The 57,671-nt window shown below is 40.5% G+C and carries 55 protein-coding genes, 2 tRNA genes and 1 pseudogene (2 of these 58 only partly in view); 21 read left to right on the forward strand and 37 right to left on the reverse strand.

Annotated features, from left to right (window positions below; genetic code table 11):
• Positions 1-139 carry the start of an acireductone synthase gene (gene mtnC, locus CSC79_RS07420; protein ID WP_099295202.1) on the reverse strand. The gene continues 548 nt to the left of window position 1, outside the view, so only the first 139 of its 687 coding nucleotides appear in the window; its start codon is at positions 137-139; its stop codon lies off the left edge, out of view.
• Positions 136-765, reverse strand: coding sequence for a methylthioribulose 1-phosphate dehydratase (locus CSC79_RS07425; protein WP_099295203.1), 630 nt, complete (start codon positions 763-765; stop codon positions 136-138). The genes mtnC and CSC79_RS07425 overlap by 4 nt, the downstream gene beginning before the upstream one ends.
• Before the next feature lie 98 nt (positions 766-863).
• Here CSC79_RS07425 and CSC79_RS07430 point away from each other — a divergent pair, with 98 nt between their 5' ends.
• Positions 864-2,006 (forward strand): methionine aminotransferase, encoded by a 1,143-nt coding sequence (locus tag CSC79_RS07430; RefSeq protein ID WP_099295204.1) that lies wholly within the window; start codon positions 864-866, stop codon positions 2,004-2,006.
• The gene (locus CSC79_RS07435; protein ID WP_099295205.1) at positions 1,994-2,770 is read left to right on the forward strand and encodes an amidohydrolase; all 777 of its coding nucleotides are present in this window, start codon (positions 1,994-1,996) and stop codon (positions 2,768-2,770) included. Before CSC79_RS07430 ends, CSC79_RS07435 begins: the two co-directional genes overlap by 13 nt.
• Positions 2,771-3,181: 411 nt before the next feature.
• On the opposite strand, the gene CSC79_RS07440 is transcribed toward CSC79_RS07435, so the two are convergent.
• The 3 genes from CSC79_RS07440 to CSC79_RS20075 form a co-directional block, all read right to left on the reverse strand.
• Positions 3,182-3,274: transfer RNA gene (locus CSC79_RS07440), tRNA-Ser, on the reverse strand.
• A 51-nt stretch (positions 3,275-3,325) separates the two neighbouring features.
• A tRNA-Ser gene (locus CSC79_RS07445) sits at positions 3,326-3,416 on the reverse strand.
• A 210-nt stretch (positions 3,417-3,626) separates the two neighbouring features.
• Entirely contained in the window at positions 3,627-3,767 is a 141-nt protein-coding gene (locus CSC79_RS20075; RefSeq protein WP_167850806.1) for a hypothetical protein, read from the reverse strand.
• A 324-nt stretch (positions 3,768-4,091) separates the two neighbouring features.
• Here CSC79_RS20075 and CSC79_RS07450 point away from each other — a divergent pair, with 324 nt between their 5' ends.
• Positions 4,092-4,961, forward strand: coding sequence for a YegS/Rv2252/BmrU family lipid kinase (locus CSC79_RS07450; RefSeq protein WP_099295206.1), 870 nt, complete (start codon positions 4,092-4,094; stop codon positions 4,959-4,961).
• Between the two features lie 39 nt (positions 4,962-5,000).
• On the opposite strand, the gene CSC79_RS07455 is transcribed toward CSC79_RS07450, so the two are convergent.
• Entirely contained in the window at positions 5,001-5,930 is a 930-nt protein-coding gene (locus CSC79_RS07455) for a DMT family transporter (protein WP_099295207.1), read from the reverse strand.
• Between the two features lie 138 nt (positions 5,931-6,068).
• On the opposite strand from CSC79_RS07455, the gene CSC79_RS07460 reads away from it, so the two are divergent.
• Complete coding sequence (locus tag CSC79_RS07460) at positions 6,069-7,511, forward strand: PLP-dependent aminotransferase family protein (RefSeq protein ID WP_099295208.1); 1,443 nt, start codon at positions 6,069-6,071, stop codon at positions 7,509-7,511.
• Between the two features lie 62 nt (positions 7,512-7,573).
• On the opposite strand, the gene CSC79_RS07465 is transcribed toward CSC79_RS07460, so the two are convergent.
• Positions 7,574-8,371, reverse strand: a complete 798-nt coding sequence (locus tag CSC79_RS07465) for a YggN family protein (RefSeq protein ID WP_099295209.1) — start codon at positions 8,369-8,371, stop codon at positions 7,574-7,576.
• Between the two features lie 394 nt (positions 8,372-8,765).
• Between CSC79_RS07465 and CSC79_RS07470 the strand changes: the two genes are divergently transcribed.
• Positions 8,766-8,954 carry a hypothetical protein gene (locus CSC79_RS07470; protein WP_099295210.1) on the forward strand — a complete coding sequence of 63 codons (189 nt, stop codon included), beginning with the start codon at positions 8,766-8,768 and terminating at the stop codon, positions 8,952-8,954.
• Positions 8,955-8,990: 36 nt separating this feature from the next.
• On the opposite strand, the gene CSC79_RS07475 is transcribed toward CSC79_RS07470, so the two are convergent.
• Together CSC79_RS07475 and CSC79_RS07480 are read right to left on the reverse strand one after the other, a co-directional pair.
• The gene (locus CSC79_RS07475; RefSeq protein WP_099295211.1) at positions 8,991-9,473 is read right to left on the reverse strand and encodes a glutathione peroxidase; all 483 of its coding nucleotides are present in this window, start codon (positions 9,471-9,473) and stop codon (positions 8,991-8,993) included.
• 67 nt (positions 9,474-9,540) lie between these two features.
• Positions 9,541-10,410, reverse strand: a complete 870-nt coding sequence (locus tag CSC79_RS07480; RefSeq protein WP_099295212.1) for a LysR family transcriptional regulator — start codon at positions 10,408-10,410, stop codon at positions 9,541-9,543.
• A gap of 169 nt (positions 10,411-10,579) precedes the next feature.
• On the opposite strand from CSC79_RS07480, the gene CSC79_RS07485 reads away from it, so the two are divergent.
• The gene (locus tag CSC79_RS07485; RefSeq protein WP_099295213.1) at positions 10,580-11,734 is read left to right on the forward strand and encodes an iron-containing alcohol dehydrogenase; all 1,155 of its coding nucleotides are present in this window, start codon (positions 10,580-10,582) and stop codon (positions 11,732-11,734) included.
• A gap of 7 nt (positions 11,735-11,741) precedes the next feature.
• Here the strand turns inward: CSC79_RS07485 and CSC79_RS07490 are convergent, their stop codons facing one another.
• Entirely contained in the window at positions 11,742-12,041 is a 300-nt protein-coding gene (locus tag CSC79_RS07490) for an AzlD domain-containing protein (protein ID WP_099295214.1), read from the reverse strand.
• Complete coding sequence (locus CSC79_RS07495) at positions 12,038-12,745, reverse strand: AzlC family ABC transporter permease (RefSeq protein ID WP_099295215.1); 708 nt, start codon at positions 12,743-12,745, stop codon at positions 12,038-12,040. The genes CSC79_RS07490 and CSC79_RS07495 overlap by 4 nt, the downstream gene beginning before the upstream one ends.
• Positions 12,746-12,861: 116 nt before the next feature.
• On the opposite strand from CSC79_RS07495, the gene CSC79_RS07500 reads away from it, so the two are divergent.
• Positions 12,862-13,518 (forward strand): cytochrome b/b6 domain-containing protein, encoded by a 657-nt coding sequence (locus CSC79_RS07500; RefSeq protein ID WP_099295216.1) that lies wholly within the window; start codon positions 12,862-12,864, stop codon positions 13,516-13,518.
• A 60-nt stretch (positions 13,519-13,578) separates the two neighbouring features.
• On the opposite strand, the gene CSC79_RS07505 is transcribed toward CSC79_RS07500, so the two are convergent.
• A complete protein-coding gene (locus CSC79_RS07505; RefSeq protein WP_099295217.1) occupies positions 13,579-14,031 on the reverse strand; it encodes a cytochrome c in 453 nt (150 codons plus the stop codon).
• A 157-nt stretch (positions 14,032-14,188) separates the two neighbouring features.
• On the reverse strand, positions 14,189-14,659 hold the full coding sequence (locus tag CSC79_RS07510) for a DUF2721 domain-containing protein (RefSeq protein WP_058561121.1): 471 nt from the start codon (positions 14,657-14,659) through the stop codon (positions 14,189-14,191).
• 250 nt (positions 14,660-14,909) lie between these two features.
• Between CSC79_RS07510 and CSC79_RS07515 the strand changes: the two genes are divergently transcribed.
• The 3 genes from CSC79_RS07515 (at position 14,910) to CSC79_RS07525 (ending at position 25,863) form a co-directional block, all read left to right on the forward strand.
• The gene (locus CSC79_RS07515; protein ID WP_099295218.1) at positions 14,910-18,965 is read left to right on the forward strand and encodes a S8 family serine peptidase; all 4,056 of its coding nucleotides are present in this window, start codon (positions 14,910-14,912) and stop codon (positions 18,963-18,965) included.
• 182 nt (positions 18,966-19,147) lie between these two features.
• The gene (locus CSC79_RS07520) at positions 19,148-23,539 is read left to right on the forward strand and encodes a S8 family serine peptidase (RefSeq protein ID WP_099295219.1); all 4,392 of its coding nucleotides are present in this window, start codon (positions 19,148-19,150) and stop codon (positions 23,537-23,539) included.
• Between the two features lie 140 nt (positions 23,540-23,679).
• Positions 23,680-25,863, forward strand: coding sequence for a S9 family peptidase (locus CSC79_RS07525; RefSeq protein WP_099295220.1), 2,184 nt, complete (start codon positions 23,680-23,682; stop codon positions 25,861-25,863).
• 33 nt (positions 25,864-25,896) lie between these two features.
• Here CSC79_RS07525 and CSC79_RS07530 read toward each other — a convergent pair whose 3' ends face one another.
• The 5 genes from CSC79_RS07530 to CSC79_RS07550 all read right to left on the reverse strand — a co-directional run bounded on the left by CSC79_RS07530 (position 25,897) and on the right by CSC79_RS07550 (position 30,193).
• Complete coding sequence (locus CSC79_RS07530) at positions 25,897-27,390, reverse strand: HAMP domain-containing sensor histidine kinase (protein WP_099295221.1); 1,494 nt, start codon at positions 27,388-27,390, stop codon at positions 25,897-25,899.
• Positions 27,387-28,121 carry a response regulator transcription factor gene (locus tag CSC79_RS07535; protein ID WP_099295222.1) on the reverse strand — a complete coding sequence of 245 codons (735 nt, stop codon included), beginning with the start codon at positions 28,119-28,121 and terminating at the stop codon, positions 27,387-27,389. Before CSC79_RS07535 ends, CSC79_RS07530 begins: the two co-directional genes overlap by 4 nt.
• Before the next feature lie 45 nt (positions 28,122-28,166).
• Positions 28,167-28,871, reverse strand: coding sequence for a spondin domain-containing protein (locus CSC79_RS07540; protein ID WP_099295223.1), 705 nt, complete (start codon positions 28,869-28,871; stop codon positions 28,167-28,169).
• 10 nt (positions 28,872-28,881) lie between these two features.
• Positions 28,882-29,583 carry a spondin domain-containing protein gene (locus CSC79_RS07545; RefSeq protein ID WP_099295224.1) on the reverse strand — a complete coding sequence of 234 codons (702 nt, stop codon included), beginning with the start codon at positions 29,581-29,583 and terminating at the stop codon, positions 28,882-28,884.
• Between the two features lie 88 nt (positions 29,584-29,671).
• Entirely contained in the window at positions 29,672-30,193 is a 522-nt protein-coding gene (locus CSC79_RS07550; RefSeq protein WP_099295225.1) for a TlpA disulfide reductase family protein, read from the reverse strand.
• A gap of 80 nt (positions 30,194-30,273) precedes the next feature.
• Between CSC79_RS07550 and CSC79_RS07555 the strand changes: the two genes are divergently transcribed.
• Both CSC79_RS07555 and CSC79_RS07560 read left to right on the forward strand, forming a co-directional pair.
• The gene (locus tag CSC79_RS07555) at positions 30,274-30,645 is read left to right on the forward strand and encodes a DUF4870 domain-containing protein (RefSeq protein ID WP_099295226.1); all 372 of its coding nucleotides are present in this window, start codon (positions 30,274-30,276) and stop codon (positions 30,643-30,645) included.
• Positions 30,646-30,713: 68 nt separating this feature from the next.
• The gene (locus CSC79_RS07560) at positions 30,714-31,148 is read left to right on the forward strand and encodes a YqaA family protein (protein WP_099295227.1); all 435 of its coding nucleotides are present in this window, start codon (positions 30,714-30,716) and stop codon (positions 31,146-31,148) included.
• Here CSC79_RS07560 and folX read toward each other — a convergent pair.
• From folX to CSC79_RS07590, 6 genes are all read right to left on the reverse strand, one after another.
• Entirely contained in the window at positions 31,145-31,504 is a 360-nt protein-coding gene (gene folX / locus CSC79_RS07565) for a dihydroneopterin triphosphate 2'-epimerase (RefSeq protein ID WP_099295228.1), read from the reverse strand. The genes CSC79_RS07560 and folX overlap by 4 nt on opposite strands.
• Positions 31,505-31,507: 3 nt before the next feature.
• Positions 31,508-32,062, reverse strand: coding sequence for a GTP cyclohydrolase I FolE (gene folE / locus CSC79_RS07570; RefSeq protein ID WP_099295229.1), 555 nt, complete (start codon positions 32,060-32,062; stop codon positions 31,508-31,510).
• A 21-nt stretch (positions 32,063-32,083) separates the two neighbouring features.
• Positions 32,084-32,803, reverse strand: a complete 720-nt coding sequence (gene folM, locus CSC79_RS07575) for a dihydromonapterin reductase (protein ID WP_099295230.1) — start codon at positions 32,801-32,803, stop codon at positions 32,084-32,086.
• 285 nt (positions 32,804-33,088) lie between these two features.
• Positions 33,089-33,925, reverse strand: coding sequence for an ammonia-dependent NAD(+) synthetase (nadE, locus tag CSC79_RS07580; RefSeq protein ID WP_099295231.1), 837 nt, complete (start codon positions 33,923-33,925; stop codon positions 33,089-33,091).
• Between the two features lie 59 nt (positions 33,926-33,984).
• Entirely contained in the window at positions 33,985-34,614 is a 630-nt protein-coding gene (locus CSC79_RS07585) for a YceH family protein (RefSeq protein WP_099295232.1), read from the reverse strand.
• A gap of 18 nt (positions 34,615-34,632) precedes the next feature.
• On the reverse strand, positions 34,633-37,989 hold the full coding sequence (locus CSC79_RS07590) for an ATP-binding protein (protein WP_099295233.1): 3,357 nt from the start codon (positions 37,987-37,989) through the stop codon (positions 34,633-34,635).
• Positions 37,990-38,236: 247 nt separating this feature from the next.
• Here CSC79_RS07590 and CSC79_RS07595 point away from each other — a divergent pair, with 247 nt between their 5' ends.
• The gene (locus CSC79_RS07595; protein ID WP_099295234.1) at positions 38,237-40,525 is read left to right on the forward strand and encodes a penicillin acylase family protein; all 2,289 of its coding nucleotides are present in this window, start codon (positions 38,237-38,239) and stop codon (positions 40,523-40,525) included.
• A gap of 10 nt (positions 40,526-40,535) precedes the next feature.
• Here CSC79_RS07595 and CSC79_RS07600 read toward each other — a convergent pair whose 3' ends face one another.
• A complete protein-coding gene (locus tag CSC79_RS07600) occupies positions 40,536-41,621 on the reverse strand; it encodes a GGDEF domain-containing protein (RefSeq protein WP_237113986.1) in 1,086 nt (361 codons plus the stop codon).
• A gap of 377 nt (positions 41,622-41,998) precedes the next feature.
• Between CSC79_RS07600 and CSC79_RS07605 the strand changes: the two genes are divergently transcribed.
• Together CSC79_RS07605 and CSC79_RS07610 are read left to right on the forward strand one after the other, a co-directional pair.
• Entirely contained in the window at positions 41,999-43,531 is a 1,533-nt protein-coding gene (locus CSC79_RS07605; RefSeq protein ID WP_099295235.1) for a carbon-nitrogen hydrolase family protein, read from the forward strand.
• The gene (locus CSC79_RS07610; RefSeq protein ID WP_099295236.1) at positions 43,532-43,849 is read left to right on the forward strand and encodes a multidrug efflux SMR transporter; all 318 of its coding nucleotides are present in this window, start codon (positions 43,532-43,534) and stop codon (positions 43,847-43,849) included.
• A 34-nt stretch (positions 43,850-43,883) separates the two neighbouring features.
• Here CSC79_RS07610 and CSC79_RS07615 read toward each other — a convergent pair whose 3' ends face one another.
• Positions 43,884-44,729 carry a DMT family transporter gene (locus CSC79_RS07615; protein WP_099295237.1) on the reverse strand — a complete coding sequence of 282 codons (846 nt, stop codon included), beginning with the start codon at positions 44,727-44,729 and terminating at the stop codon, positions 43,884-43,886.
• A 303-nt stretch (positions 44,730-45,032) separates the two neighbouring features.
• On the opposite strand from CSC79_RS07615, the gene CSC79_RS07620 reads away from it, so the two are divergent.
• Entirely contained in the window at positions 45,033-45,416 is a 384-nt protein-coding gene (locus CSC79_RS07620) for an MAPEG family protein (protein WP_099295238.1), read from the forward strand.
• Between the two features lie 98 nt (positions 45,417-45,514).
• On the opposite strand, the gene CSC79_RS07625 is transcribed toward CSC79_RS07620, so the two are convergent.
• The 3 genes from CSC79_RS07625 to CSC79_RS07635 all read right to left on the reverse strand — a co-directional run bounded on the left by CSC79_RS07625 (position 45,515) and on the right by CSC79_RS07635 (position 47,864).
• Positions 45,515-46,726, reverse strand: coding sequence for a TonB family protein (locus tag CSC79_RS07625; protein WP_099295239.1), 1,212 nt, complete (start codon positions 46,724-46,726; stop codon positions 45,515-45,517).
• Positions 46,727-46,735: 9 nt separating this feature from the next.
• Positions 46,736-47,110: a BlaI/MecI/CopY family transcriptional regulator gene (locus CSC79_RS07630; RefSeq protein ID WP_099295240.1), complete on the reverse strand. Its 375-nt coding sequence runs from the start codon at positions 47,108-47,110 to the stop codon at positions 46,736-46,738.
• A 61-nt stretch (positions 47,111-47,171) separates the two neighbouring features.
• On the reverse strand, positions 47,172-47,864 hold the full coding sequence (locus CSC79_RS07635; RefSeq protein ID WP_099295241.1) for a pseudouridine synthase: 693 nt from the start codon (positions 47,862-47,864) through the stop codon (positions 47,172-47,174).
• Between the two features lie 84 nt (positions 47,865-47,948).
• Between CSC79_RS07635 and CSC79_RS07640 the strand changes: the two genes are divergently transcribed.
• The gene (locus CSC79_RS07640) at positions 47,949-48,254 is read left to right on the forward strand and encodes a DUF6482 family protein (protein WP_099295242.1); all 306 of its coding nucleotides are present in this window, start codon (positions 47,949-47,951) and stop codon (positions 48,252-48,254) included.
• A gap of 40 nt (positions 48,255-48,294) precedes the next feature.
• Positions 48,295-48,700 (forward strand): annotated as a pseudogene (locus tag CSC79_RS07645) (GNAT family N-acetyltransferase).
• Between the two features lie 53 nt (positions 48,701-48,753).
• Here the strand turns inward: CSC79_RS07645 and CSC79_RS07650 are convergent.
• The gene (locus CSC79_RS07650; RefSeq protein ID WP_099295243.1) at positions 48,754-50,055 is read right to left on the reverse strand and encodes a hypothetical protein; all 1,302 of its coding nucleotides are present in this window, start codon (positions 50,053-50,055) and stop codon (positions 48,754-48,756) included.
• A 173-nt stretch (positions 50,056-50,228) separates the two neighbouring features.
• The gene (locus CSC79_RS07655; RefSeq protein WP_099295244.1) at positions 50,229-50,591 is read right to left on the reverse strand and encodes a HopJ type III effector protein; all 363 of its coding nucleotides are present in this window, start codon (positions 50,589-50,591) and stop codon (positions 50,229-50,231) included.
• A gap of 734 nt (positions 50,592-51,325) precedes the next feature.
• On the opposite strand from CSC79_RS07655, the gene CSC79_RS07660 reads away from it, so the two are divergent.
• Positions 51,326-52,363 carry a hypothetical protein gene (locus CSC79_RS07660; protein ID WP_099295245.1) on the forward strand — a complete coding sequence of 346 codons (1,038 nt, stop codon included), beginning with the start codon at positions 51,326-51,328 and terminating at the stop codon, positions 52,361-52,363.
• A 5-nt stretch (positions 52,364-52,368) separates the two neighbouring features.
• On the opposite strand, the gene CSC79_RS07665 is transcribed toward CSC79_RS07660, so the two are convergent.
• The 6 genes from CSC79_RS07665 to CSC79_RS07690 form a co-directional block, all read right to left on the reverse strand.
• Complete coding sequence (locus CSC79_RS07665) at positions 52,369-53,073, reverse strand: HAD-IA family hydrolase (RefSeq protein ID WP_099295246.1); 705 nt, start codon at positions 53,071-53,073, stop codon at positions 52,369-52,371.
• Positions 53,074-53,084: 11 nt separating this feature from the next.
• The gene (locus tag CSC79_RS07670; RefSeq protein WP_099295247.1) at positions 53,085-54,038 is read right to left on the reverse strand and encodes a tyrosine recombinase XerC; all 954 of its coding nucleotides are present in this window, start codon (positions 54,036-54,038) and stop codon (positions 53,085-53,087) included.
• Positions 54,035-54,658 carry a DUF484 family protein gene (locus tag CSC79_RS07675; protein WP_099295248.1) on the reverse strand — a complete coding sequence of 208 codons (624 nt, stop codon included), beginning with the start codon at positions 54,656-54,658 and terminating at the stop codon, positions 54,035-54,037. Before CSC79_RS07675 ends, CSC79_RS07670 begins: the two co-directional genes overlap by 4 nt.
• A complete protein-coding gene (dapF, locus tag CSC79_RS07680) occupies positions 54,655-55,485 on the reverse strand; it encodes a diaminopimelate epimerase (RefSeq protein ID WP_087531220.1) in 831 nt (276 codons plus the stop codon). Before dapF ends, CSC79_RS07675 begins: the two co-directional genes overlap by 4 nt.
• Positions 55,486-55,548: 63 nt before the next feature.
• On the reverse strand, positions 55,549-56,802 hold the full coding sequence (lysA, locus tag CSC79_RS07685; protein ID WP_099295249.1) for a diaminopimelate decarboxylase: 1,254 nt from the start codon (positions 56,800-56,802) through the stop codon (positions 55,549-55,551).
• A complete protein-coding gene (locus tag CSC79_RS07690; protein WP_099295250.1) occupies positions 56,803-56,997 on the reverse strand; it encodes a lipoprotein in 195 nt (64 codons plus the stop codon).
• A gap of 134 nt (positions 56,998-57,131) precedes the next feature.
• Here CSC79_RS07690 and cyaY point away from each other — a divergent pair, with 134 nt between their 5' ends.
• Positions 57,132-57,455: an iron donor protein CyaY gene (cyaY, locus tag CSC79_RS07695; RefSeq protein WP_099295251.1), complete on the forward strand. Its 324-nt coding sequence runs from the start codon at positions 57,132-57,134 to the stop codon at positions 57,453-57,455.
• Positions 57,452-57,671, forward strand: the 5' portion of a protein-coding gene (locus tag CSC79_RS07700) for a carboxylesterase (RefSeq protein ID WP_099295252.1). 437 nt of this gene lie beyond the right edge of the window; 220 of the gene's 657 nt are visible here — the first part of the coding sequence; it begins with the start codon at positions 57,452-57,454; its stop codon lies off the right edge, out of view. Before cyaY ends, CSC79_RS07700 begins: the two co-directional genes overlap by 4 nt.

A 57,671-nucleotide genomic window follows, 5' to 3' on the forward strand; every position in this document is an offset into this window, starting at 1 on the left:
GTTCAGCGACTATTGCATGTTGCTGGTTGGCTGTTACAAATGTTGGCAATTGCGCTGCGGCATAAGGGAACAGCACCTCTTTGACAAATGAAATACGGGTGATGGTGCCTTCAATATCAGTTAATATTGCTTTAATCATAATACGACCTCTGTGTGAAGACCTTCTAATTTTAAGCGTTCTAATTCGCAGCTAAATAAGAACTCTAAGCCTTCTAATTGGCGGCGTACCTCGCGAACATCACGGCCAACTACATACAGGCCGTGGCCTCGAATAAGTACACCGTGCTCAATAGGGGTATGCAGATTATGATCACTGACTAATATACTTAAACGGTCAATATTTTGATCGTTATCAAAAATAGGAATACTCAAAACCTCTAAATGTGAGCTAACTCCACTTAGCGATTTTTGCATCTCGTAACCTTGTAAATTTAAGCTGTGGCCTTTAATAATACGAGATAAAACCGTCGCCGCGACAGAGTGAGTATGCAATACAAAATTCGCGCTAGGAATTAACTTATACATGCTTAAATGTAACTCGGTTTCAGCTGAAGGTTTAGAGCCTCCTGCTTGCCTATTACCTTGATGATCAAGCTCAATAAAGGTGTGAGTCCCTAGCTTACCTTTATCGAAGCCGCTGGCAGTGACAACAAAACCTGTACTGGTACGCGCTGAAAAGTTCCCACCGGTTGCGGGTACCCAGCCTTGCTGGCTGATCCACTTTCCTGCTTCTATAAGTTCTGAAATAGCGGTATTGTTATGCATATATTCCTCGAGCTACCAAAGTTGTTTAGACGGCTATACTTCTGTCATTTGCAATGATAGCATCGCTTTGGGTGCAAAACCATCATTAAGGGTAACCAGTGTTTGAAAGTAAATTGCCAAATTTAGGCACCAGTATTTTTAGTCAAATGAGCGCGCTTGCAAATCAGTTTTCGGCGATAAATTTATCTCAAGGGTTCCCTGAGTTTGATGCGCCAGAGCTCCTAAAAAAACAGCTAAATCATTATGTACTTGAAGGAGTTAATCAATACTCGCCATCAAGCGGAGTACCACGTCTTCAGCAGCAAATTGCTAAATTAATAAAGCGCAAATACAACGCTAATATTAATGCCAACGAGCAAGTTACTGTGACGTCTGGTGCTACCGAAGCGCTGTTTGTGGCAATTCAAGCAATTGTGCGTAAAGGCGATGAAGTAATTGTATTTGACCCTGCTTATGATTCGTATCAACCAGCTATAGAGCTGGCTGGAGGGCGCTCTGTACATGTTGCATTGCATGCGCCTGATTACGCAATTGACTGGTCAGTGGTAACAAAGGCAATAACAGCTAACACCCGCGCAATTATTATAAATACACCCCATAACCCAAGTGGTAAAACGCTTAAGCAAGCTGATATAGATAAACTAAGAAGTTTAGTCGCGCAACATGATTTGTACGTAATAAGTGATGAAGTGTACGAGCACATTACATTTGATCAACAACCACATTTAAGTGTGCTGCGTGATGATGCGTTATTTACCAAAAGCTTTGTGATTTCAAGCTTTGGCAAGACCTTTCATAGCACAGGGTGGAAAATGGGGTATTGCATAGCTCCAGCTGAGCTTGCGGTGGAGTTTCGAAAAATTCATCAATACGTTACTTTTTCAAGTTTTACTCCAGCGCAACATGCGTTGGCTGATATGTTAGAGCAGCAAGGTGAGCATGTTGATGAGCTCAGTGAGTTTTACCAACAAAAGCGCGATGTGCTTAGCAACGCACTAAAAGAAAGCCGCTTTACTGTGTTACCTAGTGAAGGTACCTACTTTTTATTACTCGATTACAGTGATGTATCAGAGCTCAATGATGTCGAGTTTTGTCATTGGTTGGCAGAGCAGGCGGGGGTTGCCGCCATCCCGCTTAGTGTATTTTATGAAAAGCACAGCAATGATAAGGTCATACGTTTATGCTTTGCTAAAAATGAAGCCACACTGATCCAAGCAGCGGAGATTTTATGTCAACTCTAACCATCGCTTCTATTCAAACATCATTAATCTGGCTGGATAAAGCGGCTAATTTGGCTGCATTTGATGAGAAGATTGTTGATATTGATAATGCTGTCGATCTAATTTTATTACCTGAAACCTTTGCTACTGGCTTTGCAATTAATTTAGATTGTGCGGAGTCAGGCAATGGTAAAGTACTTGATTGGATGGTTGCGACGGCCAAATCAACCAATGCCGTGATAGCAGGCTCAGTGCTCGTGCAACAAGGCGATAAAAAAGCTAATCGATTTTATTGGGCTTGGCCTAATGGAGAGGTGAAATATTACGACAAGCGCCACTTATTTTGTTTAGGTAAAGAAGGTGAGTTTGTTAAAGCGGGCGCGCGGCGCGAAGTGTTTACGCTCAATGGCTTCAGAATTTTACCGCAGGTGTGTTACGACCTACGTTTTCCGGTATTTCAGCGTAGCCGCAATGATTATGACATGATGATAAATGTGGCTAATTGGCCAGCAGCAAGACGCAAAGTGTGGGATACCTTATTAATGGCGCGAGCGATGGAAAATCAATGCTATGTAATTGGTGTTAACCGTATCGGTGATGATGGTAATGGTGTGGCACATAATGGGGGTACCGCAGTGTATGACTTTAAAGGGGATGCATTGGCTCAAGTGAAGGATAATGAAAGTTCTGTTTTGATTACGACACTAGATAAAGAGCCACTTAAGCAATTTAAACAAAGCTTTCCTGCGCACTTGGATGCGGACGGATTTAGTTTGGACTGCTGAAATAAAATGTTGCGATACACTCCGTAGCTTGGGTTGAGTATTACGAAACCCGAAGAAAAAAGAACACCGCGAATAGCACGATTTTTGCGTAGATTCTTACCCTCCTTCATTGGTGTAAAGGTTACGGACATAAAACGATAGGCTTTTCATACTGATATTTGTGTCAAATGTAGGGATGGGCTTGTTTACGTCCATGTAATCAATCGCTTCGCGACGCTTGCAGCGGCCTAAAATGTTCCTGACATTTGAAAAAATACATCCCTATATTTTGCCCTTCGGGCCGCACTGCGTGCGTTTAACTTTGTTCCAGACAAAGTTTGTTCTCACCTGGTCGAGGGTTTTCACCCTCCTTCATCGGTGTAAAGGTTACGGACATAAAAAAACCGCAATTAAGCGGTTTAATTTAATAAATGGCGGAGAAGGAGGGATTCGAACCCTCGATAGAGCTACAAACCCTATACTCCCTTAGCAGGGGAGCGCCTTCGGCCACTCGGCCACCTCTCCGGCGCATGAACTGTCATTTTGATGATCGAGTGAACCACCAAAACCTAATAATGGTGGAGAGATAGGGATTTGAACCCTAGAGGGGCTATAAACCCCTGCCGGTTTTCAAGACCGGTGCATTCGACCACTCTGCCATCTCTCCGTTGGGAAAGAATAATACGCAGGTGATTGGGGTGTGTAAATAGGAAAAAGATCGTTTGCTGGTTTTTTGTTCTAAAAGGTGCGTTTTTTTATAAAAAGGAGGTTTTTAATTGTTTTAAGAAGTGGTTGCAGCAAACGAGGGAGCTAAAGAAGTATCTTCGTTTAGTGGTTGGGTGTTTGCTGCACCGCTAAAATAATCATGGTTGGGTGATTATTTGTATTGTATTACGCCGCCTAGCGCGAGTGCTTTACCGTACTGGTTGAGTCGTTTAAGTATTTTTGCTTTGCGATTGGTTGGTTTTACGGCAACATGGGCTGCTGTATTTTGATTTAATGTATTTACTGTGTTCATTACTTTTGCTCCGGGTTATGTCTGTCTTGAAAACGTGGCTATTCTGACGTTTAATTGCACAAAAATAAAACGATAAAAAGTAAGGTGGCCGGATAAGAATAACTAATGCATTTAGGGTTTATTAATTTGGCGTTAAGTTTTTTATTTTGTAGTACATTGCATGGTTATGAATTTTACTAATGCTGTAAATTGCTTTTTTACAATGGTTTAAAGGATTTTTTGTTTTTAATATGCATTTACTTTTGAATAAAGTGATTAATTATTCAGATTAATTTATTTTTTGTTTGATGCTGTTTTATTAGCAGCTTAATGGATGTTTAATCAATGCTAATAATAATAAAGCCAAGTACGAAAAAAAAGCACAAAAAAATGTTTACTTGGTTGTATGAAGAGTGCGAAAAACGGCAAATTTATGTTGATACATTTGCAACTACTGGTGATTTTAACGTTGATTGTGCAAAAATAGCGCAATTAGCTAAGTCGCATGTGCGTGCTGTTGTATTAGGGGGAGATGGTACGCTTCACCTTGCTGTAAATGCACTACTTAAAACGGGTTGCTCTTTGGCGTTATTACCTTTAGGTACGGGAAATGATTTCGCAAGAGGTTTTGCATGTTCAAAAGAAGCGTGGCAGCAAGCTGTGTTTGCTGAACAAGAGCAGGCAATTGATATTGGGCAAATTAATAACCGCTATTTTATTAACGTGGCCGGTGTTGGGTTTGATGCGCATGTTGTTAAAGCGTTACAAGAGAAGTCTAATTTATCGTCTTTGGGTTATAGTCTCGCAGGCTTTCAACATTTATTAAAATATAAACCTGCTAGATTGAATGGACGCTTTGGTAATGAAATTATTGATCACAAAAATTTGATTACAGTGTTTGCGAATCACCGTTATTTTGGTGGTGGATTAGCCATCGCCCCAAAAGCTCAATTATCGGATGGAAAATTAGAATGCTATGCCATGCCTGCACATGGATTGTTTTCAAACTTGTATAGTTTTATCCGCTTGTTGTTAGGCTGTCATCATACAATGCGAGGGTTGAGTTATCAGCGCTTGGATAAAGCGTGTATAACAAGTGAGGGGTTACCTATAGAAGCTGATGGAGAGCTAATAGGCGAAACACCTGCAACGATTACGGTACACCCGCAGGCATTACGGTTTTGTGTGCCTTCAGAAAATAAAAAAAGCGCCTAACAAGTAGACGCTTTGGCGTTAGTTGCACTATTGTGCATTCTAACTGGGGATGGAGCTTTTTTGCTGCATAGCTCTTGCTGCAAAAAAAGCGTTAATTTTTTTAGTCGGCGTCAGTACAATAGCGTTGCCAAGCAATACTAAACTAAACCCTAAAAAGGTATTGGCCTGCCACATAAAGCCTTCAAATAATGTGCTCAAGGTTACTGCTACCAATGGAAACAAAACAATAACGTAGCTTGCTCGCTCTGGACCGATATTTTTAAGTAGTGCGAAGTAGCAAGCAAATGCGATAACAGTGCCAAATACGGCTAAATAGATTAATGAATACCAGTAACTCGCTGGTGCTGAAAAGCTCATACTTGCATCACTTACAAGCAAGTAAACGAATAAGCCAACAGCGCTGTACAACATGCCCCAAGCATTGCCCTGCATTACACCAATGTGTTGTTTGGAGTTTCTCACGCTCACCATATTACCCAATGAAGCCACAAAGGTACCTGTGAGGGCAAGTAGTAAACCGACCAACACCTCATTATTCAGGTCGAACTGCTGCAGCTGTGGCCAGAATAAGCAAGCAATACCTATTACACCTAAAAGGGCACCGAAATAAATACGTTTAGCGATCGGTTTGCCAAAAAATAAGCGTGTATTGATAATGTTCATTAATAACAGTAATGAAAAGGCGATTGAAGCCATGGCTGAAGTTAAGTGATTTTGCGCCCAATACAACATTAGGTAATTTAAACCAAAGTTACACAAGGCTAATAAGGCAAAGAACACATGATCCTTTTTGGTGTATTGCATGGGTAACTTTTTAACGCTTACCCAACACCACATTATAATAGCGGCAAGTGAAAACCGATAAAACAGCGATGCTTCAACGGCGACATCACCTAATTGAAATTCAATAGCGAGCCATGTTGAGCCCCAAATGAGTACAGTAATAAGATAAAGCGCAATACTTTTCATGGCATTGTTCCAAGGTTAATGGAGGGTGTAGATTAAGTGTGTATTTTAGAGTGGTTGTGTATACTTAACATATACAGAAAACTATAAATGTAACCTATACAGATTTTATGTCTACCAGGGTTAAACAGGATCAATGCTATGTCACTCGTGGTGAGTAAAGGTAATCAGGACTTTTTATATCAACAAGTAATGCAGTTAGTACGCGAGTTAAGTGAGCAAGGTACGTTGTTGCCTGGTGAGAAGTTACCTTCGTTGAGGAAAATGGCAGATAAACTCACTGTAAGCATTCCAACAGTTAAGCTCGCTTATCAAACGCTTGAAGCGCAAGGCTTGGTTGAGGCACGTGAAAAGTCGGGTTATTTCTTAAAAGCAGCTGCTGTGCAACTGGCAAGACCAAAGCGGATAAAATTAAGCCGAGAGCCGGTGTCGGTAAACATGCAGGTATTGATTGAGCAAGTCTATGATGCTATTCACAAAGCGGATGTGGTGCCTTTTGGTATTGCGAACCCTGTAGCAGCAGCACCAACAGATAAAATGCTATCACGCACAATGCGCCGAGTTATGTCTATGGCAGGCAGTAGAGCAATTAACTATGGCGCAATAGATGGTTACGCACCGCTAAAAAAACAACTCATTCATCGTTATTTAGATTTTGGTATTGGCATAGATAACCAAGAATTAGTGATCACCAATGGTGCACAAGAAGCCTTAACGATCGCGCTTAAATGTGTTGCTAAAGCAGGAGACGTGATTGCGATCGAATCGCCTTGTTATTTTGGTATCATCGAGTTGATCGAAAGTTTGGGCTTAAAAGCCTTGGAGATCCCTTTATGTCCAGATGACGGGATCTGGCTTGATGATCTCACTCAGGCGCTGAGTGATCATGATATTAAAGCATGTGTTTTTTCAACTTCGATTAATAACCCTGTTGGCAGTTTTATGCCCAATCATAAACGTAAGCAATTGGTAGAGCTATTAGAGTCTAATAATGTTGTGTTGATTGAAGACGATGTATATGGCGACTTATACTTTGGGGCTGAGCGTGGTACACCTGCACAAGCATATTCCAAAAAAGGATTGGTTATCACGTGTGCTTCATTTTCGAAGACCGCGGCACCCAGTTATCGAGTTGGTTGGCTCATTGCAGGCCAGTTTGCGCCAAAAGCCCGCCGTTTTAAGCGAGCATTTAGTTGCTCCACCTCATTGATCAATCAGTGGACGCTGTATGAGTTTGTTGCCAGTGGCGAGTATGAGCGCAATTTAAAGCTGCTCAGGCAAAAGCTGCGTAGTAATAAAGAGCGTATGATCTGGTGTTTGCAGCAGTCGTTACCAACCACGGTGAGAATTAGTGATCCGCAAGGAGGGTGTGTGATCTGGATTGATTTAGGTAAAGACTACGACAGTGTTAAATTGTTTCATTTAGCATTAGATGAAGGGATCAGTATTACTCCTGGTTACATATTCTCAGCGACAAATAAGTATCGGAGCTGCATACGACTAAGCTATGGTTTACCTTGGAGTGAGCGCTTTGAAAACGCGATTGCGAAACTCGGTGAGTTGTTACATTTAGCGAAGAAATAAAAAAGCAGCAATGAGGTAAAGCCAAATTGCTGCTAAAGGGATATCAAATTTTTAAATAACAGTTAGTTATTTTTTTTATAAGTGAATAATTGGTAATCTTTAAGCTCAGGGACTAGTTTTACAAGTTGTTGCTCTTGCTCGGCAATAGTTGAAAAATTTCCGCACAATGCATCGGCACGCTTTTCTAGTTGATCAGCTTGTGCCTGAACGCGCTCTTCAATTTGTGCGCCCATATTTTCCATACGTGCTTCAAATGCTTGCATATCGCCGCCAGAACCCATTAGTTCTGAACCAAGAGCCATTAAAATACTGCCCATTGATTGCATCATGGCTGATTCAACAGCGCTTTCAATTTGTTCATCAAAGTGGTGTTCAAAGTTTTCACCAAACTCGTTAAAGCTTTGTTGGCCCATTACAAATGCGCCTTGCTGGTAAAATGTGTCTTCAACTTCAACTTCAATGTCAGCCATAAGATCATTAATGCTATCAAAACCTTGGGTGTTAAAAGCATTGGCTACTTCTTCAATAGCCACCCCCGCGATTTTTACACCATCAAGCGCAATGTTAGCGACTTCTGGTAGCTGGCTGCGTAAGCTATCTGAGTAATTAGTAATAGCTTGACGCTGTTGGCTGTTCAATTGCATTGTTTGTCCGTTAATCACTAAATCAGCATTTCTGGTAAAGACCATCTTTTGATTATCAGCGGTAAAAATCTCAAGTTCGCTTGGTAAAATTCTTACATCGTTTTGAAACTCGACTTCACACGAATCACCACTAAATGAGATGTTGGTATCGTGATCATCATGTGCCATTGCGCCTGTAGCAATAAATAAAGAACCGACTAAAAGTAACTTTTTCATTTTTGTAATCCTGTTAACTGTTGTTTTTAACGATTGTGTAATTAGTAGTTATCAAGTTTGGTGCCAACTTTTTATTCTTTATTAAACATGGGTTTATGTTTTTTATGGTAGAGGGTTGATAATAATAACCTTAAATAAATAGCTACATTTTGGTTATTTTGACCAACATTTATAAAAGTATAAAAAATACTTATCGTATCGATAAAAAACTCTCACTTTCCAGAATTCAAATTTAGCGCTATTTATTCACATTACTGACATATCACCTTTGTAAGATGAGGCTATGGCTTTACTTTGGTGTTTTTTTATACAGCTAAATAACATCGAACATTTTTAATTCTGCCAATGACAGTAATCACGCTGTGTTGGTCTAAAACACTTTATGGAGTGGGTTGTGGGCAAGACATTTAGTTACGATGCGCTAGATGACGATTTTGTTGAAGATGAGTACGAAATGGTTGGGCGTAATCAACACGACAAGAAAAAGCAAAAGGTAAAGAAAAAGTTGGAAGATTACCTTGAGCAAAAACGCTTACGTAAAAATTTAGGTGACGAAGACTTTGATGAGTACCTAAGCGATTAAATTAAAATAAAGAGGCTTGTGCCTCTTTATTGCTTTTTATAAACCTAGCGCTTTAATTATGCTGTTTTCAATTGACTGTGGCTTAGTTAAGGGGGAAAACCGCTTTATCGCCTCGCCATCTTTACCGATTAAAAACTTAGTGAAGTTCCACTTTATCTTTCGCGTTATAAATCCAGGCAATTCAGATTTTAAATGCCTAAAAACAGGATGAGCATGCTCGCCATTTACATCCACTTTGCTCATGATTTGAAACTCAACACCGTAATTTAGTAGGCAACCTTGCTTTATTTGTGTTGCATCTCCGGGTTCTTGTTTACCGAATTGATTGCAAGGAAAACCTATAATAACCAAACCTTTTGAATGGTACTTTTCATGAAGGGTTTGCAGTCCTTCGTATTGAGGGGTAAAACCACATTGGCTTGCGGTATTAACGATAAGTACAACTTTATCTTTGAAGTCATTAAATTCAATTTGCTGCCCTTGTAGGCTAGTCGCGCTGAGTTGGTAAAAGTCTTTCATAATGAACGCTTATTATTATTGTTGACTAAATTCTATCCTGAGTAGCTGAAGACTTAAAGAATAAAATTTAAGCATTGTTAAAGCTCTGTAGTAAATGCTCTATCAAAAGCCTGACTCGGTAAGGCATTAAATCTTTGCGGGGGTACACTAACCATGAGGCATTATCAGTGACTTGAAACTCATTGAGCAATGTAACTAATTTACCCGATGCCACATAAGGCTGCACAATATCGCTCGCTAAATGTGCAATCCCCAAGCCAGCTAATGTTGCATTGAGCAGTGCTTGAGGGTGATTGCTACGCCAGTTTCCATTGACTTTTACTTCTTTGATATCACCGTCAAAACTAAATCGCCAACGTTTGTTCATAGCAATCAGGCAATTGTGATCAATCAGTTGTAAGGGGGTCTGTGGTGATGTATTGGCGGCTAGATATTCAGGGCTAGCTACTAAGGTCATTATTCGTGGGCACAGAGGGCGAGCAATTAAATTAGAGTCTTGCATACGGCCAAAGCGAATGGCTAAATCAAACCCTTCTTCCACTAAATCGACATTGCGATTGTTAAAGTCCATTTCGACTTCCACCTCAGGGTATCGTTTTACAAATTCAACTATTTTGGGTGCCACTTTGTTTGCAACAAACTCACCGGCACCAGTAATACGAATTAAGCCTTTAGGCTGCCTTTGTTCCCCTTGCAGCTGGGTGTTGGCATCGAGTAACTCTTGTTTGATTGCTTTGAGCTTTATTGCATACTCTCTCCCTGCATCAGTGAGGCTGATTTTGCGGGTGGTGCGTTGAAATAATACTGAGCCTAAGCGGTTTTCTAATTGCTGAACCTGTCGACTTATATGTGAGGTTGAAACGTCCATCGCCTTTGCTGCGTTAGTAAAGCTGCCATGCTCAACTACATGTAAAAACTCATCTAAACCTTGCCACATTATTTTATCTCAAAAGGTAAGTAATATACGTATATTGCATTAATTGTTGCAGCTGTGCAAAAGTGATTGCCCGATTGCCGTCTTTAATTTAAGACTCAAATGCCTACAATGAATGAGTTAAATAATTTCGCTCATCTAAATTGAGCCTCTTCAAAGCAATGGAGCAAGCATGTTAAATTTTAGTTTTGCTAACCCGACCAAAATTCATTTTGGTGAACAACAAATCGCGAAAATTAAAAATGAAATCCCAGCAGATGCTAACGTTTTAGTGACGTATGGTGGCGGGAGTATTAAAAGTAATGGTGTATACGATCAGGTTGTTGAAGCACTTAATGAACATACTTGGTTTGAATTTGCAGGCATAGAGCCAAATCCAAGTTATCAAACATGTATGAAAGCCGTTAGTGTAGTAAAGGAAAAACACATTGACTTCATCCTCGCTGTGGGTGGTGGTTCAGTCATTGATGGCAGTAAATTTATAGCCGCAGCAGCAAATTATGATGGTGAGCCGTGGGATATTCTTGCTAAAGGGGGGATAATTAAATCAGCCATTGCTCTGGGTGCAGTGTTAACGTTACCGGCAACCGGTTCAGAATCAAATGGCAATAGTGTTGTTTCGAATCTTGAAAGTCACGATAAGCTACCATTTGCTAGTCCATTAGTGTTGCCAAAATTCGCAGTACTGGATCCCGTAGTTACTTACTCACTACCAGAGCGCCAAGTTGCTAACGGTATCGTTGATGCATTTGTGCACGCTATGGAGCAATACTTAACCTATGATGTGGGTGCTAAGTTACAAGACCGTTTTGCTGAAGGTATTTTAATGACGCTGATTGAAGAAGGCCCTAAAGCATTTAGTGATCCTGATAATTACCAAGTACGTGCAAATGTTATGTGGTCAGCTACGATGGCGCTTAATGGTTTAATTGGTGCTGGTGTACCACAAGATTGGGCAACGCATATGCTGGGCCATGAAATGACCGCAGTATATGGCTTAGACCATGCGCAAACACTTGCGATTGTTTTACCACGAATGATGGCTGAACAAAAAGAAACGAAACGCGGTAAAATTTTACAGTATGCGGATCGTGTTTTAGGCCTAGATATTAGTGATGAAGAGCAGGCAATAGATCAAGCAATTGCTAAAACCGAGGCGTTTTTCCATAGTGTTAATATGCCAACACGCTTAAGTGATTATGGCTTAGGCGCAGAGGTAGCAGATAAAATTGTAACTCAGCTTGAACGCCATGGTATGACTGCTTTGGGTGAACGAGAGCAAGTCACATTAGATAAGAGCCGTGCTATTTTATTAGCCAGTGTGTAACACGCGCTTAGCTTAATATTAAAAATAAACCCATACCAACCACCGTGGTGTAATAAATGTTGTGTGTTTTATACGCCACTATAATCGCTGCAATTGCTGCACTGAGGTATGGGTTTTGCCAATCTAAATTAATCCCTTCATCATTCACAAACACAATTGGCACCCAAATCGCTGTTAGTACAGCGGGAGCGCTAAAACTGAGAAACTGCTGCATTTTAGGGCCTACCTTAAATGGTAAAGCGCTGTGTAAAAATAGATAGCGAGTAAAAAATGTAATACAGGCCATAAGTAATATAGTGGTCATCATTGGTTATGCTCCTTTTTTGTCTGTAAACGACTCACAATGTAACCTACGGACATTGCCGTTAAGGCCGCTGCCACAAGCCATAACTCAAAATGTAAGCTTTTTAAAATGGTCGCAATAATACCTGCAGTAATTACTGTAAATAAGGTGGCAAGATTTTTAATGCCAGGTATCACTAAAGCAATAAAGGTTGCCGCGATTGCAAAGTCTAATCCTAAGTTTGTTAAATCTGGTAATAAACTGCCTGCCACAATGCCAATAAGCGTCCATAAGTTCCATGCTATATAAAAACTAAACCCTGCACTTAGGGCATAAATTAAACGTGTTTGAGTTCGATATGCCTTACGGTGGTGAGAAAAAGCAAACAATTCGTCTGTAAGTACAAAACTCACTGGTAGTCGCCACCGTAGCGGTTGATCAATCACTTTGTGGCGCACAGCCAAGCCATATAAAAAATGACGAGAGCTAATGATAAACGTGGTAAATAGAATCGTCAGTAAGGGTGTATTACCTGCCATCAGTTCAATAGCAACAAGCTGTGCCGATCCGGCAAAGACTAATAGCGACATAGCTTGAGTTTCAAACGCGCTAAAGCCATTTTGGACTGCCAGTGACCCACATAATATTCCCCAAGGTATTACCGCTAGACATAGTGGGAGCATGTCTAAAAAACCTTTTAGTAAGGCGCGCTTTGTGTTTAGTTTCATTGTTATTATATTTGTTATTCAATTAATACTTGTAGTCTGCCATAGATCAATTAACTCTGAACAGTAAAGATGGTAACTTAGCGAAAGTTTAGTAATTGATGTTTAAAGAGGTAAGTATGGAGAAGCTTAAGGTGTGGGATGGCTTCATCCGCAGTTTTCATTGGTTGCTCGTTGTAGCGATTGCGACGCTGTATTTTAGTGCTGAAGAGGGCATGATGGAATTGCACTTTATCGCGGGGTACTTCACATTAGCCTTGCTGTTAACTCGGTTGGTCTGGGGAGTAGTTGGTAGCCAAACTGCAAAGTTGAGCGCTCTATTGCATTCACCCATTGCTGCGATAAAGTCATTCAAGATCGGTGATACTAAGCCAGGACATGGAGCAGCTGGTAGCTATATGGTTATCGCATTTTTTATTTTAATTTTGACACAACTAATTAGCGGTTTGATGACCACGGACGACATTCTAACTGATGGGCCTTTGGTGCAATATGCCTCTAGTAATGTGGTTGAGTGGGCTGGTTGGATTCATCATAATAACTTTGATCTGCTGTTTTACGCGATTATTTTACACGTTGTGGCCATTATTATTTATCGTATAAAAGGCAAGCAGCTGGTTAAAGCAATGATCACAGGTCGAGCTGAACAGACACAATCAAGTGATGATGCTGAAGTTGTTAAAGCGCCTTGGTTCGCATTTATTATTTTTGTAACTTTACTCATTGTGTTAATGGCAACGTGGGGCGCTGAACCATTAATCTATTTGTCTAGCTGAGCAAAAAATCGAGAAAAAATGGGGCCCTATTGGCCCCGTTTTTTGTAGAGTCCGTATATCTTAGTCTTTAAAAGATTTATGGCAATCTTTACAGCCTTTAGCCCAAGGACCAAACGCTTTAGCAATAAGTTTTTTGTCACCAGTTTGTGCAGCAACAGCTAATTTATCAGCGTATTGTTGAAATGAAGCTGCTTTTTTCATGAACGTTTCGTTATCGCTCCAAATTGCAGGTAAAGCAGACGTATCGCCCTTATCTGTACCTGCACCAAATGCTTCCCAAGGCATTTTTGATAATGCAGCGGCGTTATTTGCGCGGTGTTTAAAGCGCTCAGCGTCAAACTCTACTTTGCCTTTGAGCATGTCACCCATGTCACCGATTTGCACGCGAATCATTGAGAATGCTGCTTGGCGGTACTCAATGGCGTCGTTTGGGTCTTCAAATGTTGCGTTAGCTGATGCACCCAGTGTTAGGGTTGATAGTATCGCCCCTAAAAAAATATGTTTTAATTTCATTCCTTTTGCCCCTTCAGAGATAATATAAGCTGTATCGACGTAGTTTTATCTTAGCTGTGATGATAATACAAGTGTATTGCGGTTAAACTTAATCGCGCTTTAACCGCTGTATTTTTATTAATTGTTGGTATCAGCTTTTAATCATTGATATCAACTTTTAATCATTGATATCAATGTCTGCAAATATCATTCCTCTGCGCATGCTGCGTGTGGCTAAGAATACTTCACCTAGTAACGACATAAATGCGCAAATCAACAGCGCCATAGCACCGACAAAACAGCTACCAATAGTAACACCGAGATTAACAGCTTGGATATGAGATAAAAACAATAACATAACCACCGCGCATACTAGCACTGCACTTAATACGCTCAAACTAAATGCCACATGTATACAGCGAGAGCGTTTGAGTAGGGCTCTAAGCTCAGTAGTAAGCGATATATTAAACTCTTCGTCGATACTCACTTTCAATTTTCGTTCAAGTTGCCTAGCACGGTCTGTTATGCGAGCCAAACGGTTAGAAAGTACACCTAAGGTGGCTGCAATACCCGTAATTAAAAAAACGGGCGCTACCGCGGTTTGTATTACTTTGGCCATTGTTAATATGTTGATAACTTCTGAGTTCATTTGTTTCCTTAAGTGGTACGGTTAACAATTGTCTACTTTATTATTTACAATCTTTCACAATTCGTCTTTTTTATTTATTCTGTTTTAAATCAGGTTCTTAATCTCTCTTGTTGGAGCGCTTGTTCTTTGTTTGTAATTCAATTGTAACTGTGTTGTTGCCATTTTCTGTTCGGTAGTTTTATATTAGGCAACAGTATATGTTTATACTCACGTTAGACAACATAAAACATAACATATCCCAGGGGAAATCATGTCTAAGAATTTAATAAAAAGAACCGCAGTTGCAACAGCTGTTACCAGCGTACTTATTGCAGGTGCTGCGAATGCAAATTCAATTAATCAATCAGCTTTAAAGCATCAAGGCTATACACCAATTTCTCAAGCTGACGTAGCTGATAAAAAAGAGCCAACGTCTTTCCTAGTGGTGTTAAAAGCAACCACAGCTGCAGATATGATGGAGCAAGGGACGTATAGTGTATCGAGTGCTCGTGCAAGCTACGACAACGTTCAAACCCTACAAAGCCAAGTTAAAGATGAGTTATTCTCCCTTGACTCAAATGTTAAAATTCTTGGTGAAACTAAAATATTAGCACCGACCCTCATTATTCAAGCAAGCCCAGGTGCACTTGAAAAAATTAAAAATGATCCGCGCGTAGACCGTGTCCTACCAATGTTTGACTATGACCTACATGTTGCTGCTTCAGCAGATTACATTAAAGCGACTCCAGTAGTTACTGGCGGTATGTACACAGGCTCAACTCAAAAAGTAGCTGTGCTAGATACTGGTATTGATTACACTCATGCAATATTTGGTGGTGCAGGTACTGTTGAAGCATATGATGAAGCGCAATCTGATCCTACTATGGTTGCATGGCCTCAAGGTCAGGTAATGGGTGGTTACGACTTTATGCGTGACGACGCTGATCCGATTGAAAATGATCCAGAAAACCCTACTGAAGAAGACGCGCCAACTAGCCATGGTACATCGGTTTCTCACTCTGTAACGGGTATTGCCCCTGACGTAGAGCTATATGTTTACTCCGTATGTGGTGGCGGTTGTCCAAGTGATGCACAATCTGCGGCACTTGAAGCGGCAATGGATCCAAATGGTGATGGCGACACATCTGACCATGTAGACGTAATTAATATGTCTTTAGGTGGCGAATTCGGTGATACTTACATCGGTGGTGGTACTCAATTTTTAATTCAGCAAGCTGTTGAAGCTGGCGTAAACGTTGTTATCTCAGCAGGTAATGATGGTGATAATCCGTTCCGTATTGGTGGCCCATCAACAACGCCTAATGCACTTTCTGTAGGTGCAATGACTCACCCTGCGAATGATATTGGTGTTGCATCTGGTACAATCGCTGGTGAAGAAACCATAATCCAACCTTCAGGTTTTGGTCCGCAAACAGCGTTTGAAATGACAGAAGTTGACGCTGAAGTTGTTTACCCAGAAGCGAACCAAAATGGTTGTGAAGCATTCGCTGATGAAATTGATTTCACAGGTAAAGCTGTGCTAATCGACCGTGGCGCATGTGCGTTTACTCAAAAAGTACTTAACGCGCAAGCGCGTGGTGCTGCATTTGTATTCATCGCGAACAACACGGATGACGGTACACCTGCACCAATGGGTGGTTTTGACGCTGATGTTACTATTCGTAATGTAGGTATTAACTTTGCCGCAGGTGCCGCGATGAAAGCGCAGTTAGATGCTGGTAATGCAGCGACTTACAGCATCATGGTTGAGCGTAAAGTAACAGCCGGTGCAGTTGCGTCATTCTCATCACGTGGTCCATCAATGGATGGCTTATTAAAGCCTGAAATTACAGCGCCAGGTACCGATATTATGGTTGCTGCAACTGGCACGCAAGATGGTCTTGCACCAGCAACAGGTACTTCGTTCTCAGGTCCAATCACTGCAGGTGCAGTAGCACTTGTTCGTGAAGCTCACCCTGACCGTAACGCGCTTGAAATCAAAGCAACAATAATGAATGCTGCAGACCTTAACGTCACTGTTGACCCACTTACAATCAACCCTGATTCACCACTTGCGCCTATCAGCTTAATTGGTGCAGGTTTAGTTGATGTAGAAAAAGCGGTTAACCTACCGGTTGCTGCATGGGTTGTAGATGACGAGTACCAAACTGCACAAGCTGCATTGTCATTTGGTCTTGAGCGTATGACTGAAATGAGCAGTTTCACTAAAACTGTTACATTGAAAAACTTCTCTGACGAAGATAAAACTTACGACCTTCGTATTGAAGAGCGCTTTATGAATGATGCTGACTCAGGTGCAGTTAGCTTTGATATCCCACGTAATGTTACGGTTGCTGCAAATGAAGAAATCACATTTGATGTAACTATGACAGTTGACCCAACTAAGTTACATGACTGGACATTGGAAAACCCGTTTGATGCTGATGATTTAGCTGCACGTAGTCCTTCTTTAACAATGGCAGAATTTGATGGTGCATTAGTATTTGATGATGTTTCAACAACAGATACTGACCATGATTTACACGTTGTTTACCATGCACTACCTAAAGCAGGTGCCGAGCTTGAATTTGCTTATGAAGAGGTTAATGGCGTTGTAGAGGTAGTTGTAACTAACGTTGGTTCAGCATCTGCTTACCCGATTGCAGAAAGCGTTATCGCAACAAGTGAAGAAAATGCTGAAGCAGACTTCGATATTTTAAGTACTACATTTGCTGCTTATACGTCTGAGAATTGTGATTCTGGTGTATTAATTACTTCTTCAATTCAACTACGTGACGAAATTACTCATATGCGCCAAGTTGGTGTTCGCATGAACTTAGACACTGATAACGATGGTGTTTATGATCACTTCATGATGAACTTAAATGATGTAGGTCGTTCTGCAGCAATTCCAGGTCGTAGCCGTACATTAATAGGTACAATAGATGCTGATGGTAATGACGGATGGATGTGGGGCACAGCTATGTACCATGCTGCAGGCGAAGACACAGTGACATTCTCTGGTTGTAGTGAGTTAATGGGTTTAGATGCAAGTATGCTTGGCAGCCAAATTAATGTTCAGGCTTCTGTTGGTTACCCAAGCTATCAAGCTGGTGTTTACTTTGAAACTGACAGTGTTACGGGTTCTACAACCTTTACCGGAGCTCCTAGAGTTGACCTAGTCTCGACTGAAGATTCAGAAATGAAAGTATCAGAGCTTGCTCCGGGACAAAGTGCGGTATTCAGAGCTGAAAGCGATTTTGCTCTTACATCTGCGAATGGTACAGATGTCTACCTTAACAGTATTACTGAAACTGCTGAGGTGCCAATGGTGCCAAATATTGTAGCATCTGAACTTTCTATCAATGAAATGGCACTAGACGGTATTACTATCGGTCGTGTTGAGTTTGTGGAAGAGCCAGCGCTTCGTATTACAGAATACACAGTTGTTGGTATGTCTGCACCTGGCTTGATGGTTGATGCAGAAACTGGTGACATCATGGTTGAAGACAGTAGCTTGTTAGATTTTGAGTCTGAAGTTAAAGAGATTATGATCACTGTTAAAGCCACTGATTTGTTAGGCACTGAATCAGAAGAAGCTGTTATCAAAGTGATGATAACTAATGATGCTGATGAGTTACCAGTTGTAACTCCTGGGCAAAAATTTAGTGTTATTGAAACTGCACCAGAGGGCACAGTTATCGGTATGCTTGACCACACTTTATTTGAAAGTGCAGCAACAATGGTTTCTGGTGGTAAAGTAACTAATACTAATGCAGTTAGTATTAACGACAAGGGTGAGTTAGTCGTATCTGGTAGCATGAGCTATTACGAAACACCTACCATTGCTCTTGAAGTTATGTTGATGGATGATAGCGGTCTTGAATCAGAGACTGCAACGGTGATGTTAAATGTGACTGCCGATCCTAAAGCACATGCTCCTGTTATCGAGGGTGGTCAACAGTTCCGTACTGATGAAAATGTACCGCTTGGTACTGTTTTAGGTCAGCTTGTATTTTCTGACCCAGATGCTGATATTTCGCCAATTACTCGCTTTATTGTATCTGGCACTACTTTAGTTAAAGTTGAGTTAGATGGCTCAATTGTAACCATGGGTGAGATTGACTATGAGTTTGACAGTGAAATTGTTTTCAGTGTTCAAGCAGAAGATAGTAAAGGTTACGTGTCTAAAGCGGTAAGTGTTGAAATTGATGTTAACAACCTACGTGCAAATGATGACGATGACAATGATGAGTCAGGTTCATTAGCTTGGTTAACACTACTTGCTGCACCATTTGCGTTTATGCGTCGTCGTAAACAAAAATAAACTACAGCACTAAAATTTAACTTTTAAAAATACCGCCAATTGGCGGTATTTTTTTTTGTACGAGAAGTTTTTGTAACATTTATTGTTTGTATGTTGTTTTTTTGTTTATTGCTGGTGTAGTATTCGGGACTGTCGTTCCTATATTGGAACAATAAATAACAATAATCTCGCCAGGGGAACTTATGTCTAACAAGTTAGTTACAAAAACCGCTTTGTCAATTGCTGTATCATCTGCATTAATAGCTACATCAGTTAGTGCACAAACAACGAATGAAATCGCTGCATTAAATAATTTTGTCTCTTCTGCTTTGAGCCAAGCAGAGCATATAAAACAAGAGCCTTCTGCTCATATGATTGTTTTAAGAGCTACAACAGCTGCAGATTTGATGGCACAAGGCACTTATCAAGCGGGAGATAGCAGAGCGTCAATAGCTCAAATTGAGCAAGTACAAACTCAGGTTAAATTAGAGTTGAGCAGCCTCGACTTTGACGCAAAGGTAATAGGCGAAACAAAAGTTTTAGCCCCGACGTTAATTGTGCAAGCTAGCCAAAATGCATTACAAAAAATAGCGAAAGATCACCGAGTAGTAAAAGTTTTACCTATGTATGACTATGAGTTACATGTTGCTGCAAGTGCTGATTACCTAAATGCTTCACCATTGGTTAATAATGGTATTGTGACAGGTAAAGGTCAAAAGGTGGCGGTGCTTGATACAGGTATTGATTATACTCATAAGATTTTTGGCGGTGAAGGAACTGTTGAAGCGTACGATGCAGCTCAAGCAGATCCAACTTCAGTGGCATGGCCGCAGGGTATAGTACAAGGCGGTTATGATTATATTCGTGATGACGCAGATCCAATTGAAAATGATCCCGAAACACCTACAGAGGAAGACGCACCAACAAGCCACGGTACATCAGTATCTCACTCTGTGACAGGTATCGCTCCAGAGGTTGAGCTATACGTGTACTCTGTATGTGGTGGTGGTTGCCCAAGTGCAGCACAAGCTGCTGCTCTTGAGTCAGCAATGGACCCAAATGGTGATGGTGATATTTCGGACCGTGTTGACGTAGTAAATATGTCTTTAGGTGGTGAATTCGGTGGCACTTACACTGATGGTGGCGCGCAGTACTTGATTCAAAGAGCTGTTGACTTAGGTGTCAATGTTGTTATTTCAGCCGGTAATGATGGTGATCACCCATTTAGAATCGGTGGCCCATCAACGACTCCTAATGCATTATCTGTGGGTGCAATGACTCACCCGACATTAGAGCAAGATATACTATTAGGTAGTGTTAATGGTGAGAATATTAATGTAGGCACTGCAAGTTTTGGCTTAACAGGTGAATTTACCTTTAGTAATGAAGATGCTGAACTTGTATACCCAAGTACTAATCAAAATGGTTGCGAAGCATTTGGTGAAGAGGTGGATTTTACCGGCAAGGCAGTCATTATTGACCGTGGTGGTTGTGGTTTCTCTGTTAAAGCGTTGAATGCTCAAAATAACGGAGCTGCATTTGTTATTCTAGCTAATAATGTACCTGGTGACGCACCTGGTATGGCGGGTAGTGCTGGCTCCGCTGAATTAGTAACAATTCGTACTGTATCTGTTACACAAGAGATTGGCGAACAATTGAAGGCTGCACTAGAAGTCGGTGAGCAGCCAGTATATAGCTTCGAAGGTAAAGTTGATAATATTGCTGGTGGTGTTGCAAACTTCTCATCTCGTGGCCCGTCTATGGATGGATTGTTAAAACCTGAAATCACAGCTCCCGGAACCAGTATTATGGTTGCAGCTACAGGGACGCAAGATCAACTTGCTCCAGCATCGGGTACTTCTTTCTCAGGGCCAATTACTGCTGGTGCTGTGGCCCTTGTACGTGAAGCTCACCCAGATCGTAATGCGTCTGAAATTAAAGCAACATTAATGAACTCGGCAAATCTAAATGTTACAAACGAGTCTCGTAATGCCAAGCCTGACAGCGAATTAGCGCCTATTAGTATGATTGGTGCAGGTTTGGTTGATGTTGAAAAAGCGGTCAATTTACCTGTTGCTGCTTGGGTCAGTAACTCAGAGTACAATACTAACCAAGCGGCACTTTCATTTGGTCTTGAAAGTATGAGCGAGGTGACATCACTCACTAAAACCGTCACAGTTAAAAACTTTTCTACGCAAGAAAAAACATATAACTTACGAACAGAGGCACGCTACAGTAACGATGAAGACAGTAGCGCAATTAGTTGGGAGCTACCTAAAAATGTAACCGTTCCTGCGGGTCAAACAGTAGAGTTTGACGTAACTTTAACGGTTGATCCTAGTAAGCTTCCTACATGGGGACTTTCAAACCCTTTCTCAGCACAAGATATCGAAGAACGTAGCGCAGAGTTAACGCTAGTTGAGTTTGATGGCGCACTTGTATTTGACGATGTTGATGATTCTGAGTCTGATCATGCTCTTCATGTTGTTTACCATGTTTTACCTAAAGCAGCCTCATCACTAAGTATAGCGGCAGAGGTTGTGGGTAATGAGATGCAACTTGTTGTTGAAAACACGGGTGCGACGACAGTATCTACACTGAGTGAAAATATAGTTGCGGTTGGTGAAGAGAAATCAGCTACTGAAGCGCCATTTAATATCTTATCTACAACATTTAATATTCTGCCGTTAGAAGCGTGTGAGTCAGGTATTTTAGTTACCTCTTCGATTCAGCTTCGTGATGAACTGACGCACGTATTCCAAGCAGGATATCGCTTAGATATCGATACGGACAACGATGGTTCATATGATGTATTAATGCAAAACTACAATGATCGTGGTCGTAGAACAGCATCACCAGGTCGCTCACGTACAGTAATTGGCTCTATTGATGTAGATGGAAACGAAACGCTGCAATACGTAACCCCGCTGTACCATTCAGCAGGTGAAGACACCATTACATTCTCAGCATGTAGTAACATATTAGGCTTAACTGCCGATAACATCGGTGAGACGTTAAATATTAAAGCATCTGTTGGTTATGCGAGTTACCAAACAGGCGTTTATTTTGAAACTGACAGCCTTGTAGGCAGCACGCCATTCAATCAAGTGCAGCCTGTTGCATTAACTACAATGGATGGAAGCGACACCCCTGTTCGTTCTCTAGCGCCAGGTGAAAAAGCGATTGTTAACGCTACAACACCGTTCGCCTTCACTGCGAATACACTTCAAGATGTTTTAGAAGTAGTGACAGCTGAAGATCTAGTGTTACCAAGCAGCACCTTACCTGTACTTGAGAACGCTGTTTTTGAGGTAGCTGAAAACTCAGAAAATGGTCATGTAATTGGTCAACTTAATGTGGTTGAATCAGACTTTGATTTTGAAGTCTCAGAGTATTATGTCCAATCACAAACGCACCAAGGGTTTGGTATTAATAATGACGGCCAGGTAACTGTTGCTAATAGTGACCTTGTTGATTTTGAAACAGGCGCTCAGACGGCAGAGTTAGTTGTTGTGGCCATTGATATAAAGGGTCAAACATCAGAGCCAGCTTTAATAACAATTAACATTACTAATGTTGCAGATGAAGCTGTTGAAGTAACGCCAGTTATCAATCCTGGTCAAGTGTTTTCAATCGCTGAAAACGCGATGATTTCAACAGAAATTGCACAATTGAGCTTTACCGATCCAGATAATAGTTCAATCACTATGTTTACAATTGAAGGTAGTGATGCAATTACTATTGATAACACAGGTATGCTAAGAGTTGCACAAGCGCTTAACTTTGAAGAGCAAAGTACCGTTGAACTAACGGTTGTAGCAATTGATGAAGACGCCAACCAGTCTGCTCCTGAAGTAGTAACGATTAATATCCTTGATGTTGCAGATGAAGGTGATGAAGTTACGCCTGTCGTTGAAGCTGGCCAAACCTTTAAAGTGCAAGAAAATACAGCTGTAGGCACCGTTATCGGTCAACTAAGAGCGGTTGATCCAGATACAGAGATGACACCAATTGAAAGTTTCTCTGTAGAAGGACATGATGGTTTTGAAATTGATAGCTTAGGTCAAATTACTGTTAGTGGTGCAATCGATTTTGATATTGAGTCAGAAATTACACTAAAAGTGACCGCTGTAGATAGTGCTGGAAATACATCTGAGGCAGTTGATGTTGTTATCACTGTCACTGAGGATGCAGCAGAGAATACACCTGTTGTTGAACAAGGCCAGAGCTTTACAGTTGATGAGAATACACCTTTTGGTACAGTTATCGGTTCATTAAAGTTTAGTGATCCAGATGCTGATACATCGCCTGTTACTAAGTTTATAGTATCAGGAACCGATCGTGTAACCATTAACAGCGCAGGTGAGCTTGTTGTTGCAGGTGAAATTGACTACGAGTACGAACGTATGTTTACGTTTAATGTTGTTGCAGTAGATTCTGCAGGTAACAGCTCAGAAGCTGCCACTGTTGAAGTTCGTGTTAAAAACGTTGTTGGTAGCGATGATGATGACAACGACGGTGATGCAGGTTCATTAGCTTGGTTAACACTACTTGCTGCACCATTTGCGTTTATGCGTCGTCGTAAACAAAAATAATTGCAGACTAGTAAATTAGTTATGTTTTAAAAGGGAGCTTCGGCTCCCTTTTTACATTGCTTTACAAACATATATAGGTAAGTAAGCAAGATTTATATATATTAGCCATGGTGGAAAAATAACAATACTTAGGGAAATTTATGAAACCAATACACTCTTTTGCACTGGCTGCATTATCCATTGCCGTGCTTTCTGGTTGTAATAAAGCACCAGAGCAGAGCTCACAATCAACTTCGATGACAGCCACCAGTGTTGCTACTCAAGCAGCAGTAAAAGCGCCTGTTGCAAAAAAAGTACCTCATGAAATGACGATTCATGGTGATACACGCATCGATAATTATTATTGGATGCGTGATGATAAGCGAAAAGATCCAGCTGTAATAGCGCACCTAAACGCTGAAAATGCTTATACGGAGCAGCAGCTTGCCCATACGACGCAACTTCAAGCAACCCTATTCGATGAGTTAAAAGGGCGTATTCAAAAAGATGATGATTCAGTACCAACAAAGAATGGAAGCTACTATTATTCATCGCAAACGCGTGGCGACAACGAATACCCGACTTACGTACGCGCTAAAGATGGCAAAGGTACTGAGCAAGAGGTTATTTTAGACGTTAATGAATTAGCCAAAGGCCACGATTACTATGCCGCTACAGGGCTAACAGTTAGCCCTAATGGGAATTTACTTGCATATGGCGAAGACACGGTAAGTCGCCGTATATACACTATTTTAGTCAAAGATTTAACCACCGGCGAGCTACTTGAAGATAAACTTGAAGGGACTGACGGTGATGTGGTGTGGGCAAACGACAATAAAACGTTTTATTACATTAAAAAAGACTTACAGACATTATTAGGCTATCAAGTTTACCGCCATACGCTTGGCACTCCACAATCACAAGATGAGCTGGTATACGAAGAAACTAATACCAGTTATTACACTGGCCTTGGCAAGAGTAAAGATAAACAAGAAATCTATATTTGGCATGGAAGTACTAGTGCATCAGGTGTCTCAGTAATTGATGCCAATAACGTTAAAGCACAGCCCAAACGTTTGATTGAACGTGAAGAAAACCTAGAATACGATATTGCTAAACACGGTGATTGGTATTACATCGTAACTAACCTAAATGCGGTGAACTTTCAGTTAATGAAAGTGCACAAAGACAAAGCCCATGACAAAACTAATTGGCAAACGGTGATTGCAGCGCGCGACGATGTGAAGTTGGAAGGGATAGATTTATTCGCAAACCACCTTGTGTATAAAGAGCGTGAAATGGGGCAATCTCGCTTAACTATACGTAATCTAAAATCAGGTGATGAGCAAACTCTAAGCTTTAATGATAGCAGTTACATGATTCATGCTTACGGCAATAATGAACTAGATAACCCTCATTTACGTGTCTACTATGCAAGCATGACTACGCCAGGCAGCTCTTATGATATTGACTTGAATAGCACAGAAAAAACCTTACTGAAGCAACAAGCCGTAGTGGGTGACTTTAATGCTGATAACTATGCCTCAGAGCGTTTATTTATTAAGGCACGCGATGGTGTCGAAGTACCCGTTAGCTTAGTTTACCGTAAAGATAAATTCAAAAAAGATGGCACTAATCCGTTATTGCAATATGCGTATGGTTCATACGGTGCAACGATGGATCCGCGCTTCTCAAGTTCGCGTTTAAGTTTACTTGATCGTGGTTTTGTATTTGCCATTGCGCATATTCGTGGTTCACAAATGTTGGGTCGCCCTTGGTATGAAGACGGAAAGTTACTGAATAAAAAGAACACATTTAATGACTTTGTTGATGTCACTAAAGGGTTAGTAACTCAGCAATATGGTGACGAAAGTAAAATATTTGCCATGGGTGGCAGTGCGGGTGGTTTATTGATGGGGGCTGTTGCAAATCAAGCACCTGAACTGTATCAAGGTATGGTAGCAGCAGTGCCGTTTGTTGATGTAGTGACAACTATGCTTGATGCAAGCCTTCCACTGACAACGAATGAATACGGCGAATGGGGTAACCCTAACGAGAAAGTGTATTATGACTATATGTTGTCTTACTCTCCGTATGATCAGGTAAGCAAACAAGCCTATCCAAATATGCTTGTAACCACGGGTTTGCATGACTCGCAAGTACAATACTTCGAACCTGCAAAATGGGTTGCTAAACTACGTGAATATAAAACAGACAATAATAAGCTGCTATTTAAAATTGATATGGAAGCAGGGCATGGCGGGGCATCGGGGCGCTTTAAAAGCCTGCAAGACACCGCGTTCAACTATGCATTCATACTCGATTTAGCGGGTATTAAAGAATAACCCAAGCGGTTCACAATAAAGGCGTGGTGTAAGTCACGCCTTTATTTTTTGCGTTAAGTTAAACCTAAATTGTGTGCCCTTTCCTAGTTCACTGTGTACATTAATGTCGCTGTCCATAAGTTTGAGTAACCCTTTGCAAATAGCCAACCCCAACCCCCCTTGCTGGCGTCCTGCATTATTAGAATTTCGACCTTGGTAATGAGGTTCGAAAATAGCAGTCAGTTCATCGTTATTAATCCCAATCCCTGTGTCACTCACATCGACATATAACTGTGTTGTGTGTTTTTGAGTAACGCGTATATTAATGCTATCGCCCTGATTAGTATGGTGTATAGCATTATCGATTAAGTTGCTGAGTACTCGCTCAAGCTTGGCAATATCTGCAACCACAGTAAAATCACAAATGGCAGGTTCGACTCCTAAGCTGATCCCTTTACTTTGAGCCGATAGGCTAAACTTTGCGATACAGTCATAAATCAGTTCACCTAAATTAAATGTTTCGGTTTTAATTTTTACTTGGCCATTTTCAAGGTTCGCTAACTCAAAAATTTGCTCAATTAACAGTTTAAGCTGATGACAATTATTATTTGAAACAGCTAAGTAATGCTGCCGTTCTTGAGTGGATAAGTGCCTTGATGGGCTGATAAGTACTTCTAAAAAACCTTGCAAAGAGGCCAGTGGTGTACGTAAGTCATGTGACAAATGCGTAAGTAACTCTCTTCGGCGTAAGTCACTTTGTTGCAAGGCTTTAAACTGTTCGTCGATACGGCTTAACATCGCTTGTATGCCTTTGCTTAAATGGCCAATTTCATTATTTTTATTGCCATAGGCTGGTAATTTAAAATCAGTTAGCTGATAGTTTGCCGCTTCAATGCGACTTATATCATTGGCTAAGCGTTTAATGGGAGAAGTAAAAAACTTAAACAGTAACAACATGGCAATAAACAAAAATAACAGTGCTGCTATAAGCCATATTCCTTTAACGTAAAGGCTGTCATTGGCTTTTATTTTATTTAACGTTGTATCGTAAGCTTCACCACCAATAATGACATACATATAGCCTTGTAGTTGAGCTTGGTTATACACCGCAGCGGCTGAAAATATTTTTTGTTTATTAGGGTCGCGAGGATCATCACCATAGAGTGGGGTTAATGAGGCGTCATTAATCAAGCGCTTTAATGGTGACAGATTTATATGAGTTCGTTTAACTTTACCTGCCTGTGCTGAATAGGTCAGTATTTTTCCTTGTGGGTCAACAAAGTAAAACTCAAATGCAGGGCCTAGCAACATCAAAGTATGAAACAGGTTTTCAAGTGCTTTATAGTCATAAATACCCTGCTTAATGAGTGGGTTATCTTGTACTAAGTGTTCAGCTAAATTGATGTGTAAGTTTTGTTCGGCATGGTGCTGTGAGCTGTATTCAAGCTGCTTGCTCCAGCTATAAACAAGTGCGCCAATCAAACAAAAAATTATCACTAGCGACCATGCTAATTTCTGATATAAAGATAAGTTAAAAGCGGTATTCATGTATTATTACTCAATTGGCTGGGGTTTAGCTTATAACCGACACCCCACACGGTTTCGATAAAAGGGGCTTGATGGTGTTGCTCTAATTTTGCACGTAGGCGATTTATGTGAGAATTTACGGTGTGTTCATAACCACTGTGTTGATAACCCCATACGTGATCAAGTAACTGTTGGCGACTAAAAACATGGTTTGGGTGACGGGCAAAGTAAGCAAGTAAATCAAATTCAGTAGCGGTAAGATTGATAGCGCGCTTAGCTAAAAAAGCTTGGTGACTGGCAAATTCAATATGCAATGAACCAAGCTGTATGCTTTTTTCGCGAGTGTCTGCTCGCTCATCGGCTATATTGGCTGTCAGTAATTGCGCGCGATGACGCAATTGAGTTTTTATTCTGGCTTGTAATTCACGGGCAAAGAAGGGTTTACAAATATAGTCATCTGCGCCCATTTCAAGGCCGATAACCCGATCCATATCTGAGCTTAGGGCGGTCAGTAAAATCACGGCGATTGTTGGATAATGTTCTTTAACTTTTCGACATAAACTCAGGCCGTCCATTTGTGGTAAATTAATATCGAGCAATAATAAGCCATAGGATTGTTTCGTTATTTTTTTTAAAGCGGCTTCACCACTGTCAGCCTGATCGATATGAAGGTTTAGTGGCTCAAGCTGTGTGACGATTAGTTGTCTAATAGCTCGGTCATCTTCGATTATTAATATTTTTTCGTGTTGCATACAGTTATCTCTATGAGAGGGCGCATCCATTCGCCCTGAAATAAATTACTGTGTCCGCGTAATGACAACTTTTGCTAACGGGTTATCAAACTTATGCTCACTGCTTAATACTGAGCTTGTTAGTCCGTCTTGCTGACCCACCACACCTGGGTGCATAGCAATAACGTTTACATCATCTCTAATTTCATTAAAGCCTTCTCCGCTATCCGCTGGGCCGGGAATTGTGCCTGAAGCCTCTGAGTTACTCTCGGTACCAGCATCATAAGCGAATGTGAAGTGTGTTAATGTTTGATCAACTGCTAACGAAGACACATCCATAGCATTAAGACCGGTAAAACCATCATTTGTATTCACCATCATAGTGCTTAGTGATAATTTTAATTCTTCAATGCTATCTGTGGTTATGGTTAATGTTGTTTCTGCGCCTGGTGCAACAGGAGCTTCGCTTGATACATTGGCAATAGCTGAACCAAATTGTAATAGCACACTATTGTCACCTCCTTCAGCCATTCTTTCTAAGGCTGTTGTAGCGGGGTCGCCAACTTTCCAAAGTGTTCCTTCGGTGTGAGCTATGACTGCAATGGGAGAGAACGGTTGCCCAGCAGTTAGGTTACTCACCTGTAGTGTAAACGAATAGCTGACAGGCTCTGGTGTTGGGGTAACGTCATCATCGTTATCATTTGAATCGCTACAGGCTGCTAAAGCACCCGCAAGAGCAATAATCATTAAAGGTCGATTAAAGGCTAACATAGCATTGCTCCTATTTAACTGTAACGGTTAGTTTAGCTACAGGATTTAACCATCTGTGTACGGTGTTACTTAAATCACTTGATCCTGCCGCTAAATCGTCATCACCAAGGTTTCCTGGGTGAATATGAATCATTGTATTGCTATCTGAGCTTGATAAGCCAGTGCCGCCACTGCCTGCATTACCTCCAGGTGCTGCGGGAATACCCGGTGTACCTGGGGCTCCAGAACCTTCAACAACAAGCTCGTTGTTACCTTCTGTACCCGCATCATAAGCATTTAAATAGACTGAGTAGGTGCCAGCTTCTTTGGGTATTTTCCAACTATTCAGGCCAACGAAACCATCATTAGTGGGCAACAGCATTGCTGTGATTGACAAGTATTCATTCGCTTCAGCCGTCGTTAGTGTGGTCATTGTAGATGTGCTTGGTGCTAGAAGCCCCTCAGCTGGGTTGGCTATAACATCACTGCCTGCAGCATTTGCTTGATCTATAAGCGGTGCCAAGTTGCCGCCTTCGGCCATGGTTTGTAATGCTGTTGTAGCCGGCATTGCAACTTCAAATAAGGTATCGTCGCTAGCATGCGCGGTGATTAAAATGGGTGTAAAGTGCAACCCTTGAGTAAGGTTTGTGAGTTTTAAATCAAGTTCTGCAGCCGATAAAGATTGGCTAGCAAGTGCAGTTATTACTGCAACAGTAAATGTTGAGGCTTTCATTGTTAGTTCCTGTTTTTGATGAGTCAGTTTTAGTATCAAATAGCAACATCATGAAAGCCTCACAAAGTTATCACTTTTTTATCACAGGCTACCAACTGACTTTTTGCAGCGAATTAGGATCTTCCCCAATGAGTGTTTTTATGACGTGGTTATTCTCATCCAACAGGATTAGACGAGGGATTCCTTTGTTAGCATATTGGTTGTAGATTGCTCGCTGCGGGTCAGCAATAAGTGAGTAAGCAATATTATACTCTTGTTTAAACTGCATAAGTGTTGCCGCACTTTCCTCTCGGCCAATAGCAACGATCTGCACTTGCGGATCTTTACTCAGAGGAGACTGTTGAAGCTGTTTAATAAGGCGTTGTGAGTCTGAGCACCAAGTAGCAAAAAGTATCACTAACTTCTTCTTTTCACCGAGACGAACGTCGTTGTTATAAATATCAATAAAATGAGTTTGTGAGAAATTCTCGCCTATGTTTACGTAGGTCTCATAACCTTTTGGTGTGGCAAGGGTTGGTTGCGTAGGGGGTGTGTTGGCAGTTTGCGAGCAGGCCGATAACCCAGTCAGTGAAATGCACAGGATTGTGATACGCATAAGGGAAGGTGTCATTATTAAATTCCTTTTAAGGTGGGTGATTTATAGACATTATGCCTTAAAACAGTCACTATAAACAAAAAAAGGAGATGATAATGGAAGAGAATCAAAAGGTTGAACCTGTACTAGTTGATAAAGAACAGCGTACATGGGCAATGCTTTGTCACCTAAGCGCACTGGCAGGCTTTATTATACCAATGGGCAGTGTTATTGGGCCGCTTGTTGTATGGTTAATTAAAAAAGAAGATATGCCACTTGTCGCAGAGCATGGTCGTAAGTCACTTAATTTTCAAATCACGATGTTAATTGCCTACATTGTATGTTTTATATTAATGATCGTCGCAATTGGCGCTATTTTATTACCGATAGTGGCCATTTTCTCATTTATTATGGTGGTTATTGGCGCGATAAAAACCAATGATGGGAAGCCATTTAACTATCCATTTAGTATAAATTTGATAAAATAAGTAACGCAATTTTTACTTAAAACCCAGCGGTAAGCTGGGTTTTTTTATATGTATCATTTAAGGCTTTAATGGCTTATTTAACATTATTTTTTACTGCATTTATATCGGCTACCTTATTACCTAGTTCATCTGAAATCGTACTCACTGCTATGATCACCAAAGGCGACTATGTACTCTGGCTATTATGGGTAAGTGCAACGATAGGCAATGTATTGGGTAGTTGTGTTAATTATTGGCTAGGGACACAAGTGATGCGCTTTAAAGATCGCAGATGGTTCCCTGTTTCTCAACAAGGGATTGAGAAGGCACAAATTCGCTTTCAAAAATATGGCGTCTATAGCTTGTTATTTGCATGGTTGCCAATCATTGGTGACCCTCTGACTGTGGTTGGAGGAATTTTTAAGGTGCGCTGGTGGACTTTTTTATGGTTAGTTACTTTGGGCAAAGGAGCACGCTATTTAGTGGTGCTGGCCTTTGCCGTAGGGTTAGATAACCTGCTCTAAGATTTTTTCCAATCAAGAGTGAGAGATACCGAATCGGCAAAGCGTAACGCATGTGGTTTATCCACACGTGCTTTTGCATAGTTAACACTACTATGACTGTGACATACAGCGAGTATCTCTGCGACTAGTTTTTCCAGTAACAAAAAATGCCCATTTTCAACAATGCTTATTACTTGTTTAGTAATTGTTTTGTAGTTTAATGCTTGTTCTACTTCATCGGTTTCGCAGGCTTGATCAGCAGGATAGTGGATCTCTAAGTTGATCACTACATCCTGCTTTTTTTCGCGTTCTTCAGGGTTAAAGCCAATAAAAGTACGCAACCTTAGGTTAGTGACATTGATAATTGCATTAGCCATTCGTTAGCCTTTAATCAATTGTAGAAACTCGTTACGGGTTTTAGGGTCTGCTCTAAAGTTGCCCAACATAACTGAAGTACGCATGCTTGAGTTTTGCTTTTCTACGCCGCGCATCATCATACACATGTGTTTAGCTTCAACAATAACGCCGACTCCTTTAGCGCCTGTTACTTCTTCCACTGCTTTTGCAATTTGATGAGTCAACTGCTCTTGTATTTGAAAGCGGCGAGAAAACATATCCACGATGCGTGCAAACTTAGACAAACCAAGCACTTTGCCATTTGGTATGTATGCAATATGACAGCGGCCAACGAAAGGTAATAGGTGGTGCTCACACATTGAGTAAAGCTCAATATCTTGAATTAACACCATATCGTCAGCGTCTGAGGAGAATACCGCATTGTTTGTTATCTCTTCGAGCGTCTCACGGTAGCCTTTGGTTAAATACTCCATTGCTTTTGCTGCACGCTTTGGTGTGTCGAGTAGACCTTCACGTTGTGGGTCTTCACCGACGGCACTGATAATTTCTTGGTAGCTATTTTTTAGTTCGTTGTGCATAAAGTTCTCAATTTTAATTCGTTATTTTAAATGTCTGCCGCCATCGACAGGTAATGTACGTCCGGTGATGTACTGGCTTTTCAGTAGTAGGTCGACGCTATTAATTATTTCTTCACAGCCTGGCTCTATCCCCATTAAAGATTTTTTAAGGGTTTTGGCGCGGTAAAACTCATCGTCATCTTGATTAAAAATAATCAGTGACGGAGCAATTGAATTTACTTTTATGCGCGGAGCATACTTGGCTGAAAATGACTTTGTTAAATTATCTAAAGCCGCTTTACTTGCGGCGTAGGCAAGATGCTTTGGGCTACCTGTTTCTACAACATAATCAGTCAGGTGAATTATGTCTGCTGAGGCTTGGGTTAGCCTTTGGTATTCCAATAAGAGTGGCGCGCAATTTAAATTAATTAAATAAGGTGCTTTGGCATGGATGCGCATCATATTATCAAATAAGTCAGCACTGTCTGGATTATTGGCTTCGCAATCCCAGCTTGAGGCATTGTGTATAATGGCTTGCAATGACGCTGTGTGGCTTTTTAATGTTGTGATGAAATCATATATTGCTTCATTACTTTTAAAATCAGCGGGCAAGCATGTTATTCCCAACGATTCTAATTCATCGATTGAGCTGTGGCGTGTGCGGTAAGTAATAATTACTTTTTTCCCTGCGTTGCGCAGGTGCTTTGCAAGCGCTAAGCCTATACGTTGGCCTGCGCCAGTTATCAAAATAGGCGATGTCATAAATGTGGCAACTCTCTACTAAACGCGATGTTTTAATTCTAGTTACTATAAACTAAATTACAGTAATATTTCACCTATAGTCTCATAGGCTTATCTAAAATTTTACGAATTAACGAGTTTATTCGATCAACTATCACTATAGCTATGCTTTATTAACTGGTGTTTAAGATACTTGTAGTAATGAGTTTATACGTATGTAAAAAATGAAAAGTGGGCAATTAATAGCATTTTATGGTTATTAATTGCCCTTAAGATGGCGTTTACTTTTTATGAACTACTACAGTATTAAAATTCATCATAAATAGTTGGAATCGCTTGGCGCTTATGCTGCGTTCGAAGATAAATTGCAATCAGTTTTTCGCTGACCGCGTCACTGACAGATTTTCCCTCGAGGAAGTCATCGATTTGTTCGTAGCTAAGGCCAAGTGCCTCTTCATCTGTTAAGCCAGGGCGGTCGCATTCTAAGTCGGCCGTGGGCGCTTTTGTGACTAATAACTCTGGAGCACCGAGCTCTTTAGCCAGCGCTCTTACTTGACGTTTTGATAGCCCAAACAAGGGAGCTAGATCGCAGGCACCATCCCCAAACTTTGTGTAAAAACCGGTAATGTTTTCAGCACTATGATCCGTTCCAACAACCAAACCTTGAGTAAAGCCAGCAATTTCGTACTGAGCTATCATGCGTTGGCGTGCTTTTACGTTACCTTTGATGAAGTCTATTTGGGATTGTTCCGGTAAGGTTTCACCACAGCCAACAATAGCGGCAAGGGCTTGCTCATGCATGCCATCTGCTGCCGGCTTAATATTGACGGTTAAACGTTTAGTTGGCTGAATGAAGTCAACAGCAAGTTGTGCTTCGTCTTCATCAGCTTGTACCCCGTAAGGCAAGCGTACTGCGATAAATTGATATTTATCAGTGTTTTGTTCTTCATTTAATTGGTTAACAGCAAGCTGACATAAACGGCCGCAGGTAGAAGAGTCAACACCACCACTAATACCAAGTACCAAAGAGCGCGAATGTGCCGCGACGAGTCGATTTTTGATAAAATCAACGCGACGGTTAATTTCATTTTTTATATCTATATTTGGCTGAACTTTCATTTCAGCGACGATATCGGCACGCATTTAGAGCTCCTAATTAGTTTCGGGTTGTCACGGCTATTATGTTATTCATGGCGTCTAATTTAAAGTCCTAAGTGCTGCTTAATTTTTTCAACTTCGGCTTTTAAGTCATTAATTTCTGCCAGTAGTTCATTGATTTCGGTTGCCTGAAGCTGTGGTTGCTCGTGATTATTTGTAGTGTTTAAAGCCGTCATGTCAGCATTAGTAAATAAGTGACTGTAGCGGCTTTCTCTTTTGCCGGCTTCTCGAGAGTGTTTGATAACATAGCCTTTTTCAATGAGGTTATTTAGCGCTGTTTCAACGTCTGCCACATTATTAAAATCCGCTAAGCGATTACTGCGAGTTCTTAATTCGCCCGGAGTCTGTGGCCCGCGTAACAGTAAAATGCATATAATCGCACGTTGTTGCTCGCTAAATTGCAAGCTACTAAATTCGGTATTACAAAATCTATGTGCGTATTTATTAACGCGCCCAGATAAACCTTCATCTAATGTTACTAACCGCAACGCGACAAGTCCATCTACTGTGTCTTGTACTTGCGCTTCAGATAAAGAAAGCACAGGCTCTCGGTTAGATTTTTGATTGCATGCATTTGTTAGGCTATTAAGCGAGAGCGGATAGTGCTCAGGTGTTGTACTTTGCTTCTCTAACAGGCAGCCAATTACACGTTGCTGATGAGTTGTTAATTGCATTATGTATCCTTATTCTTTTTATTTTAACCAGTGTTCGAGCTTAGGGCTTAAGGCATTAAAGTCGAGGGGTTTTGATAAGTAGTCATTCATTCCAGCGGCTAAGCATTTAGCTTTATCGCCTTGCATCGCATTAGCCGTTAGCGCGATGATAGTAATATCTTTATATATCTCCCCTGCATCCCCGTTACGAATCGCTTGAGTAGCTTGGTAACCATCCATTTCAGGCATTTGACAATCCATAAGTAAAAGTTTGTATGGGGCCTTTGACGCCGCTTTTAATTTTTCGAGTGCGTCTATTCCATTTTCAGCAATATCAAACTTTAAGCCTGCTTGCTTAAGTAGCGCACATGCCACTATCTGGTTAACCTTGTTGTCTTCAACTAATAACACTTTGCTTTGTACGTTTTTCGTAGGTTTTACAGGTTCTGGTTGTTGACTGACTGAGAAGTCGTGTTGTTGATGTTCAATAAATTTTTCGTTTGCCAGCGAATCAAATAAGTCAGAGGGTGTAAGCGGTTTAAATATTATGCAATCTGGGTCAACAGGTAATTGTGTGTTTTCCTGTGAATAACTCATCGGTGCCATTAAAATTAATTTAACTTGCTGATCTTTTATATAGTTCTTTAATGTATTAATAGCGGGTTTATCTACAAATAAAAAATACGCGTAATCAACTAGCATGGCGTCAACGGGGTGTTCAAATGTTTTAAGAGTATCATTGAGTGCTTGATACTGATCGATGATCCGCGAATGCGCCCCCCACAAAGTAAGCTGTTTATGGGTAATAGAGCTGTTGAGTTGGCATGTATCGACAATTAAAATTTGCTTGTTTTTGATTAAGTGGCTAGGTAAATCGTGTGCTGTCGTTAAGAGTGCGTTTACCCTGATCGAAAATGTAAATGTACTTCCTTCACCATACGAACTAGTGAAACTGATTTCACCATTCATTAAATCGCAAAGCTGTTTAACAATTGCTAGGCCTAATCCTGTGCCTCCATATTGTCGTGTCGTCGATGTATCTGCTTGTGTGAAGGAATCAAATAATGAAAGCTGTTTTTCTGCTTTAATACCAATTCCTGAATCGATTATTGAACAGTTTAAAAAGGTGCCATCAGTTGTTTCTGCTAGTTGGGCAACGACAATGATCTCACCATTTTGGGTAAACTTTATTGCATTACCGAGTAGGTTGGTAATAATTTGGCGCAGCCGATTTGGATCACTGATAATTTTGCTTTTGCTAATCTTTGTCGCATCTAGAATCAGTTTAGTGTTGTTTTTCTCTGCTTTTAGAGCAAATGATTCCACTACTTCACCAAGTAACTGAGGTAAATTAAAAGGAATACTTTCAATATCTAGTTTACCAGCTTCAATTTTGGAAAAATCTAAAATATCATTAATAATATTGAGCAATGAGTGCCCAGAGGATTTTGCTAATTGAATATGATGACGTTGCTGGGGATCAAGTTGGGTTTGTTGAACAATATCAAGCATACCGAGCACCCCATTCATAGGGGTACGAATCTCATGACTCATACTGGCTAGAAATTCACTTTTAGCGGCAGCAGCCTGTTCAGCGGCCTCTTTTGCTGTTACCAGCTGTTGTTCAGTTTCAAAACGTTGTTCGCTAGAGTATAAGCTACCAATAAGTGCTGCGACGGCAAGTAAAAAGCTTTCCTCATTATGTGACCAATTTCGCGTATGGTGACAATTTTCAGCAAACACAACTCCTATTGGACTGCTACCACTGACAATAGTAACACTCAGGATTGATTTTATAGCCAGAGGTTTTAAATAGAGTTCAGTCAGTGGGGCGGTCAGTTTATTGGTTTGCGCATCCGCAGCTTTAATAATCATGTGGCTATCAATAGCGTTAAAAAGAGCACTAAAATCGTCTTTTTGCAATGTGTAGAGCAATGAGCTTTCGGGGGCAAATGTACCATGATAGGCAAAAGAAAGTAACGTATCTTTATTATCATTAAATAACCAAATACTGGCTCTTTGTACATCTAGAGCATTGCAAATAGCGTGTGTAATTACATCTTTTGATTGTTTTAAGTGGCCAGTCAAAATAGCTTTGTTAACAGTTAAAGAGGCTAAAACTTCATTGTGTAGAGCGAATTTATTATTCTCAAGTTCAGTACATTTACGGGTGTTAATATCTTGCAGCGAACCAAAAATACGCACACAACGGCCGTTGAGGACTTCTGTTTCTCCGTGGACTAACACCCAAACAGTATTGCCAGTTGCATCGACTATTTCCAGTTCGGTTTCATAGTTTTCATCGTGTTTTATTGCTCGCGTTATTAATTCTTTAATTTTATCGCGGCTTTTTCCTTCTTTGAAATAGTTTAAATCATTTGGCCAATTAGGCTGTTGGTCTAGCGGGTATTTAAATATTTTTTTGGTGGTATCAGACCAATAAACTTTTTGCGTTTCTAAATTGTATGACCATGCACCAATCTGCGCTACTCGACTCATTGACGATAGCATTTTTTCATTCTGTTTTTGGCGGTTAAGCATTTTTAAGAAAAAAGTAAATGCCCAAATTAAAATACCCATAATAATCGCAATAGCTATGCGTAATGGCCAAACAGATGATGCTGGAGGAGCCCAACCCGTTTTAGGGCTGACATAAATAACCCATTCGCCACCTTGAATTGCTAGGTGAAGTTTCAAAGGGTTGGTATCTAAAATAGCCTCACTACCATAAAAAAAACCACCTTGCAGACCAAGGCCATTACGCCCCTGTATGGCAACATTAAACGTTTTCTCTAACTCTTTAATTCCTGAATTTAAATACACTTTGTCAATATCTAGCACAACAGATAATAAGCCCCAAAATGTATTTTCTGGGGGTAAAAATACAGGTATTCTGGCAATTAATGCTTCACCTCCTTGTACTAGCGTCAATGGGCCTGCCATCACAATTTCATTGCTATCTCGTGCTCTTAATGCATCTGCTCTTTGTGCTTTATTTTCCAAGAAGTTAAGACCAATTGATTTTTCATTCCCTTTCAGTGGGTAGGTCATACGTATCACCATATCTGGTGCGCCGCCTATATTTCTAAGTTCTGAGGATGTTTCAAAGAGCGGAGCTGCAATTTGTGAAAAGCGCTCTTGCTTGAGATCAGGTTCTGCTGCAACGGCAACAGCTAAGCCGCGGACAAGCTGGATGTTTGAAATTAATGTTGATGATAGCTGAGTTCGGTAAGTGTCAACTTCAGAGAGTATAAGTAATCGGTGAGCTTGTGTAGCGCGATTATAATTAATCTGATCAAGTACAATACTGATAATAAATATAACGCTAAGAGAGAGCCAAAATGTCAGCTTAAATCTATCAACTTGCTTGTGTTCTTTTTTTTGTGACCGCTGCATTAGAACGTGTACTTTTTGAATAGGCTAAACAACTATAGTCAATTTATCATGGAATTAAAAATACCCTAAGTAAATAAATACTGTTATTTCGTCTGAATTTAAGTGCATGATGAAAAATACAATTAATCAATAATTAACATTATTCTTTCATAAAACTATGTGTACTATATAACCGTTTTCCAGTCGCCTATTATTTAACGCTGTAGCTGGTTTTATAACACATTAAAAATTATGCAAGGAATTGGGTATGCTAAAAGTTATCAAGTGGTTAGTTTTAACATTGCTTATTTTAGGCTTGGCCGCTACTGCGATTATTTATGGCGTGTTGTCGCTAAGTTTGCCCGCGCTTGACGGAAAAGGAGTGAGTAAATCCATTGCCAATAGCGTGTCTGTGTCGCGAGATGCTTTAGGCCAAGCTGTGGTTGATGCCAGTAGCCGTAATGATGCTGCGTATGGTCTTGGGTTTGCTCACGGGCAAGATCGTTTCTTTCAAATGGACTTACTACGCCGTAATGCAGCAGGTGAACTCAGTGAATTATTTGGTAAAGCGGCACTGAATTTAGATAAAAAAATGCGCTTTCATCAATTGCGTAAACGCAGCGCAAACATTGTTAAGCAATTACCACAGGCTGATCAGGCTTTACTTAATAGCTACAGCGCTGGTGTGAACGAAGGTCTGGCTCAAATTGGCTTTTCGAGTTTTGAATACTTATTAACAGGTGCTAAGCAAAAACCGTGGCGTAGCGAAGATAGCTTACTGGTCATTTTTAGTATGTATTTAGATTTGCAGACTGCTACCTTTGAGCGTGATCAAACCTTAATTCAAATCAATGAGCTTTATGGGTCAAAAATGCTGGATTTTTTGACCCAACCAAGTCGCTATCAAGCAGCACTGGATGGAAGCACTCTATCACCTTATAAATCAGGTATACCTGCATTACCTAAGCAGTCAGATTATGCGTTTAAGCAAATAGATCAAACGCAAGAGCTGGGCAGTAATAACTGGTCGGTGTCTGGGGAATTAACAGCGACAGGCGCAGCCATGCTCTCTGATGATATGCATTTGTCTATGGCTGTGCCTGTTATTTGGTACCGTGCGCAACTTAATTACCGTAAAAATAACGAAACCCATCAAGTAACCGGTGTTTCTCTACCTGGCGCTCCAGCGATTGTAGTGGGGACTAATAATCATATTGCCTGGGGCTTTACCAATGGCTATTTAGACACGGCTGATTGGGTTGAACTATCTGAAAGCAGTAAAACTTGGCAAGAAACTGAGCAAATTGTGCTTGCTGATGGCATTACCGAGCCCTACCAACTAACAATGAGTGAATATGGGCCCGTGCGTGAAATAGATGCAAAGCAATATGCACTTAGTTGGGTGGGTCACCAACCCTATGCGGTGGATATGGATTTATTGAAACTAGAGCAAGCAAAAGATGTTAATGCTGCGTTGGTATTAGCCAGTGATGTAGGCATTCCAGTACAGAACTTAATGGTTGTAGATAGCCAAGGCAATGCAGCTTGGAAAAACATGGGGGCCATTCCTGCTCGTAAGACACCCAGTGATGTGGCGATAAGTGAAGCGAACTATTCGCCCTTATGGCAACAAAATGAGCAACAAAGGCCGAGCATTAAAAACCCTGAAGATGGGCGCTTGTGGACGGGAAACTCGCGTGTGGTTTCAGCGCAAGATCATCATCGTTTTGGCAATGGTGGCTACGCATTAGGTGCACGCTCAACACAAATAAGAGACAGGCTTTTAGAGAAAACAAAATTTAATGAGTCGGATTTCAATGCATTGCAGCTTGATAATGAGGCACGGTTTTTAATGCCTTGGTATAAGTTACTCTTGGCGAAGTTAAAGCAGCAACCTGTTGATAATAAAGCTTATATTTCATCTGTTGAGAATTGGCAAGCGTGTGCGTGCCCTGACTCAATTGGTTATACGTTAGTAAGAAGGTACCGCGGTGCAGTTATTGATAGCGTATTTAGTGGTATGCAAAATACGTTGGAGCACAGTGGTGGGTCTTTAAAATATGTTAAACGCGATTTAGAGCCAGCTGTGTGGCAGCTTATTGAACAACAACCCGTAAGTTGGCTCAACCCTGAGTTTAACAGTTGGGATGAACAGTTAAGTGATGCGTTCACTCAAGTCATAGCGAGCTTAACTGAGCAGTTTGGTGAAAATATGCAAAATTGGCGCTGGGGCAATGTCAATGAACTTGTTATAGAGCATCCATTTGCAAAGCAAATACCGCAACTAAGCAAATTTTTAAATATGCCAAAAGCCTCGGGGTTTGGTGATAGCTTTATGCCTGCAGTACAAGGGCGAAGCTTTGGCGCATCACAGCGTTTTATTGCACAACCGGGCTATTTGGAGAGCGCTGTTATGGCGATTCCTGGTGGTCAGTCTGGGCATCCTTTATCACCATTTTATAGAGCGGGCTTTGATGAATACATAAATGGTGCACTCACACCATTATTACCTCAGACTATCAGTCATAAAATAGTTATCAATCCAACCAAGTTATAAGCACAGTCATTTAGACAGATTTAAGGTTGTTAATATAGTCTTGTTCTGGTGTCGCAATAGTTGTTTTATTGCGGCCACTGTGTTTACTTTTATAAAGTGCAGTATCTGCTTGGTGAAGCGTATCGTTGAGCGATACCAGCGGTCGCCACTCAATTAAACCAAAACTCATTGAAATGGATATTTCAGGATCGTCGGGGCAAGGCTTGAGGGTGTGTATATTCTGACGCAGTTGTTCTATGCGCTCAAATGCTGCAGATTCCTCGGTGTCGGTGAGAATGATCAAAAACTCTTCCCCGCCCCAGCGAACTATGATGTCTTTTTGGCTAAGATACTGAGTAATTGCATTGGCAACGCTCATTAAAATCGTGTCGCCTTTATCATGGCCATAGGTATCATTTATGCGTTTAAAAAAGTCGATATCACCCATCACAATGCACATTTTTCTATCTGACTCGGTGCACCTTTGGCGAGTATCAATAATCAGTTTTCTAGCAAACCGACGGTTATATAATTTTGTTAAATGATCCCTGGCTGCCATTTCTGTAAGCTCTTTGCGCTGTGAAATACTTGTTTCACGAATTAAAACAAAGGCGTAAATCATAGGTAAACCGGCAATAATAATATTACTGATGTTTATTAATGGTATAAATTCAGCGTAGGGGTAATTGTATGTGACATCTTTAAAGAAAAAATATAACGCAGCAAATGCAAGTATTAGCGACACGCTATAGATAAAGGCTTTTTTCAACTTTAGCTGGTAATCGATCAAAAACATTGACGAAATAGTCCATAAATAAAATTGAAAGCCGACCTCCAAGCCCAGCGTTGCACACACAAAAATAGAGTGTAAAACTACTTCAATGCAAAAAACTCTAAGCGCTAAAGAATTTAAGCCCTGAGTAATTAAAAAAATACCTAGTGCCCATGCGAACACACTAAATATATTAACTGCCGCTAATGTTATAGCGCCAATATGCGCGAACAAAAAAATAAGAAGGATATGAATAAGCAACGAAAAGTAAGATACTTTTTTTACGATTTGAAAAATTACTTTTTCAATATCTTGAAAGTTCACCGTGGTATTTTTTGACGACAAAATTACTCCAGTTAGAAAGTGAACTTTTAAAAAAGTATAGGAGAAAATAAGCAAATAGAAAGTTTATGCGCAAGCCTTACCAGGCTCTTCTGAACTTCGGGTGTGAAATTTTCTTTTCCGTTGTGTTGTCGGATACTGATGAGGAGTACCCCAATGCTATAAAATTAACCTTAAAAATAGATGCATTTTAAGCAGGGTACATTGAAGGTAATATAGTTTAAAAATAGCTTTACATTAAATTGAAGTTAAGTGGGCCGTTGTATATTGAATAATTACGTTCAATTTAAAATAAAAATGGCCAATAATAAGTATGTGTTCACAGAGTTGTGTTTATTATTAGCTAATAATAGTTAATTTGAGTTCTCACGGAGTAGTGTATGTCGATTGAAAAAACCCATCTTGAAATTTGCAATTTAAGCAAAGATCAATACCCACAGATCAAGACGCTCATGGACCAAGCTTATCCCGATTTAGGTGGCGCATGGCCAAGCCATACAATTTTTAGGTTGATTGACCAGTTTCCAGAAGGTCAGCTGGGCATGGTGGATGATGGTGTGCTTGTTGGCATTGCGCTAAGTGTTCAAGTGGATTACAGCCGTTTCTCAAACCCGCACACATACGAAGATATTGTTGATGGACATGATCGCGTTTTTAGCGACCCCGAAGGGGATGCGTTATATGGTTTAGATGTGGTGATTTCCTCATCACACAGAGGTATGCGGTTAGGTAGAAGACTTTATGATGCGCGTAAAGAGTTATGCAGGCAGTATAATTTACGTGCAATTTTAGCGGGTGGTCGCATTCCGCGCTATTACAATTACAGTAATGAGATGACTCCAACCCAGTATATTGAAAAGGTTGATCAAAAAGAGTTATACGACCCCATCTTAAGCTTTCAGTTATCGAATGACTTTCAAGTAAAGCGATTACTGAAGAAATATTTGCCTGAAGATCAAAACTCGGTTGGTTATGCCACACTACTTGAGTGGAATAACATTATGTTTGAGCCCACCGACACTGTTCTTGAATCAACCAAGTCGATTGTGCGAGTTGGTGCAGTGCAGTGGCAAATGCGCAGTGTTGCATCTGTTGAAGAAATGCTCACACAAGTAGAGTATTTTGTTGATACGGTGTCGGATTATAAAAGCGATTTTATCTTATTTCCGGAGTTTTTTAACGCACCGCTAATGGGCTTAACTGAGCAGCGTAACCAAACTGAAGCGATTCGCTATTTAGCTGAATATACAGAAACCTTCCGTGATGCGATGTCGCGTATGGCGATTGAATATAATGCAAATATCATTACAGGTTCTATGCCTTTGGCAGAGGGCGACAAGATTTACAATGTTAGCTATCTCTGTCATCGCAGTGGTAAAATAGATGAGCAGCGCAAGATTCATATCACCCCGCATGAGCAAAATGATTGGGTGATTCAAGGCGGTGACAAAATTGCAGTATTTGAAACAGACGCAGGCCGTGTAGGCATTCAGATTTGTTATGATGTTGAATTTCCAGAACTATCACGTATTTTGGCACAACAAGACTTAGATATTTTATTTGTACCATTTTGGACTGACACGAAGAACAGTTATTTACGGGTTCGTCACTGTGCACAGGCGCGTGCAATTGAAAATGAATGTTATGTGGTTATTGCAGGCTCAGTAGGTAACCTACCTGAAGTTGAGAGTTTGGATGTGCAATATTCGCAATCAGCGGTACTGACGCCATCTGATTTTTCATTCCCTCACGATGCAACACTTAATGAAGCTACGCCTAATACCGAAATGTTATTATTTAGTGATTTAGATATGGATAAACTAAAAATCCTCCACAGTGAGGGCACCGTGCGCAATTTAAAAGATCGTCGTGGTGATTTATATGACGTCATCTTAAAGAAGCGAGATAACTAAATGGCATGGGTGTACTTAATTATTGCCGGCTTACTTGAAATAGGCTGGCCTGTTGGATTGAAAATGTCACAAGACGGTGAAAACCGCTGGTTAGGGATTGCCATTGCTGTTGCGTTTATGGTTGCCAGTGGTTTTATGCTATGGCTAGCACAGCGTGATATATCCATGGGGACGTCTTATGCAGTATGGACGGGCATAGGCGCTGCTGGTACGTTTTTAGTGGGAATTTTGTTTTATAACGATGCTGCCACATTTGGCCGGATTGCAGGTGTTTTGTTAATTATAAGCGGCGTTATTACTTTAAAAATTAGCCATTAATACTGAATAAGCGGTTACTTTAGTAACCGCTTATTCATGCAGTAGGCAGCATGACGAGTATGGCTGCAATGGCAATTAACACAAGCCCTGCTGTATCTTGGCGTTTTAATGGTTGTTTTAGCCATAAAACAGATATTAGCATAGTAAAAAACACCTCCACTTGGCCTAGTGTTTTTACATAGGCAACATGTTGTAAGCTCATCGCACTGAACCACCCAATTGAACCTATGCAGCTGAATAAGCTGACTAACGAAACCATTTTTTTGTAGTGCCACATTTGCTTAAGTGTGTAGGGTTCTTTAATTGCTAAATATATCAGCAAAATAATACTTTGCAGGCTGATAACAAACAACAGTACCCACGCTGCAGAGTGAGGAAATAAAAGGCCTGAGTTTAAACTTGCCTCGCGCACCCACAATGATGTTAAAGCGAAGCAGGTACCGCAGGCAAGCCCAAGCAAGGCTGTGCTGGCGTTAAACTGTTTTACTTTAGTGATACCGCTTAATAGCAAGACGGCGATTGATCCCAAAAATACACCCAGCCAACCAAATAAGCTTAATGCTGAACCAAAAAATAGCACGCCTAAAATAGCAGCAACTAAGGCCTCACTTTTAGCAAGCCCTGCGCCTACAGCGTAATTGTTCATTTTAAACAACTTGACCATTAACCCAGTGGCAAGAATTTGCATCACACTGGCACCCACAATAAACCCCCAAAAAGGCATGTTAAAATTAGGCATACTGGTAGGTTGATAGTGATAAAGCGAATACAGATAGACCGCAGCAATTGGGCTGGCAAGAATAAATCGTGCGAGCGTCACGCCGGCGACGCTCATATTGCTACTTAATTTGCTTTGTAACGCGTTACGCCATGCTTGCATGAAGGCGGCTAAAAAAGTGAAAAATATCCAAGTCATGAGTTAGGGAGGTTTATGAATTTAGATGATAAATTAACAGCCACAGCACGATAAAGCCAATCGACTTTAGTGATATACGTTAACTGCGACAATATGCCACAGTTTAAAATGCCTCAATCTGAGCTATAGTGAGTGTGATGTTATTGTTAGCCGCAATGACTGGCATGGTATTATGTCAGCCATTGCGGCTTTTTTATTTACTAAACCAAAGAGTTTAGCTGTGTTAAGTTTGAATTTGACTTATCGATAGATTAACTCGGAGTAAATATGACCACGCTACTAATTTGTGCGCTACTTGCAGTATTGATGCCTTATTTAGCAAAGGCCCCCGTTGCGTTTGCAATGAATAAGCTTGATGGCTATGACAATAAACATCCACGGGACCAACAAGCTAAATTAACAGGATTTGGTGCAAGAGCACTGGCTGCCCACCAAAACTGTTTTGAAGCTTTGGCTGTATTTGCTGTGGCTTTAGCCGTTGTGTTTGGCACAAGTAATGTTCATCAAATAACAGAGCTACTTGCCATAACGCACATTATTGCGCGTATTTTATATTGTGTTTTTTATTACTTAAACTTAGATGTGCTGCGCTCGTTAGTCTGGTTTGTAGGGCTAGGCAGTGCGGTGGCAATGATCGTGGTGAGTATTTAATGTTCTTATTATAATGATAAGAAGCTATTAAATAGCTAAAACGCCAAAGCAAGCGGCTATTATAAGGCGCTTGCTTTGGGGTCTTCTGGTACGAGTGCTTACTTAGAAGCGACTGTAATTTTTTCTACTAAATCTCTTGATTTGTAATTGTCATCGATTGCAAAGTCTAATTGCACAAGTACGTTTTTGAAGCCTGAGTCAGACGGCTTGTATTCCCATTTTTTTAGCGCTCTCTTCGCTTCTTTATTAAATACGTTTTCAGGAGTCGCACTGACAACAGATACATTTTGAGTTTTACCTGTTGGACTAATATCGTATTTCAATACCACTGAGCCACTAATACCTTGCTCTGCAGCTTGAGTTGGGTAAAGAGGTTCAATGCGCATAATTGGTGAAATTGAATGTTTTTCGTTTTTCGCTTCTGGCTGTTTCGCTGTTGCAAAACTGCTGAGCATGCCTGCGGCGAAAATTAGTATGGCACCTTTGGCAACCAATGAGCTGTTGCCTGTGTGTTTAATTTGCTTGAGTCGTTGTAGCATTGTATTTTTATCTCCATAGTGTGAATAAGCCATTAAACTTGCACGTGTATTTGCGACGCAATTAATGAGGGCTTTGCTGTATAAAATTCGTTGTTGGGTACTTTTATTTTTAAGCACAGTTTCGTCGCATGATAGTTCCTGTAGGCGTCTAAAGCTCATATACCCAAGCCATGCTAATGGGTTGAACCAAAAGGCGAGTGTAATGGTCAATTGCATCATATTTAGTAAATTGTCAGCGCGCTTTATATGGACTTGTTCGTGCTCGATGATCATGGCTAATGATGCACTATCTGTTTTGTGTATATATCCTGTAGGCAGCACAAGCTGAGTGTGTAAAAGGCCAATAACCATGGGAGTATCTATCGTATCGCTTTGTAAAATTTTAATATCTGAATAGGTGCCGACGAACTCACAACTCTCAAGGCGAGTGAGCCTGAGTTGTTTAATAAAACGCCTGTGAGACACCGCTGCAATGGCGGCTAAAAGACTAAAAACCACCGCATACATCAAGGCCCAACTAACACTAAAATCAGCAACTAAGGTTTGCTCGGAAGTGATTAGCATTTTACTAATAGCTGTACTTTGTAATGGTTTTAAATGCGCCGGTAAATTAGTTAGTACCAATGAGATAGGTATCAACAACCATAATTTATAAACAAAGTTGGCACTTAGCCATTTAAGTGAGTAGCGCTCTAGAATTAATAAGCTCACAACAAGTATGCTTATTAATAATTGCTGTTCAATAAGCCAATTAAAGAGTGTTTCAAGCATGTGCAATCCTTACTTTTGCTGTTTTTCCCAGTCATCAATTACTTTTTTTAGCTCATTAATATCTTGTTGAGACAGCTGCTCAGACTTTGCAAAGCCACTAACTAAAGGTGCGATACGACCACTGAAAAAGCGCTCAATAAAATTTTGGCTTTCCTTTAGCGTATATTCAGCGCGCTCCATACAAGGCGTATAAATATACTGACGGCCCTCTTTTTCGAAACTTAGCGCGCCTTTTTTTACTAAACGACCTAGTAACGTTTTGATGGTTTTTTCGTGCCATTGTTTGTCGGCGCTCAAACGTTCAATAATTTGGCTTGCCGTCGCTGGGTAGCTTATCCACAATGCATCAAGCACTTCAAATTCTGCCTTTGACAGTTCAATCATGTTATATAGCCTACAAATGTAATCTCTAGTTTTAGATTACACCTGTAATCATATTTTGCAACTAATTTTTTAATATGTCGGATTTTTGAATTTCAAGGTAGCTATTTTCACTGAGATTAAGTGAAGCCAAGTTGAGGCTGCTAATTTGTTCGCGGTATAAATCAATCACGCGATAGCCGCAATAATGCGCCATTTTGCGAATCTGCCTATTGAGCCCTTGCTTTAGAATAATACTGAATTGGCACGGCGCTATTTGTTCAACGGTACATGGTAAGGTGATGTGCTTATCGACAGGGACGCCGTGTGCCATTTTATAGCAAAAGTTTTCATCAAGCGGTTTATCTACCGTGACTATGTAGCGTTTTGGCTGGTGGAAATCGGGGTGAATTAATTGGTTACAAAACTCTCCGTCGTTGGTCAAAATAAGGAGTCCGCGGGAGTCTTTATCAAGGCGACCAATCGGGTAAACACGCGTTGCTGGTGGCAAGTGGTGGATTAAGCTGCTGGGGTCGGTTTGGTTTAGTTTGCAGTCAATACCGACTGGTTTGTGGTAAGCGTAATAAACCCGTTGAGCTTTTCCTTGCACGCGAACGCCATTTACCGTCACATGGTCGTTGTCATCAACGTGGTCAATGTGGTTTGCAGCACGGTGATTAACAATAACAACACCCTCGTCAATCAAGCGAGAGGCTTGTTTTCGTGAGCACACACCCGCATGGGCGATGTACTTTGCTAAGCGGATTTTATCAGCCATTCATTCTATCTATGGTTTTGATTGATCCAGAGTATATCAAAGCTGCGTACGAATACTTAATACACTCTATAAAAGGTCAGAACAATGGCGATTAAATTATCTGAATTGAGTAAACATCAGCCACTTCAAAAAGTCATCGTGCATTCATTAGAAATGGCGCTCTATCAGGTGTCTGTGATGATTAACAATGTAGAATATTATGTGACAGACGACAGTGGTGAGTTTGTTCGGGGCCTTAGCCCTTTGCATATTCAAAAACGTCTGGATCACCTGAGCTACGCACAAATGGTTCTGCGCCATACCAGTGCTTATGATGAAATGTGTGGTCAGCCAGAAAAGCTTTCAAGCAATATGCTTGAAGTCCCTTACGGAAAAAACCATTTATATTAGTTTTCGTATATACTGAGTTATCCTAATCTATGGTGTGATTATGTATACTTTACAAATAGATAACTCAGTTGAGTTAAACCGTGATTTAAGGGTCACACGTTGTTGCCTTTAATGTTCAGCATTTTGATGCCCAGCGTATTCCCTTGGGTTTTAAAGTAGTTGACGATGAAGAGCTAATAGCGGGCATTTCAGGTCATGTTTTCGGTAATTGGTTAATTATCAGCTGGCTTTGGTGTAGTGAAGCTAAGCGAAGCCAAGGGTTAGCAACGAAGCTGTTAAATACATTGGAATCAGCTGCTAAAGAGAGTGGGGCTAATGTCAGCCAACTTGATACGTTAGACTTTCAAGCAAAGCCGTTTTATGAAAAAAACGGCTATGTAGTCAAATACCAAATGGATACCTATCCACTAAACGGCACGCGTTACTTTATGGAAAAACGATTGTAGTACTTGGTTTCTTCACCTTCGTTGAGGGTCTGTTCTTTTGCTTTCTATCTCAGTTAATATGCATGATTAGGCGTTAGTGTTGCGCTGATAAGCTTATCTTCTATGACGTGAAAGTATCCATCCCAGTCGTTAGAGCTGAATTCCGCACTATCAAGAAAAAAATCATAGCTACCTAACTCCGTAAGCTCTGTAATGCTGTCGCCTTGTGACAATGAATAAAACTGCCACTTGTCTTTTTTAAAGTAACTCTTCAATGGACCAAGGTTTAAATCGTGAGTATCTATGGGTGGGGCTAATTTTATTTGCGAAATATAACCCCTACTAAAATAAACCATTTCATTACACGGACTAACAAGCACTTTTTTCCCTTTAGTAGTGTGCATCTTTAACCTTGCTTGAGCATTTAACTGTGCAAATTGGTTATTCGATTTACCGTCGAAATTAAAACAAGGCGAAGTCATCTCCATGTCGGAAATCAATGAGCCGAGTTGCAAACTAATAATGCGATGTTTGCTTTGAGCAGAGTCAACTTTAAATAAAGCGGTTTTAAAATTTTTATAGTTATTCTTTAACGTAGATAAGTCGTTTGGTTCTAAATCTTGTGATAGTAAATAGCTTTCCTGACTTTTAGTTTCTAAGCTGATAGCTTGATCTAAAAGGTTGAGTTCGTTATTTAGGGACATAGGTAAGAGTTCGCGATGGTACTGGTAACCTATCAGTTTATTATCCACAAAGTGGAATGCATGGTTCCTAAAATAGACCAATACTTGTTGGTTGGCAGATGCTAGTTCTAAGCTTGCAATGCCAAGCTTTTGCTCTACTTTTTGTTTAGAGTCATTTAATTGAACCCCAAAAAGAGATGAATGAGAAAGTGTGGGTATTGCAAAGGACGAAAAAGGGCGAGCTTTACCTTTAGGTTGTACAATAATTTCTTTTTTTGGTACTAAAACTGTGTTGTATGTTCGCTCTCCAGTTATAAACTCTGCTGTTGTAAGTGCGTACCCTTCATCGCAGTCAGTTGCTGAAGTAACATTTAATGTGTAATGAAGTTGCCTGACGACCCAATCATTGCCTGCGGTTGAGTTACGCTGTGAGTTACTAATAACAAAGCGCTCTTTGATATAAGCTGAATGTGTACCTTTATGGTCAATAGTCGCTAGATATTCAGTGATAAGCTTTTTTCTTAGCATCACTTTTTTTTCATTCAGATCATCTGTTGTTGGACTTAATCTAATATCGGTTTTAAATGATTGATTATTATCTGAAAGCTGACAGTTAGTGTCATCTAAAAATATGCTGATAGCGCTGGCAGCTCCGTGCCAAAGTAGTAAGCTGAGAATAAAAAAGTTACGCATATGAAATCCATTTATGAGGCGGTGTTCCTTAAAGTAAAACATGTGGCGAGTTTTTCATCAAGCTTTTATCTGATATTAAACTCAGAATGTAAAAGAGGGTTTGTATAATTCTGAAGGGGTTATAAACAGTTTTTAGTTAGGTTAAAAGGGGATCATTTAAGCCCCTAATGCCATCATGTATTTGCTCGCAATACTTTCGGTTCGTTAAATGTGATACCTAAAAATGGGGTTGCTTCAGGGGCAAGCATGAAAGTACGTATATTCATATGATCTTTACCGCTAGGGTTGTTTAATACGTCATCACGATAAAATGCGCCAAAGCAATCTAAGGTGTTTTGTTTGCTGAGTCCATTAAGTTTCGCGAAAGCAAATATTTTGCATGAGCCATTATTCTCATTCGCATTGCTGACGAGTCCGTGGTTATTAAAGTCGGACGGAATAAACGTGTAGTTTGTATCAATTACTGCCATAGAATCGGTGAATTCAATATTTTGCGGGTCATTGGCAAGACGGGTAAGAAAGTCGTTGAGTGTCATCATTATCCTTAATTTATAGTTTCTTTAACTCTAGCTGATTTGTTCGCGGATTAATATTAAATTTAAAATGTTGTAAAAAGTTCATACCAAATAGACCATGACTTGTGTTTTGACTAATAGTTAAAACTCATCAGCAAAACTTGGTTTATTCGTTTTTAACCAGTACTTTAATTGTGCTAGACATTCATTGTAGAGATGTTCAGCCTGCTGAGGACGATGCTTTATGAGTAAGGCATAGTTTTTAATTGCTAAATCAAACTCTTGTTGGCTAAAATATTTTGGGGCTTTAACAATTTGGTAGTTTGCTTCGCTGAACCATATGATTTGGCTACATTTGACGTGTGGTTATTTAAAGTTGTTATAGTGATGTGAGGAGTCGTAAAAGCAAATAGGTGTTACAAGCTAACTAAAATACAAGAGAAATTATCAATACTTTAGTAACGCTTCCCATAATCTCAAACAGCACTTAGATCCAGCAAATATATTTAGGTAATAGCTCAGCATCAATAATCAAGGACGACGCTAAGCGTAATTAATAACATGAAATAAAGTTAAGTTTCACGTCTCTCTTTAATGGCTTGAAAAGGTGACTGGTAAGTATGAATCTTGCGCATTCAATAGTATGAAATGTTTGTTTAAGTTATGAATGATAAGTTATGTAAAGTATGTTTATATATTATCGAGCGTATGCTTAACGCGAAAGGGAATTCTATTCTAGCAACAAGGAGAGTGATATGAAAAAAACAGTATTGTCACTGATGCTATTTTTAGCAGGTTGTTCGCCCAGCGAAACCCAGACATTACAAGTGGCTTATAGTGAAGCCAAATTACACGGAGATATTGTCAGGTTAAGCCAGGTTTTAGCAAAACTTGCAGATATTAATCCAGAGGATTGGAAAGAAGAGCATTCCACTGTATTACAGGCACATGAATACTACACACGGGCTGAAAAGTCACTCGATGAAGGGAATTTAAAGGGGGCTATTACTCACGCCAATAAGTCGTTTTCGCTTTCTGAAAGCCAACAAGTTTTAACTCTTGTTAAACAAATCAAACAGGAGCTTAAAGACTTTCAAAAAGCAAAAAGAGTATGGATAACATTTGAACAGCAACTCGACGAGTTAAATAATAGAATTAACGACTTTAGTTTAACGACAGCTCAAGACTGGAGTATCATCAATTTTAACCAGTTGTTGGTAGAGCTCATCGATTTTAGAAAACAATTTACACGAGCCAAGCTAAAAATTGAAGAGTCGCAACGTAAAACACAACTACATGCCCAAACTTTAGTTAAAATCAATCAACAACTCGTTGTTTTAGAAGCCAGTATTAACTCGTTATTAGGCAAGGTAGTAAGTTCTGCGGGTAATGAGTTATCTATTTTCACGAAGACTATTTCTGAACAAACGATTTCACATTTAACCTACTTTTCAGACGACAGTGTGCCAGGTATGGTCGGTCCATTTTATAAAAAATTTCTTGTTAAATATCGACCTTATTATGAGCTAGTTGAAAATGCGTACTTTGTGACATACCAAAACGATTTTAATGCCTTTATGGATTTAGATGCATTCACGCAGCTACAAAGTAAGTTAGTATTCCAGCCGAAGGATTATAAGAGCTACAAAAGTGATATTAAGAAGCATTTGAATCAGTTGTCAGGGAATATAAAAAGCGCGATGTTAGTTTGTAATGATGAGCAAATGTTAATAAGTACGTCACCATCACTCTTAATCTCACTCGATAAGCATTTAAAACCATTTAGCGAATAATACTCTTATAAAAAATATTTAAGAGCATGAATTGATGTAATCTCTACATCAGGTAAGCCTCGGTAAGCATAGCGAGCTTGCTGATCGTTTAGCCACAGTGAGTGACAGCCTGCGTTGTGCGCGCCGTGCACGTCTGTATCTAAGCTATCACCAATGTGCAGTATGTGTTTTGGCTCAACGTTTAGCTGTTCGCAGGCTTGAGCAAACATAGTTGGGTGTGGCTTAGCTTTACCATGTATGCCTGCTTGTAAAACAAGTTCAAATACGCCATTTAGGTTAAATCGTTCAACTTCGACATTACCATTTGTAATGGCAATGAGTTTATATTTTTTAGCTAACTGAGCGAGTAATGCTAACACATCATCACTGACCACTATTTGGCTACGCGCGTCAGCAAACGCTTGGTAAGCGCCACTAACATGTTGCTCAAGTTGCGCGTCTTGGTAGCCTAATTTGGCCAAGCCAAGTTGTAAGGTGTCTTTTCGCCACTGGGTCACGTTATCAGCCAGCGCAGGGTTTTGCTTAACAGCTTGCTCTCTACAGTATTGCCAATAGTGGCGACCTTGCGCTTGCCAATCAGATAACGCGTTTAAATAATCAACTTGTGCCTGCACAGCTGCTTTAATAATAGGGTGATTATTGTAAAGTGTGTCGTCTAAATCAAAGCTGAGCACTTTTACTGGCGTAATGGCACGGTTAAAACGGATCATAAAATTCCTCGTTAGTCTGGGTCGTGACGCTTTTTAGCGCGCGGATGCGTGTTGTCGTACACCTTAGCCAAATGTTGAAAGTCTAGATGAGTATACACTTGAGTTGCAGACAAACTGCTGTGGCCTAATAATTCCTGAACTGCGCGTAAATCACCTGATGATTCAAGAATATGGGAAGCAAAGGAGTGGCGCAACTTATGAGGGTGTACTTGGCTGCTAATACCTTGCTTAATCCCCCATTGTTGCATACGTAATCGTACCTGTCGCACTGATATTCGGCACTTTTTACTGCTAACAAACACCGCAGGCTCGTCTGGATTAGCAAACTGAGGGCGTAATTTTAGCCATAAATTTAACGCGGTTAGTGCTTTGCCGCCCACCGGTAATAAGCGTTCTTTGTTGCCTTTACCACGAACTAATATTTCACCTTCACTACGGTTAATATCCTGCATGTTAGCGCCAACTAACTCGCTGATGCGCAAACCAGAAGAATACATTAATTCCATCATGGCTTTATCGCGGATAGCAAGGGGATCATCGTCATCGATTTCGAGTAGGCGTGCCATTTGATCAACATCGAGATTTTTTGGCAGAGGCTTGGCAAATTTAGGGCCTTTAATTGCTTCAGCAGGATTGTGATAGTGGTTTTTTTCGGTGATTTTTTTTGATTTTAAAAATTTATACAGACTACGAATACAACTGAGCTTCAAACTTATTGTACGGCCACTGAGCTGTTTACTACGCAGTGCCATACTGTAACGGCGAATATGTTCGCCTTGAACATCCTGCCAACTGCCACACAGTTTACTGAAATAGTGCGCAGCAAATTGCAGCTGGCTGGTATATTGGCTAATGGTGTGCGCTGAGTATTGTTTTTCAAACCGTAAGTAATCACTAAACAGTTGAATAGGCGTGAGCCATTGCTCGTCTAAATGGTTTAAACCAGGAGGTTGCTCCTCGCTCATGCCAATTCCAGTTGGAGTTCCAATAATCTAAGCTGCAAAGAGCGTACAAATTCAAGCACAAAAAAGCTGTCTTTGGCTGGTTCAAAGTGATTTGCATCAAGGCTACCAAAGGCAAGTATGGCCACAGGGTGTTGGTTGTTACCAATTAGGTACAAAGCAGTTGATTGAGTTTGCTCAGCAAACAATAAGTCTCGCTCTTGCTGGCTAACTCGGCCTAGGTAAGTGCCCGTTTCTTCTAAGCGATGTTCTATTAATGCATCATATTTAGTTTCGTAGCGTACTAAATGGCATTCACTGATTGCAGGGCTGGTGCAAATGATATTTCGCAAGTTAGCCGCTAAGGTTTTAAAATCGTAATTAGTCCAAAGCTGCCGATGACATTGGCTGAATAACCGATAAATAGATTCATTTTCAGTTGCTTGTTCAATCAGTTGCTCAATTTGCGCTTTCAGCTTGGTATTGTGTTCACGCAACTGGCGTTGTTGGATGTGCACTAAAGACGTTGCGCCTTGAGCATGTTGCTGCAATTCAAGCTGTGCTAAAAGATCTGGGTTTTGCAGTAAAAAATCCGGATTTTCAGTTAGAAAGTCGCTAACTTGTTGTTTTGTTATTTCACTCATAAGGCAACTTGTCCATCAAATACGTGTTCTGCAGGGCCTGTCATTCTTACTGGGTGACCTTCACCTTGCCAGCGAACTTGCAAACTTCCGCCCGGTAAATCCACTTGTACTGTCGTTGCTAACTTGCTTTGTACTTGGCCGATAACCATAGCAGCACAAGCACCTGTACCACAGGCGAGTGTTTCGCTTACACCGCGCTCCCAAACCCTGAGCTTAATGTGCTCTTGCGAAATGACTTGCATAAAACCCACATTAACGCGTTGCGGAAAACGCTCATGATTTTCAAGTAGAGGACCTAGTGTATTCACGTCGGCTGTTTCTATATCGTCGACCTCAAGTACGCAATGAGGGTTACCCATTGAAACCGCACCACTAAATACGGTGTGTTCTTCGGCGCGAATAATATAGGTGAGCTCTCGTTTACTCGCTTTGAGTGGAATTTTATTCGGCTCAAAATTGGGGTGGCCCATATTAACGGTAACTTGCCCATCTTTTTCAATATAAAGAGTCAGGTTACCTGACTTGGTAGACACGGTGACTTTATGTTTATTGGTTAAGCCTTTCATGCGCACGAAGCGTGCAAAACAGCGCGCGCCGTTACCACACTGTTCAACTTCGTTGCCGTCAGCATTAAAAATACGATAATGAAAATCGAGATCAGGAGAATAGGGCGCTTCGACCATTAACAGTTGGTCAAAGCCAATGCCAAAATGGCGATCTGCCAGTTTTTTGATTTGATCTCGTGATAAGAAAACGTTTTGTGTAATATTATCAATTACAACAAAATCGTTGCCTAGGCCGTGCATTTTAGAAAAATTAACTAACATAGCGCTCTAATTCGGATTTGCTCTGCGCTAATCATGCCACAGAGCAGCCGGGTTACAAAAAGTTTATGGTAAAATTTTCTCGCCTTGCCATAGGCTTTCAATTGTTTCACGCTCGCGGATTAAATGGCTATGCTCACCATCCACCATTATCTCAGCTACACGTGGCCTTGAATTATAGTTTGAGCTCATTGTGAAGCCGTAAGCGCCCGCACTACGTTGGGCAAGTAAATCGGCTTGTTGCAGAGCAAGCATGCGATCTTTACCTAAAAAATCACCCGTTTCACAGACAGGGCCGACAATATCAAAGTTACGTGTTGGTGTGTCATCTGTGCGAGGGGTTACAGGGACTATATTTTGCCAAGCTTGATAAAGTGATGGGCGCAACATGTCGTTCATACCCGCATCAACGATGGCAAAGTATTTGTCTTGGTTTTGTTTGATAAACTCAATTTTAGTAACCAAAATACCAGCATTTGCAGCAATTGCGCGGCCAGGTTCAAATATAAGCTCTAAATCTTGGTATTTTGCTAAACGTTCAGTGATCTGCGCTACATATTCACTTGGGTGTGGAGGTGTTTCTTCATTGTAAGGCACGCCTAGACCACCACCGATATCAATATGACTCAGTACGATACCGTTTTCTTTTAATTCATCAATCAGTGCTAATACTTTATTTAAGGCTTCTAGAAATGGCTTTATCTCAGTGAGCTGTGATCCAATATGGCTATCAACACCGATTATTTTAAGGCCAGGTAATGAGGCTGCGTATTGATACACACTTACAGCAGTAAGAATATCTATACCAAATTTATTTTCTTTTAAGCCTGTTGAAATATAAGGATGCGTTTTAGCGTCGATATCTGGGTTTACACGAATTGAAATAGGTGCCATTAGGTTAAGCTCTGTCGCAACCTGTGAAATGCGGTCAAGCTCGGATACAGACTCGACGTTAAAGCATTTTATGCCAAGCTTAAGTGCATAGGCTATTTCATCTGCGGTTTTGGCAACACCTGAAAAAACGACCTTGTTAGCATTGCCACCGGCTTGAATAACACGAGCCAACTCACCTTTAGAAACAATGTCAAATCCTGAACCTAAGCGTGCCAAAATATTTAATACGGCAATATTTGAATTTGCTTTAACTGCATAGCAAACTAAGCTTTTATGGTTTTTAGCAGCGTGCGCAAAGGCCGTGTAGTGTCGTTCAAAGGTTTTACGTGAATACACATAGCATGGAGTACCGTATTGTTCAGCTAATGTGCTGACAGCGATGTCTTCAGCGTGAAGGTGATCATTTTTATAGTCAAAAAAGTCCATCTATTGATCCTGTTTCGATTGAGTGGGTGATGCAGAAGCTTTGCTTTGTGAAGTCACAGGTTTTTCTTGAATATTTTTCTCTACTTCATCATCAGGTAAGTACAAAGCGCCACTTTGTCCACAACCCGCTAAAGTCATGAGTAATACACCCATAGGAAAAAGTCGTTTTAATTGTTTAAGATGCATCTCTTTCATTAGATTAATCGCGTTGCTGGCTTTATAATCGCAGATTAACAGAATATCTAAAAAATGCAGCTATTCGCGGATGATTTTATTCCTGTTACACTACCTGCATGCAAATTGTACCCAATGCCGTAAAGGAAATAATAATGACAGACCATGAATATCACCAATTAGCCGAAGCACTTATGTTCACAATTGAAGAGCAAGTTGATGATTGTGAAGCAGATCTAGATTATGAATCTGCGCAAGGGATATTAGAAATTATTTTTGCTGATCGCTCTAAAATAGTGATTAATAAGCAAGCACCATTACATCAGGTGTGGGTGGCAACAAAATTTAATGGTCATCACTTTGAGTTACAGGGTGATAAGTGGATTGATAATCGCTCAGGCGCTGAGTTTTGGCAATTCATGAACGAGGCCACTACGCGTCAAGCTGGGCAAACTGTTGAGTGGCAATCAGAGCTATGAGTTTAGAATTTGTAGAATACCCGGCTAAAGCAGCACACAAAGCAACGATTATTTGGTTGCATGGTTTAGGTGATTCTGGAGACGGTTTTTTACCTGTTGCTCCACAATTAGCCTTACCAGATGAGTTAGGGGTTAGATTTGTTTTTCCACATGCTCCGGTGCAACCTGTAACGATTAATGGGGGCATGGCAATGCGCTCTTGGTACGATATTAAAT

It is taken from the genome of Pseudoalteromonas sp. 3D05, from assembly GCF_002723455.1.
Lineage (GTDB): Bacteria > Pseudomonadota > Gammaproteobacteria > Enterobacterales > Alteromonadaceae > Pseudoalteromonas.

What these genes read in the sequence shown, in the direction of transcription:
- CSC79_RS07425 (WP_099295203.1), bottom strand. Translation starts at nt 765, where the DNA reads ATGCATAACAATACCGCTATTTCAGAACTTATAGAAGCAGGAAAGTGG.
- CSC79_RS07435 (WP_099295205.1), top strand. Translation starts at nt 1,994, where the DNA reads ATGTCAACTCTAACCATCGCTTCTATTCAAACATCATTAATCTGGCTG.
- CSC79_RS20075 (WP_167850806.1), bottom strand. Translation starts at nt 3,767, where the DNA reads ATGAACACAGTAAATACATTAAATCAAAATACAGCAGCCCATGTTGCC.
- CSC79_RS07450 (WP_099295206.1), top strand. Translation starts at nt 4,092, where the DNA reads ATGCTAATAATAATAAAGCCAAGTACGAAAAAAAAGCACAAAAAAATG.
- CSC79_RS07455 (WP_099295207.1), bottom strand. Translation starts at nt 5,930, where the DNA reads ATGAAAAGTATTGCGCTTTATCTTATTACTGTACTCATTTGGGGCTCA.
- CSC79_RS07460 (WP_099295208.1), top strand. Translation starts at nt 6,069, where the DNA reads ATGTCACTCGTGGTGAGTAAAGGTAATCAGGACTTTTTATATCAACAA.
- CSC79_RS07465 (WP_099295209.1), bottom strand. Translation starts at nt 8,371, where the DNA reads ATGAAAAAGTTACTTTTAGTCGGTTCTTTATTTATTGCTACAGGCGCA.
- CSC79_RS07475 (WP_099295211.1), bottom strand. Translation starts at nt 9,473, where the DNA reads ATGAAAGACTTTTACCAACTCAGCGCGACTAGCCTACAAGGGCAGCAA.
- CSC79_RS07480 (WP_099295212.1), bottom strand. Translation starts at nt 10,410, where the DNA reads ATGTGGCAAGGTTTAGATGAGTTTTTACATGTAGTTGAGCATGGCAGC.
- CSC79_RS07485 (WP_099295213.1), top strand. Translation starts at nt 10,580, where the DNA reads ATGTTAAATTTTAGTTTTGCTAACCCGACCAAAATTCATTTTGGTGAA.
- CSC79_RS07490 (WP_099295214.1), bottom strand. Translation starts at nt 12,041, where the DNA reads ATGATGACCACTATATTACTTATGGCCTGTATTACATTTTTTACTCGC.
- CSC79_RS07495 (WP_099295215.1), bottom strand. Translation starts at nt 12,745, where the DNA reads ATGAAACTAAACACAAAGCGCGCCTTACTAAAAGGTTTTTTAGACATG.
- CSC79_RS07500 (WP_099295216.1), top strand. Translation starts at nt 12,862, where the DNA reads ATGGAGAAGCTTAAGGTGTGGGATGGCTTCATCCGCAGTTTTCATTGG.
- CSC79_RS07505 (WP_099295217.1), bottom strand. Translation starts at nt 14,031, where the DNA reads ATGAAATTAAAACATATTTTTTTAGGGGCGATACTATCAACCCTAACA.
- CSC79_RS07510 (WP_058561121.1), bottom strand. Translation starts at nt 14,659, where the DNA reads ATGAACTCAGAAGTTATCAACATATTAACAATGGCCAAAGTAATACAA.
- CSC79_RS07515 (WP_099295218.1), top strand. Translation starts at nt 14,910, where the DNA reads ATGTCTAAGAATTTAATAAAAAGAACCGCAGTTGCAACAGCTGTTACC.
- CSC79_RS07520 (WP_099295219.1), top strand. Translation starts at nt 19,148, where the DNA reads ATGTCTAACAAGTTAGTTACAAAAACCGCTTTGTCAATTGCTGTATCA.
- CSC79_RS07525 (WP_099295220.1), top strand. Translation starts at nt 23,680, where the DNA reads ATGAAACCAATACACTCTTTTGCACTGGCTGCATTATCCATTGCCGTG.
- CSC79_RS07530 (WP_099295221.1), bottom strand. Translation starts at nt 27,390, where the DNA reads ATGAATACCGCTTTTAACTTATCTTTATATCAGAAATTAGCATGGTCG.
- CSC79_RS07535 (WP_099295222.1), bottom strand. Translation starts at nt 28,121, where the DNA reads ATGCAACACGAAAAAATATTAATAATCGAAGATGACCGAGCTATTAGA.
- CSC79_RS07540 (WP_099295223.1), bottom strand. Translation starts at nt 28,871, where the DNA reads ATGTTAGCCTTTAATCGACCTTTAATGATTATTGCTCTTGCGGGTGCT.
- CSC79_RS07545 (WP_099295224.1), bottom strand. Translation starts at nt 29,583, where the DNA reads ATGAAAGCCTCAACATTTACTGTTGCAGTAATAACTGCACTTGCTAGC.
- CSC79_RS07550 (WP_099295225.1), bottom strand. Translation starts at nt 30,193, where the DNA reads ATGACACCTTCCCTTATGCGTATCACAATCCTGTGCATTTCACTGACT.
- CSC79_RS07555 (WP_099295226.1), top strand. Translation starts at nt 30,274, where the DNA reads ATGGAAGAGAATCAAAAGGTTGAACCTGTACTAGTTGATAAAGAACAG.
- CSC79_RS07560 (WP_099295227.1), top strand. Translation starts at nt 30,714, where the DNA reads ATGGCTTATTTAACATTATTTTTTACTGCATTTATATCGGCTACCTTA.
- folX (WP_099295228.1), bottom strand. Translation starts at nt 31,504, where the DNA reads ATGGCTAATGCAATTATCAATGTCACTAACCTAAGGTTGCGTACTTTT.
- folE (WP_099295229.1), bottom strand. Translation starts at nt 32,062, where the DNA reads ATGCACAACGAACTAAAAAATAGCTACCAAGAAATTATCAGTGCCGTC.
- folM (WP_099295230.1), bottom strand. Translation starts at nt 32,803, where the DNA reads ATGACATCGCCTATTTTGATAACTGGCGCAGGCCAACGTATAGGCTTA.
- nadE (WP_099295231.1), bottom strand. Translation starts at nt 33,925, where the DNA reads ATGCGTGCCGATATCGTCGCTGAAATGAAAGTTCAGCCAAATATAGAT.
- CSC79_RS07585 (WP_099295232.1), bottom strand. Translation starts at nt 34,614, where the DNA reads ATGCAATTAACAACTCATCAGCAACGTGTAATTGGCTGCCTGTTAGAG.
- CSC79_RS07590 (WP_099295233.1), bottom strand. Translation starts at nt 37,989, where the DNA reads ATGCAGCGGTCACAAAAAAAAGAACACAAGCAAGTTGATAGATTTAAG.
- CSC79_RS07595 (WP_099295234.1), top strand. Translation starts at nt 38,237, where the DNA reads ATGCTAAAAGTTATCAAGTGGTTAGTTTTAACATTGCTTATTTTAGGC.
- CSC79_RS07605 (WP_099295235.1), top strand. Translation starts at nt 41,999, where the DNA reads ATGTCGATTGAAAAAACCCATCTTGAAATTTGCAATTTAAGCAAAGAT.
- CSC79_RS07610 (WP_099295236.1), top strand. Translation starts at nt 43,532, where the DNA reads ATGGCATGGGTGTACTTAATTATTGCCGGCTTACTTGAAATAGGCTGG.
- CSC79_RS07615 (WP_099295237.1), bottom strand. Translation starts at nt 44,729, where the DNA reads ATGCAAGCATGGCGTAACGCGTTACAAAGCAAATTAAGTAGCAATATG.
- CSC79_RS07620 (WP_099295238.1), top strand. Translation starts at nt 45,033, where the DNA reads ATGACCACGCTACTAATTTGTGCGCTACTTGCAGTATTGATGCCTTAT.
- CSC79_RS07625 (WP_099295239.1), bottom strand. Translation starts at nt 46,726, where the DNA reads ATGCTTGAAACACTCTTTAATTGGCTTATTGAACAGCAATTATTAATA.
- CSC79_RS07630 (WP_099295240.1), bottom strand. Translation starts at nt 47,110, where the DNA reads ATGATTGAACTGTCAAAGGCAGAATTTGAAGTGCTTGATGCATTGTGG.
- CSC79_RS07635 (WP_099295241.1), bottom strand. Translation starts at nt 47,864, where the DNA reads ATGGCTGATAAAATCCGCTTAGCAAAGTACATCGCCCATGCGGGTGTG.
- CSC79_RS07640 (WP_099295242.1), top strand. Translation starts at nt 47,949, where the DNA reads ATGGCGATTAAATTATCTGAATTGAGTAAACATCAGCCACTTCAAAAA.
- CSC79_RS07650 (WP_099295243.1), bottom strand. Translation starts at nt 50,055, where the DNA reads ATGCGTAACTTTTTTATTCTCAGCTTACTACTTTGGCACGGAGCTGCC.
- CSC79_RS07655 (WP_099295244.1), bottom strand. Translation starts at nt 50,591, where the DNA reads ATGACACTCAACGACTTTCTTACCCGTCTTGCCAATGACCCGCAAAAT.
- CSC79_RS07660 (WP_099295245.1), top strand. Translation starts at nt 51,326, where the DNA reads ATGAAAAAAACAGTATTGTCACTGATGCTATTTTTAGCAGGTTGTTCG.
- CSC79_RS07665 (WP_099295246.1), bottom strand. Translation starts at nt 53,073, where the DNA reads ATGATCCGTTTTAACCGTGCCATTACGCCAGTAAAAGTGCTCAGCTTT.
- CSC79_RS07670 (WP_099295247.1), bottom strand. Translation starts at nt 54,038, where the DNA reads ATGAGCGAGGAGCAACCTCCTGGTTTAAACCATTTAGACGAGCAATGG.
- CSC79_RS07675 (WP_099295248.1), bottom strand. Translation starts at nt 54,658, where the DNA reads ATGAGTGAAATAACAAAACAACAAGTTAGCGACTTTCTAACTGAAAAT.
- dapF (WP_087531220.1), bottom strand. Translation starts at nt 55,485, where the DNA reads ATGTTAGTTAATTTTTCTAAAATGCACGGCCTAGGCAACGATTTTGTT.
- lysA (WP_099295249.1), bottom strand. Translation starts at nt 56,802, where the DNA reads ATGGACTTTTTTGACTATAAAAATGATCACCTTCACGCTGAAGACATC.
- CSC79_RS07690 (WP_099295250.1), bottom strand. Translation starts at nt 56,997, where the DNA reads ATGAAAGAGATGCATCTTAAACAATTAAAACGACTTTTTCCTATGGGT.
- cyaY (WP_099295251.1), top strand. Translation starts at nt 57,132, where the DNA reads ATGACAGACCATGAATATCACCAATTAGCCGAAGCACTTATGTTCACA.